A 57,671-nucleotide genomic window follows, 5' to 3' on the forward strand; every position below is an offset into this window, starting at 1 on the left:
TGAAGTAAGAGAATAGAAAAGCTATTATTGAAAGTGAAAATAGGAAAATATTTGTGAGATATTCGGCAATTTTTCGGCAAAAAAATAAATAAAAAAATCATAATTATTTGATTTTCAAACAATTATGATTTAGTAAAGTACTCAAAGTGGGAATCGAACCCACACTTCCGAAGAAACTGGATTTTGAATCCAGCGCGTCTACCAATTCCGCCATTTGAGCAATAAATTAAAACACAAAAATATATATTTTTTAATTAAATGCCTTAAAAATACTATTGATTATGCTTCATAGACGAAAAAAAGTTCTAAATTTGCACCTCATTAAAAATAACGTAGTGTATATCATTACTTTAAAACATTTTTACGATGCCTAATACTAAGCCAGACGCAAAAATTTTTACCATAACGCAAAGTAAAGCTTTAGCAGATAAAATCGCTCATGCTTACGGTGCCCAATTAGGTAAAGTAATTACGTCTACTTATAGTGATGGAGAGTTTCAACCATCTTACGAAGAGTCTATTCGTGGCACAAGAGTTTTTATAATTGGATCTACAAATCCTAGTTCAGAAAACTTAATGGAAATGTTATTAATGCTTGATGCAGCAAAGCGTGCTTCTGCTAGACATATTACAGCTGTATTGCCCTACTTTGGCTGGGCAAGACAAGATAGAAAAGACAAACCAAGAGTGCCAATCGCAGCTAAATTAGTTGCAAAAATGCTTGAAGCAGCTGGAGCAACCAGAATAATTACAATGGATTTGCACGCAGATCAGATTCAAGGATTCTTTGAGAAACCAGTAGACCACTTATTTGCATCTACTGTATTTTTACCGTACTTAAAGGAGTTAAATTTAGATAATCTAACTATTGCCTCTCCAGATATGGGCGGAAGTAAAAGAGCTTATGCTTATTCAAAGGCACTAGAAAGCGATGTGGTTATATGTTACAAGCAACGTGCAAAAGCTAATGTGATTTCACACATGGAATTAATTGGTGATGTAACTGGCAAAAACGTAGTATTAGTTGATGACATGGTTGACACTGCTGGAACATTAACAAAAGCAGCAGATGTAATGATGGAACGTGGAGCATTAAGTGTAAGAGCGATATGTACACATCCTATTTTATCTGGTAATGCTTATGAAAAAATTGAAAATTCAAAATTAGAAGAGTTGATAGTAACAGACTCAATTCCTCTAAAACAAGAAAGTAAGAAAATTAAAGTTATAAGTTGTGCCAATTTATTTGCCGAAGTAATGCATAATGTACATTACAACAAGTCTATTAGCTCAAAGTTTTTAATGTAGTTTTGCTACAACCAATTAAGTATATAAATAAATTAAATATAAATAACAAAAATGAAATCAATTACAATCAACGGATCTCAAAGAGAAAGCGTGGGCAGCAAAGCAACAAAAGCCTTACGTAATGCTGGTCAGGTTCCTTGCGTATTATACGGAGGAGACAAATCAGTACATTTCTCAGCAGCTGAATTAGCATTCTCTAAATTGGTGTATACACCTAATGCGCATACAGTTGTAATAGAATTAGAAGGTGGCGAAACTTATAACGCTATCCTACAAGATATTCAATTTCATCCGGTAACCGACAGAATTCTACATGTAGATTTCTACCAAGTATTCGAAAATAAAGAAATTACTATGGATATTCCTGTTAATTACATAGGAAACCCAAGAGGAGTAAGAAATGGTGGTGTTTTACGTAAAAATAAGCGTAGCTTAAGAGTTAAAGCTTTACCTGGAAATTTACCAGATTATATAGATGCAAATATTGAAGATCTTAAAATTGGAAATAAACTTTATATTACAAAGTTAGCTACAGATGATTATACATTTATGCACCCAGATAATACTGTTGTATGTTTAGTAAGACGTTCAAGAGCAGCAGTTGTAGTAGATGATGAAGATGATGAAGCTGAAGGTGAAGAAGGTGATACTCCTGAGGAAACTGCAGCAGAATAATCACTCCATTTTATAAATATCATTAAGGCATCCTGAAATATTCAGGATGCTTTTTTATTTTTACAAAAAATAATTCTAATCATGTTCAATTGTATTAAAAAATTCTTTGAGAGAAAAAATAGTACTACTAACATTGAAGAAAAATATCCTATGAAAAAATTCTTAATAGTTGGTTTAGGAAATATTGGAGAAAAATATGAATATACGCGCCATAACATTGGTTTTAAAGTTTTAGATTATTTTGCTAAAAAAGAAGCGATTACATTCGAAACCCAAAAGCTAGGAGATATAGCAACCTATAAATTAAAAGGTAGAACTTTTATATTACTAAAACCAAATACTTACATGAATTTAAGCGGTAAAGCTATTCTATATTGGCTTACAAAAGAAAAAATAACTGTTGAAAACCTTTTAGTTATAACAGACGACTTAAATTTACCTTTTGGCAGTATTAGAGTAAAATCCAAAGGAAGTGATGGTGGACATAACGGCCTAAAAGACACACAACAAAAATTAAACACTACAAAATATAACCGTTTTAGATTTGGCATAAGCGATGCCTTTAACAAAGGCAAACAAGTAGATTATGTTTTGGGAGAATGGACAGAAGAAGAGAGTTCTAAATTAGAGGAACGTTTAGACAAAGCAGTCGAATTAATTAAATCTTTTGGTTTAGCAGGTATAAACAACACCATGAATAATTTTAACGGTAAATAAGAAATAAATAAGAATTTCATTTTAGTATCTAAATTTACTACTTTTATCAAAATTTTAACATTATTACACTAATAATATTTAAACATGAAAAAAATTACTTTTAAATTATTAATGCTTACACTGTTTTGTTTGCCAACATTAGTACTGGCTCAAAACAAAGATGGAGTACAAGCAGAAAAATGTTTAACAGACATTTATAATGCAAATTTGTTAGAAACGAACCCAGACATGATGGGTAGTGAAACTTTTAGATTAAATCTAGAAGAGAAAATTAGAACTGCTCAAAACAATGGTTTTAGGAGAGTTGTTGTAGATATACCACTTGTTATACACGTATTACACAACGGTGAACCTATTGGAACTGGACCAAATATTACAGATGCTCAAGTTCTATCTCAAGTAACTGTATTAAATGAAGATTTTAGAAATATGGCTGGAACACCTGGTCAAAGCACAGCAGGTGGTGTTGATGTAGAAGTAAACTTTGTCTTGGCTCAACGAACTCCTGATGGCTGTCCAACAAATGGAATTAACCGTGTTAATATATGTCAAGATGGAACTGACTCAGCAGCTGTAGATAATTGGAAAGCTCAAACCATATGGAATAGAAATCTATATATGAATATGTGGTCTTCTAAATATGTTGGAGATTTAAATGGAATATTAGGTTTTGCTCAATTTCCTGGAGGTCCTGCAGCTACTGATGGTGTTAGTGCTGGGCATACTTATTTTGGAAGTTCAGATTATGATGATGGTACATTTAATACTGCTCCACCTTATGATAAAGGTCGTACAATGACTCATGAAGTTGGTCATTATTTAGGTTTATACCATACATTCCAAGGTGGATGTGCTGGTGCTGGTGACGGAATTGCAGATACACCTGCGGTAAGTGCTCCAAATTATGGTTGTATTGCGAATACTTCTTGTGGTTCGGTAGATATGATAGAAAATTATATGGACTACACAGACGACACTTGTATGAATACATTTACTGCTGGACAAAAAGCAGTAGTACAAGCTGTTTTAGCAGGTTCAAGAAGTAGTTTATCTAGTTCTAATGGTGCTACACCTCCAGCCTCTGTTGCTACAGATGCTGAAATAGCATTTGAAAGCGTATTAGTAGCTTGTGGTACAGATTTAATAGCATCAGTTGTTATAACAAATTGGGGAACAGCAACATTATCTTCTACTACAATAGCTTACGATATAGATGGAGGGACAGCGACAAATTATAATTGGAATGGATCTCTTGCTTACGGACAATCAGAAACGGTAACATTACCAGCTATTGCATCTACAGCTGGAAATCATGATATTAATGTAACTGTAACTACAACTGGTGATGCTCGCGCCTGTAATAATTCAACTTCCAATTGCTTTACTGCTACAGCAACTGCTGGACCATGCGCATCTATTGGAAATGACGGAGATAACTATTTTACTAGTACTACTGGAGTTATATTTAATACTATTAATAATTTAGATAACAATCCTGGACATCCTGCAGATACTGATGTTGGGTATTCTGATTTTACTGGGCTATCAACAGATGTAAACAAAGAATCTGCTTATAATTTATCTGCTTATGTTAACACAGATGGCAACTATTTTGTAAGAACTCTAGCATGGATTGATTGGAATCAAAACTGTAATTTTGATGCAGGTGAAGAATATGATCTTGGTGAATCTCAAAATGTAGATCATGGATTGAGTGCTGGTTCTCCACTATCAATTACTATTCCTGCAAATGCTGTCACAGGAAATACCATCATGCGTATAACAACAATGTGGTCTGGAAACTCTGGTGGAGGAATGCCTACTTCATGTGACAATGGACATGATGCTGAAGTAGAAGATTATACTATTAACGTACTAGCTTCATTAAGTGTTGATGAGTTCAGCTTATCTGGAGTTTCAATATTTCCAAATCCTGCTAACACAGTTATAAATATAAAAGGTTTAGAAACTACTTTAGAAAATGTTGAAATTTACACTGTTACTGGTAAAAAAGTAATAAGTACTACAACAGATTTAGAAACTATAAATGTTAGTGCTATTGCTAGTGGTGTTTACTTTTTAAAGTTAAATGCTAAAGATGCATCTAAAACTATCAAGTTTATAAAAGAGTAATTTATTATTATTATTACAATAAAAAGTGGATTGAAATTAATTTCAATCCACTTTTTGTGTTTTACAAATCTAACTATCAGATGATAAAAAAAGATGCAATTCTTTTTTTATTTATCAAAAGACGCGCAACACAAAAGTTTTGATTACGAATAACATATTCATAAAAACAGTTAGCTACATGTTTAAAGCTCTTATCCATGGTTAGATAATTATACTAAAACCTAACCAGATATTTAGTATATAATTTGCCAGTTATATAAAATAAATAAACAGTTAAAATTAAATTTTATTAATTCAAGACCTTTTGTTATTTAAAAATAAAAACAACTAATACCACAGACATTTTAAGCTTATGTATGCTTGTTCTTGTATTTATTGTACCAGCGATAATTATATAAATATAATAGATTAATATTCACGTCTTAAGTTTACAATAATAGGGTTAGAGGTATTATTTAGAAAAGTATAACGCTAATAAGAAACAAAAAGGAAGCTATTTTAGAGCTTCCTTTTTATAATTAATACTATTGACAAGTCATTATTAATTAATTTATAATTACTTTTTTTGTATGCTTGTTTAAACCATCACTAACTTGTAACATATAAATACCTGACTGAACCTTATCTAATCGAATAGTTTCATTAAACACTGTGCTTGCTTTATATATATTATTAAAAACTTCTCTACCTCTAATATCGAAAACTGAAATATTAATATCATTACTAGAAACACTATTTAATTCTACATTAAAAGATCCGTTGTTAGGGTTTGGATATACAGAAAAGCCTCCTAAACTTCCAAACTCATCAACAGATAATAAAGGAACTACAGTTATAGTGTAATCTTCAACTTCTGCATCGTGTCCGTTTTCACAAGAAGTTGCTCCAGAATTGTATTTTGTTGTTACTCTCATTATTGTATTTCCAACTACTGCATTTGTTGGAACAAGAACAGAAAGGCCAGAGTTTGAAGCTGGGCCATCTGGAGTCCCAAACGCTGTTCCTAAATCATAGGCTTCACTTGCTTCTAAAATACAGTTTTGATTCCAATCTATCCAAACTGTAGTAATACAAGTATAATTGCCATCTGTGTTTTGATTTACAAATAAATCATAAGAACTACCAACTGTAACCTCTGTAGTAAGGTCTGGATCAGTTGTAGGATCAGCATTTGTATAATCGCTGTAACCAGAAGGTTTACCTGAAGCATTATTAATCGTACCAAATTGTACTAAAGTTGTACTAGTTTGATAATCTGTATTAGCAACAGAAGCGCATAATCCATCAACAACTGTTAGCATTAAATCGATGGTTTTTGTTTGTGAATTAGATGTGCCAGTAACAGTAATTGTATAATCTCCTGGAGTAGCACCTGTTAAACCAGTAATATTTAGCATAACAATTCCATCTGAAGATAATGTAGATGGCATAAAATCATACGATGATCCTGGTGGATTTCCAGATGCTGTAAATGTTGTTGATTCGTTAAAACCGTTAACTGTAAAGAAATCTACCTCATACGAAACTGCATCTATATTACACGCAGATTGATTTGAAATTGCACTATTTAATGCAAAAGATGGAGCACTTGAAATTGGAAAATTATCTGAAAGCGCATAAAAAATATTATCTGCTGCTTCAACCATTACTCTTGCATTGTTAGTATCTGCAACAGATGGTACAGTTATAGTTTCTGAGCCATCATTTGCAACACCAGACGCTAATGTTGTTGGGAAAGTTAAGCCTCCATCTGTAGAAAATTTAATATTAACAGTTTGGCAGTTAATTGGAGCTGTATTTGTAGCGCCTACATTCCATACTAAAGTTTGAGAACTTCCTGATCCCCAAGCTGGAGGAGAAACTACGGTAAATGGAGCTCCACCTTCAACCGTTACTACCATAGTATCAAAATCTGATTGTGGTATTTGTCCAACACCTCCAGCTTCTGATCTATCTCTAACAGTTAAACCAAAACTTAAAGTCCTAGCAATAGTAGATACAGTTTCCCAAGAACTATTATTTACTGTTTCTGTAGGATTAGTTTCTGTAAGTTCTCCTGCAAGTACTCTACTGTAAATTGGCATATATCTATCACCACTAGTACTTGGTGGTCTAGATCTCCATAGTGGGCCTCCATGTGTTGGTCCAAATTGAGCATTTGTAGTTTGACCACTATCTATTTGTTCCCAAGTGTACGTTAAAATATCACCACTATCTGGATCTGTAGCAGTAGCCTTAAGAATAAAAGCTGTACCATTAGGAATTGCAAAATCAGCTCCAGCAGCTGCAACTGGTGGATTATTTGTTATACTTGTTGTAACAGCGCATTGGTTAGCTCCACTAGTTACATTATTTAGAATTTGATTTATTGATTGGTAATGAAAATAAGGATCACTATGATCTTGCACATCATTAGGACCTGTAATACCAGCATATCCCATAATTGTAGTCCCACTTCCTGGCTCAGAATTCACTCCAGTACCTTCCGTGTTGTTGGAAAATGTATGGTTAGCTCCCATTTGATGTCCAATTTCATGTGGCACGTAATCTATATCAAAAAAATCTGCCATATATGGTCCTCCATCGTTATCTACGAAAGAATGGGCAGAAAAACCACTTCCTTTACCGTTTTCACAGACACAACCAATACATCCTGCATTTCCATTATTCCCTGCAAAATGAAGTAGGTGACCTATATCATAATCTGCCTCACCTACAGTAGCTGTTAAATTTGTTTGTAAATCTCCGTTTAAATTTCCACCATAAGGATCTGTTCCTGAATAAATTAAATCTAAGGCCGGATCATCAGCAGTATCAACTAGTACAAAAGTAATTGCCATATCAACTTCAAACACTTCATTTGTTCTGTTTAAAGTAGAAACCATTGCAGCTAATGCATCTTGCTGTGCATTACCATTACCTGCATTTCCATCATCTTGAAAATTGGTGTATTCTGATGTAACAGACATCGCCATTCTAAAAGTTCTTAATAGTTTGTCGTTTGCGTCACGAGACACTTCGCTACTAATAATTCTTTTAGAGATATCGACATCTTCAGTTAAACACTCAAAAGTGTCGGAAGAATTTATTTGGGCTGTTCTATTATAAACAATGTATTGTCCGTTGGATACTTTAGTTACAGGTTGAATATACACTGTTTCTTTATCAGGCTCAGATATCATTGCTTTTAAACCTAAAGGTGTAACACTAAACCTCACTCTTGTACCAGAGCCATCTGTTCTAGAGCCAAGATATGTTTTTATACCTGGATGTTGAGCTTGGTTATCATTTGATGAAAAGATTTGCGTTTCAACTATTCTATACTGTTGTATTTTACCATCTACAGACGGAAAGTTTACAATAACATTAGATTTTCCATTAGATGCACCTCTTAAAGGTGCTCCAATTAATTGCTGTTTAAAATTTTGAATATCTAGTTGAAGAATTTCAGAGTTATCTGGATCTAAATTTTTGAGAGAAATTCCTGAAATTTCTTCTTTAACGGTAGTTTTAGACCATGCATTATTTTGAGCAATTACATTGCTAACAAACAGTAACATAGTAAAAGTTAATACATTAATTAGTTTTGTTTTCAAGTTGATTGGGATTTAAAATTTATTCCTCAAATTTAACAAATTACTTGCTTAAACTTTAAACTATTCGTAGAAAAATGAATTATTAATGAATAAATAAATGTTTTTTGTCTAAAAAAGTATCAAAAAACACAAATTAAGGAAGGAAATTAATCTAAATTAATTATTTCTAGCAAATACAAAATACACTTTAGTTTCCCTTTAATCTAAAAAATTTAAAAATGAATAAAATTACCTACTGCTTTTTTCTAGCATTTCTTTGTATTTCTTTTACTGGAATTTCTCAAGAAAAAAAGTCAACTAAGTCCTCAAAAGAATTATGGACAAAAACCAGCCTTAGTACTTTAAACAAAGAATCTAAAGTTCATAGAAGCTCGCAGCCTTCAGATTTTGGTTTGTATAAATTAAATATACAAGAGCTTAAGAATAAACTAGAAAAAGCTCCAATGCGAGACGAAATGCTAGCTAAAAACTCTCCTATTCAAATTTCATTTCCCAACAGTAATGGTGAATTTGAGAAGTTTGCCATAGTAGAAACACCAGTAATGGAAGAAGAATTGGCAAGAAAAATGTCTATGATTAAAGCGTATACTGGGCAAGGAATAGACGATCCTAGTGCTACAATGCGTTTTACAGTAACACAATTTGGATTACACACCATGACGCTATCTGGTACTAAAAGATCTTGGTTTATTGAACCTTTTACTGAAGACAGATTAAATTACATAGTATACTCTAAAGAAAGTTTAGGTATCGATATGCAAGAGTTTGAATGCTTAACAGACCAAGAAGTTGATTTACCTTCTGTTAGTGGTATGTCTGAAAATAGAGCTGCTGACGATAATAAGTTAAGAACTTTTAGATTAGCACAATCTTGTACTGGTGAATATGGTGCCATATTTGATGGATCAGGTACAGTTGCTCAAAGAAAAGCAAATGTTCAAGCCCAAATGGCTATAACGATGACTAGAGTTAATGGTATTTACGAAAGAGATTTAGCAGTAACAATGATATTTGTTAACAACAATGATGATATTATATATTTAAATGCTGGTACAGATCCTGATTCACCTAGTATATTATCCGAAGTTTTAAACGACTCTGGAAACTTCTTAAATTTTACCACATACGTTGTTAATGGCTATAACAATAATGATATAGACATGGATAGCAGAACACAATATACTGGTACTGCACCAGATACTCCTTATATCCTTCAAAATGTTTTAGCACATCCAGGAAATTTTCTAAATTTTAGTACTTATCAAATAATAGAACAATTACCAGAAAATTAAATTATTAAAACTTAAAATATTAATATTTAAAAGTGGATTGAAAGTAATTTCAATCCACTTTTTATATTTTTGTAATTAAATTGTTGATACTTGAAATCTAGTTTAGCCCAAGAAAGAAATACTGTAATAACCATTGGCACCTTTGATGGTGTTCATATTGGGCACCAAAAAATTATTCAACGCCTTATAGAAGTTGGTAAAGCCAAGTATTTAACGCCAACAATTCTTACTTTTTTTCCGCATCCAAGAATGATTTTACAAAAAGATTCAAACATTAAACTAATAAATACACTAGAAGAAAAAGAGAGTATTTTAAAACATTTTGGTTTAGAAAACCTAGTTGTAGAAAAATTTACCAAAGCATTCTCTCGCCTAACTGCTCAAGAGTTTGTAGAAACTATTTTAGTAAAGCAATTAAAAGCTAAACATGTAATTATTGGATACGACCATCATTTTGGTAGAAATAGAAGTGCTAATATTGAAGATTTAAAAGCTTTTGGATTGCAATATCGTTTTGAAGTAGAAGAAATTACAGCTCAAGATATTAATGACGTATCTGTAAGTTCAACAAAAATTAGAACAGCTTTACTTGATGGTGATATAAAAACAGCAAATAGTTACCTTGGTTATCCTTTTATTATCTCTGGAACTGTTGAAAAAGGTAAAGGTTTAGGAAGAACAATAGGATTCCCTACTGCAAATATTGCTGTTAGTCAAAACTATAAATTAATACCCAAACAAGGTGTTTATGTTGTAAAATCGGAAATCGATAATAAAACAATTTATGGCATGATGAATATTGGAACAAACCCAACATTTAATGGTATAGTTGAAACAACAGAAGTAAACTTTTTTAATTTTGATGCTGATTTATATAATAAGAAAATAACAATAGAACTTTTAGATAGACTTCGTGATGAAGAAAAATTTCAATCTGTTAGTGATCTAAAACAACAATTAATAAAAGATAAAAACAACGCATTACAATTTATTAATAACGATGCTAAATAAGTTTCTTTTTAAATATATAGATAATAGTTCTCTAATAGTGTTTAGAATTATTTTTGGTTTTCTATGTTTTGCAGAATCTGTTGGCGCAATTTTTACAGGCTGGATTACCAAAACACTTGTAGAACCTAAATTTACGTTTACCTTTATAGGTTTCGAATGGCTACAACCTTTGCCTGGAAACTGGATGTATGTGTATTACGCTGTAATGGGTATTTTTGGGTTACTAATTATGGTAGGTTATAAGTATAGGTTTAGTGCTTTTATGTTTTTTATAATGTGGTGTGGTGTCTATTTTATGCAAAAATCATCTTATAACAACCACTACTATTTACTTGTCTTACTCAGTGGAATAATGGTAATTCTTCCTGCACACAAGTATGCTTCTTTAGATGTAAAACAAAATCCAAAATTAAAAAGTATAGCTATGCCTGCTTGGTGTAAATGGATTTTTGTTATCCAACTCTTTATACTATATACCTACGCATCTAAAGCTAAACTTTATCCAGATTGGCTAGATCTTAGTGTTCCTACATCTCTAATGGAGGCAAAAATAAATTATCCTATTATAGGTGGATTATTACAAAATGGATTTATGCCATATCTTGTGGGTTATGGAGGTATTTTATTTGATGGTCTAATTATACCTATGCTATTATTCAAACCAACTAGAAAATATGCTTTTTTCGCTTCTATTTTCTTTCACTTATTTAACTCGTTTGTGTTTCAAGTTGGAGTATTTCCATACTTATCTTTAGCCTTTTGTTTATTCTTTTTTAATCCAGAAACGGTTAGAAACATTTTTTTAAAAGGAAAAGAATTATATACTAAAGCAGAAATTATTGTACCAAACTACAAACCTATTTTAATAGGCTTAGGAAGTGTTTATTTTGCAATTCAAATAGTTTTACCATTACGTCATCATTTTATACCAGACGATGTTTTATGGACCGAAGAAGGCCACAGGTTATCTTGGAGAATGATGTTACGTTCTAAATCTGGTTACACAAATTTTAAAGTGGTAAATACTGCTACAAATAAAACTACACCTATAAACCTAACTCAATATTTAACAAAAAAACAAATTCGATCGGTTAATTACAAACCAGATTTTATGTGGCAGTTTGCACAGTATTTAAAAAAGGAATACAAGAAAAAAGGCGAAGATGTTCAGGTTTTTGTTAGTGCCCAAGTTAGTGTAAATGGCAAGCCGCATCAACACCTTATAAACGAAAAAGTAGACCTTGCCAATATAAAGTGGAACGTGTTTAAACACAACGATTGGATATTACCATCAAAATAGCAAACTAAACTGTTTTTTGCCTAACAAAATCTTACTACTTTTACCACTTAAAAATTTGAGTTACAATTTTGCGTTAAGGATTAAAAGGTTTGTTTGAGCTCCTAGCAGAGAGCGAGCCTTGAAAGCCTGACCTTTAGGTAACGCCCAAAATAAAAATTATGTTACAAGTACCTTTTATTAGAGACAACAAAGAAGTAGTAATTGCTGGTTTAGCTAAACGTCATTTTGATGCTAAAGCATTGGTAGAACAAGTTATTATTTTAGATGAAGAACGTCGTGCCTTACAAACAAAATTAGATAATACTTTAGCAGAATCTAATGCCCTTTCTAAAGATATTGGAAACTTATATAAATCTGGAAAAGCTGCTGAAGCCAACCAGCTAAAAGAAAAAACAAGCGTTTTAAAAGAGGCTTCTAAAACCTTGTCTGAAGATTTAAGTACAACCGAAGAAAAGCTTAAAAACCTATTATACCAGTTGCCAAACGTACCTCATGAATCTGTTCCTGCTGGAAAAAGTGAAGCAGAAAATGAAGAGATTTTTAATGAAGGTAATGTACCAAAATTATACGATGGAGCGCAACCTCACTGGGAATTAGCAAAAAAATACGACATTATAGATTTTGAATTAGGAAATAAAATTTCTGGTGCAGGATTTCCTGTTTACAAAGGAAAAGGAGCCAGATTACAACGTGCTTTAATTGCCTATTTTTTAGACAAAAATACTACAGCTGGTTATACAGAATACCAATTACCACATTTAGTAAACGAAGCATCTTGTTATGGAACAGGACAGTTGCCAGATAAAGAAGGACAGATGTATCATGACTCTAGAGACGATTTATATTTAATTCCTACAGCAGAAGTTCCAGGTACTAACGTGTTTAGAGATGTACTTTTAAATGAAAGCGAATTACCAATAGGTATTACTGGCTATACACCATGTTTTAGACGAGAAGCAGGGAGTTATGGTGCAGATGTTCGTGGTTTAAATAGATTACACCAGTTTGATAAAGTTGAAATTATTAGAGTGGAACATCCTGACAACTCTTACAATGCATTTCATGGTATGATAGAGCACGTTAAAGATATTTTAAGAGAACTTAAACTACCTTTTAGAATCTTAAAACTATGTGGTGGTGACACTGGTTTTCCTTCGGCAATGACCTACGATTTCGAAGTGTTCTCGACAGCTCAAGACCGTTGGTTAGAGATTTCGAGTGTTTCTAATTTTGAAACCTACCAAGCAAACCGTTTAAAACTACGATTTAAAAATAGTGAAGGTAAAAACGAATTAGCACACACCTTAAATGGAAGTTCTTTAGCATTACCAAGAGTTTTAGCTGGAATTTTAGAAAACTACCAAACAGAAAAAGGTATAGAAATTCCTGAGGTATTAATACCATACACTGGTTTTTCTATTATAGATTAATAATCCATCACTAAAAATTAAAAAACGCCTGGTCTTAATCGGGCTTTTTTTATATCTTTTTTTTAAGGCATAACATTTGCTATATTTACACAAATACTTTTTATGCGATTACTCTTTGTTTTATGTTTTTTATTTAGCCTTAATCTGTTTTCACAAGATGATATTCTTGCGCGAGAATATTTTAAAAACGGTGAGTTTGAAAAAGCTTTAATCTCCTATAAAAAACTATACTCTAAAAATAAAGGAAACAGTAATTACTTGACTCAGTTGGTAAAAACACATCAGCAATTAGAGCAATATAAAGCAGTTGACACATTACTTTTAAACTATTTAAATATTTCTAACAATCCTGCAATATTTGTAAAATTAGGCTATAACTATACGTTGCAAAACGATACCTTAAAGGCTAATATAAATTATAAGAAAGCAATAGATGTAATAGATACAAACCCAAATTTCGCGGGAATAATTGGTAGAAGTTTTGAGGATTTCTCTTTGTTAGAATTAGCAATAGAAACCTATGAAAAAGCGATGTCTTTAAAACCAGACTTAAATTTTAACTATCAACTAGCTCGCATCTATGGCGAACAAGGTAATATAGAAAAAATGTTTAATAGCTATATAAATTATACAGAAATTAACCAAAATTACATTAACACTATAAAGAGAGAGTTTAGCACTTTTATAAGCGAAAATAAAGAGAACGAAAACAATAGCATTTTAAGAAAAATACTATTGAAAAAAATCCAGACCTCTCCAGATGTTATTTGGAACGAAATGTTGAGTTGGCTATTTATTCAGCAAAAAGAATACAATAAAGCATTTACACAAGAAAAAGCCATTTACAAAAGACAACTAGAATCTTTAGATCGAATAGAAGAATTAGCAAATATTGCTTATGCTCAAAAAGAATCTGAAATTGCAAAAGACATCTATCAATTTATTATAGATAACACTCAGGAAATCGATATAAAAATAAATGCACACTACAATATTATAAATATTGAAACCAAAAATGCTTCCAAAGAAGATTACAAAACCATTAATGAAAGCTATTTAGGCTTATTTGAAACCTATGGAAAAACGGCTAGAACTTTAGAGCTTCAAATTGCTTATGCTCATTTTTTAGCGTTTTATCTCAACCAAACTAAAGAAGCCATATCGTTTTTAAAAAACAGTTTAAACCTAGGCGTTAGCGATTATAGACTAGCAAAAATAAAATTAGAACTTGGAGATATTTTAGTTTTAGAAGAAAAGTTTAACGAGGCTTTAATTTATTATACTCAAATTCAGCGTAGCTTAAAAAACAGTACTGTTTCTCAAGAAGCACGCTTTAGAGTGGCGAAAACAAGCTACTATAAAGGCGATTTTAAATGGGCCGAATCTCAACTTAAAATTTTAAAAGCCTCGACGTCGCAATTAACAGCTAATGACGCTTTAGATTTAAAGTTATTTATTGGCGATAATAAAAATGAAGACTCCTTGCAAATAGCTTTAAAACACTATGCAAAAGCAGATTTGTTAGCCTTTCAAAACAAAAAAGACGATGCGATTAAGCTTTTAAATACTATTTTAGAAGACCATAAAACCGAGCCTATAGTGGCACAAGCACTTTTAAAACAAGCACAATTGTTTGAAGAAAAAAAACAGTTTGAAAAAGCTAAAACAAATTACGAGCGTTTAATTAAAGACTTTAAAGAAGGCATTTTAGAAGATGATGCCATTTTTGCTTTAGCCGAAATGTATGCCAACACATTAGCGCAACCAGAAAAAGCAAAAGCACTCTACGAGAGTATTATTTTCGAGCATGCAGATAGTATTTATTTTGTAGATTCTCGTAAAAAATATCGTGCTTTAAGAGGTGACGCCATTAATTAAGGTGCTTCTATTATGATTGTAGCAGAAACCGAAAGACTTATCATTTCAAAATTTACAACTAGAGATGCTGCTTTTTTTAAAGCATTAGTAAATTCGCCTTCATGGTTAAAATACATAGGAGACAGAAACATTAATACCATAGAACAAGCAGAAAACAAAATAAAAGAGAGTCATTTAAAAAGCTACAAAACCAGTGGTTATGGGTTTTATAAATTACTATTAAAAACCGAAAACTTAAAACCTATAGGTACTACAGGTTTAATAAAAAGACCAGAACTAGAACATACAGACATTGGTTTCTCGCTATTACCAGAATATGAAGGTAAAGGCTTTGGTTTTGAGTCTGCAAAAGCAGTAATGGTATTAGCTAAAGAGGAATTTAAACTAAATAAAATCTGTGCTATTACACTAGAAAACAACAAAAAATCTATTGCATTAATAGAAAAGTTAGGCTTAACTTTCGATAAAAAAGTAAAACCTTTTGAAAACGATAAAGAACTCATGTTATTCTCAAAAAATTTATAATATAAAATGATAATTTACAACGTTACAGTAAACATAGACGATAGCGCTCACGAGCAATGGCTAAAATGGATTAAAGAACATATTCCACAAGTATTAGCTACTGGTAAATTTAAAGAAGCAAAGCTTACCAAAGTTTTAGTAGAAGAAGACATGGGAGGACAAACCTACTCTATTCAATACAGAGCACATTCACGCGAAGCATTAAACGCATATTATAATGAAGATGCAGACCGTTTAAGAACTCATGGCGCAAAACTTTTTGCAGATAAAATGCTAGCGTTTAGAACAGAACTAGAAATTGTAGATGAATTCACTATAGATATTAAATAGTAACATTTTAATTAGTGTAATTTCTAAACCAACTTAAGCAAACACATTCACACATAAAATTAGTGAATTCGTGACAAAACAAAACACTATGGCCAAAAAACAATATAACCTACACCAAGTAAAGGCAAAGAAATTTTTAGGTCAGCATTTTCTAGAAGATGAAACTATTGCAGAACAAATTGCTGATGCTTTGTCGTTAAAAGGTTATAATAAAGTGTTAGAAATAGGTCCAGGAATGGGTGTTTTAACCAAATACTTACTTAAAAAACCAGTAACAACCTACGTTATAGAAATAGATACCGAAAGTGTAGAATACCTAAAAAACAACTACCTTAATCTGGCATCAAGAATTATAGAAAAAGACTTTTTAAAATATGATGTTTCAGAGGTTTTTGGAGACAATCAATTTGCAATTAGCGGTAATTTTCCATATAATATTTCTACACAAATTGTTTTTAAAACGTTAGAACTCAAACACCAAATTCCAGAATTTTCTGGTATGTTTCAAAAGGAAGTAGCGCAACGTATTTGCTCTAAAGAAGGTAGTAAAGTTTACGGCATATTATCTGTACTAACACAAGCTTTTTACGATGCAGAATATTTATTTACGGTACCACCAACGGTATTTAATCCTCCACCAAAAGTAGAATCTGGTGTTTTAAAATTAACACGTAAAGACAATTTTACATTGTCTTGCGACGAAAAATTGTTTTTTAGAGTAGTCAAGCAAGCCTTTATGCATCGCAGAAAAACATTACGTAACAGTTTAAAAACATTTGAATTAAGCGATAGTTTAAAAGCAAATGTTATCTTTGATAAACGTCCAGAACAGCTAAATGTTCAAGCCTTTATTGATTTAACAACTTTAATAGAAAACGACGAAAAAGAAATTGATTAACACTAAATATTATCTAAAATACCTTTTTAATGTAGTAATAAGGACAAACATTGGATAATATAAAACATAATTTTAGTGGAAGAACAAGACGAAAATATCAAATTTACTATCAGCGACGAGCTTATAGAAACGGTAGAACAATTAGTAGATTCTAAAAACAACAAAGGTGTTTTAGAACTACTAAACGAATATCATCATGCAGATATAGCAGAGATTCTTGGAGATTTAAGTACAGAGCAATCTACTTTTATTATTAAGCTTTTAGATAGTGACATTACATCTGAGATTCTTATGGAGATGGATGAAGACGATCGAGAGAAAGTTTTAGCATCCTTATCTACTAAAGAAATTGCCGAAGAGATAGAAGAGCTTGATACAGATGATGCTGCAGACATGATTGCAGAGCTTCCTGAAGAACGTCAGGAACAAGTAATAGCCCAAATAGAAGATCAAGAACATAAAGCAGAAATACAAGAACTACTTACTTACGATGAAGACACTGCTGGTGGATTAATGGCAAAAGAGTTAGTAAGAGTAAACGAAAACTGGACGGTTACAGAGTGTGTAAAAGAAATGCGCGCACAAGCAGAAAACGTTACCAGAGTGCACTCTATATATGTAGTAGATGATGAAGAAAAATTAATTGGTCGTTTATCTTTAAAAGACCTATTAATGGCGTCTCCTCGTGCACACATTTCTACAGTTTATATTCCAAAAGTAGATTACGTAGATATCAATGAAGATGCAGAAGAAGTTGCAAAAATTATGCAAAAATACGACTTAGAAGCCATTCCTGTAGTCGATAAAAATAAAATATTAGTAGGTAGAATTACAATTGATGATATTGTAGATGTAATAAAAGAAGAAGCCGAAAAAGATTACCAACTGGCAGCAGGTATTACACAAGATGTAGAAGCAGATGATAGTATTCTAGAATTAACAAAAGCACGTTTGCCTTGGTTGTTTTTGGGATTAATTGGCGGAATTGGAGCATTTTTAATTATGGAAGGTTTTATAGATATCTTTAAAGAATACGCTGTACTTTTCTTTTTTACGCCATTAATAGCTGCCATGGCTGGAAACGTTGGTGTACAATCAAGCGCTATTATTGTTCAAGGTTTAGCTAATGATGATGTAAAAGGAAGTATAAATAGCCGATTAATAAAAGAGATGCTTTTAGCAGCTTTAAATGGTTTTATTCTTGCCATATTTTTATTTTTATTCGTTTGGTTAACTAAAGGCGAGCTAATAACTGCTTTAGCTATTTCTGTGTCTTTAGTAGCTGTAATAATTATTGCAGGTCTAATAGGCACATTTGTTCCTTTATTTTTAGACAAAAAAGGCATAGATCCAGCAATAGCAACTGGTCCTTTTATTACAACTAGTAACGATATTTTTGGAATATTAATCTATTTCTGGATAGCAAAACTTATTATAGGTATATAGAAAATACTTATTTAATTTAAATATGAAAATCCTTCATCTAGATACAAATCATCCTTTACTAATCAATCAATTGAATGCTTTAGGTTTCACTAATGACGAAAATTATTCAGCTTCAAAGAAAGAGATTCAAAACATAATTCATAATTACGATGGTTTAATAATAAGAAGCCGTTTTAGTATAGATAGAGACTTTATAGATTCTGCTAAAAACCTAAAATTTATAGGTCGTGTAGGTGCTGGTTTAGAAAATATAGATTGCGAGTATGCCAAGCACAAAGACATTGCTTTAGTTGCAGCACCAGAAGGTAATAGAAATGCTGTTGGCGAACATAGTTTGGCTATGCTCCTATCCTTATTTAACAAACTTAATAAAGCAGACCAAGAAGTAAGGGCTGGAAAATGGCTTCGCGAGGAAAATAGAGGTTTGGAGTTAGATGGAAAAACTGTTGGCTTAATTGGCTACGGCAACATGGGAAAAGCTTTTGCTAAAAAATTGCGTGGTTTTGATGTACAAGTACTTTGTTACGATTTAAAACCTAATGTTGAAGATGAAAATGCAACACAGGTTTCGTTAAAAGAATTGCAGCAAAAAGCCGAGGTGCTAAGTTTGCATACTCCAGAAACTTCTAGAACTATTGGTATGGTTAATCAGGAGTTTATTAATTCATTCAAAAAACCATTTTGGCTTATAAATACTGCTCGTGGAAAAAGTGTGGTCACTTCAGATTTAGTTTCAGCTTTAAAAAACGGTAAAGTTTTAGGTGCTGGTTTAGATGTTTTAGAATACGAAAAAGCATCCTTCGAAAACTTGTTCAAAAAAGATGACACATCGAGCGCAGTCGAAATGCCAGAAGCTTTTCAATATTTAATACACTCTAAAAACGTATTATTAACACCTCATGTCGCTGGTTGGACAAAAGAAAGTATAGAGAAATTAGCACAAACTATAGTCGATAAAATTAAAACAAAATTTTGTTACCTTTAGATTTAACTAACCTAAAGAAAAATGACCTCTAAAGCCGAAACTTCAGAAGCGTATATTGCACAACTTCCAGAGAATAGAAAAGCTGCAATAAGCAAACTAAACAAACTTATCATTAAACATATGCCAAAAGGCTTAGAAGCTGGAATGGGTTATGGAATGTTAGCTTATTATGTGCCTAAATCTATTTATCCATATGGTTACCATTGCAAGCCATTTCCGCCTTTACCATTTATAAATTTAGCCTCTCAGAAAAATTTTATTGCTTTGTATCATTCAGGACTTTATGCAAAAAAAGAACTTTACAATTGGTTTGTTACAGAATATCCAAAACACTGTAAATATAAATTAGATATGGGAAAAAGCTGTATAAGGTTTAAAAAAACAGACGACATTCCTTACGATTTAATAACACAATTACTTAGCAAAATGAATGTTGAAGAATGGATTGACATTTACGAAAAAACAATTAAAAAATAATAAATAGATTTCTAATATTCAGGAGGTAACTTTTTAAAACCCATAAAAACTGTAGTAAGTGGAATACAAGTAAATTTAAGATAAAATGAAAAAAAGAGTAACAGGAATTGGAGGTTTATTTTTTAAAAGTAAAGATCCAAAAGCGGCAAAAGATTGGTACAATAAACATCTGGGTTTTAATACAGACGATTATGGTTGTACCTTCTGGACAAAAGACAAAGAAGGTAACGATTGCTCAACACAATGGTCACCATTTAAAAACGATACAAAATATTTTGAGCCTTCCAAAAAAGAATTTATGTTTAATTATCGTGTAGAAAATTTACACGAATTATTGGCTACCTTAAAAGAAGAAGGTGTTACTATAGTTGGTAAAATGGAAGAATACGAGTATGGGAAATTTGGATGGATTTTAGATAACGATGGTAATAAAATTGAACTCTGGGAGCCAATAGACAAGGCCTTTTTGTAAACAAGTCTTTTTTTTTAGTATTTTTAAAGAATTAACCAAACCATTTAAAACAGAAATAATGTCAGACGAAAAAAACTTACAAGAGAATCTTGACGATATGTTAGGAGATGCTAAAGAAGGTGCTAAAAAAGCAGCAGATAAAGCAAGTGAATTAGCTGGAGAAGCTAAAGAAAAAGCTAGTGAATTTGCTGATGAAGCTAAAGAAACTATTAATGAATTTTCAAATAATGCCAAAGAAACATTTGGGAGAGATACAGAGAATAAAAAAATGATTGCTGGAATATTAGCTATCCTAATAGGATCTTTAGGAATCCATAAATTTATTTTAGGTTACAATAAAGAAGGAATAATTCAAATTATATTAACATTTGTAACCTGTGGTTTTGCAGGAATAATTGGACTTATAGAAGGTATTATTTATTTAACAAAATCTGACGAAGAATTTTACAACACCTACCAAGTAGGTAAAAAAGGCTGGTTTTAATTCTTCTAATTAAATGTTATTAAAGTAAAAACCAAATACACTCTGTATTTGGTTTTTTTATATAATTTAATATTGTAATATTGCAATATTACTTTATACAATATATATGGGCTTTACAAAAAAACACATCTTCAACGACCAGCAAAACCAAATTGCAAATTTCACAAAAATGATTGGACATCCTGCTAGAGTCTCTATAATACAGCACATAAGCCAAAATAAAAATTGTAATTGCAACAACCTTGTTAAGGCCATTGGTTTAGCGCAACCTACAATCTCTCAGCATCTTGCAGAAATACGAAAAACAGGATTATTAAAGCAAACCATAAAAGGTAAGAACTTGTTTTACAGCATAAATGAAGAAAAATTAAATGAGTGTAGACGCCTTATAAATGACTTTTTTGTAAAAACGCAGGTTAATTGTTGCAAATAATTAAAACTTAAAACAATGAGTACTTAAGAATTTTTAAAATGGAAATAGAACTAAAATTTGTTTTTCTATTTTAAATATGTAAACTCTTGGAATTAAGACTATTTTATAAACCATAATCTAATGGCAGTACATCTCCTATACGTTGGTTTGCCATAAAACCACCAAAAAGCACTTTATCAATTGGTGAATGGTTTCCGTAAGCATCTATTATAAAGCGATCGACTTCACTTTCTATGGCAGACTGCTTACCTTTACATAAAATATTAAGTTTTTGTGATAAATGAACCTCAGTCATTTTTAAACTATCGTTTTTAAACGTTTTTATATGATTTGATGGCTCAACTTGATAACTCCCTTTAAAAATTTTAAATTTTTCTTGTCTTAGCTTATTATTTGCAACTGCTCGCATAAAATGAAGCGTAGATCCTATGTAAGCTTTCTTTCTATTTTTTATAGCACGCTTATGTTTTTTAGTCTCAATATTCTCGAAAAAAGTAGTCCCTGAATAAGATACTGAAGCTACTGTTCTAAAGACTTTTTCTAAATCTAAACTAGCATTAACATCCATATTATAAGTAATATAAAAATCGTTTATATCGTATTTTACAATATAATCTAAAGCTTCGTTTTTTACTATTATTGGCGCTTTTGCTGAAGCAATTAATTGTTTAGTATCGCGCTCAAAATTTAAAACTAAAGCATCTTCGTTTAAAATTGTACATTGGTTTGCAAATGCTGATCTACCTAAAAACTCTTTTCTAAATTGTTTTAGTTTAAACGCTCGAGACCACTCGTCCTTACTATCTAAAACAACTTCTTCTAAGGTATTAACGTCCTCTCTTAATTTAAAAGTTTTTTTGGTATCGAAATGTGTAATGTTATGAATTTTAGTTTCAAAACCTACAAAAGAGATTACTAAAGGAGCAATGATAGGTTGCTGTAAATTAATATAAAATTCGCCATCAAAATTTGTAGTAGTACCTACAGAAGTATTATCGAAATAGACAGAAGCACCAATGATTGGCTCGTTTGTTTTTTCGTTTAAAACAACACCTTTTAATTCTTGAGCTTTAACTATTAAAAGACTAAAAAAGAAAAGGAATAGTAAAGGTATCTTTTTTAAATCAAAATAACAGCTAGTCTTCATTTTTAGAATTATGAAATTTACTTTCTAACTCTGCTTGAAACTCTTCCATTACTGGTCGAACTGTGCTTTCTGGTAAGTCAGATATTTTAATATACATTAAGCCATCGACTGCATTATTAAATAATGGATCTACATTAAAGCCTATAAGTCTACAGTTTTGTTTAATATACTTTTTAAGAAGAACTGGCAAGCGTAAAGCTCCTGGTTCTATCTCGTCGATAATTTTATCGAACTTATTTAAATCGGCTTCTGTCGCATCAAAAACAAAGTCTTTATCTGCATCTTTAAGCTTTACTTTAAATTCCTTTTTAGGATGAACATATTGTGCCAAATAAGGATCATAATAGTGCGATTTCATAAACTCTATCATTAACGATTTAGAGAAATTAGAAAACTGATTACTAATACTTACACCGCCTATTAAATACTTATGTTCTGGAAAACGTAATGTGGTGTGTACTATACCTTTCCAAAGCAAAAATAATGGCATTGGTTTTTGTTGATATTCTTTAATAATAAATGCACGTCCTAGTTCTAAAGACTCACTCATCATTTTATAAAGTTCCGGTTCGAAGCGAAATAAATCTTGAAGATAGAAACCATCTATACCATATTTTTCAAAAATTTTGGCGCCTAAGCCCATTCTATAGGCTCCAGCTAATTTATTTGCATCACAATCCCATAAAAACATATGATGGTAATAGCCATCAAAAACATCTAAATCGATAGCCTCGTTTGTACCTTCTCCTATTTCTCTAAATGTTATTTCTCTTAATCGACCAATCTCTCTTAAAATATTAGGAATGTTTTTTGCTGGTGACAAAAACACTTCATAATTTTTACTTTTTAAGAGCCTACTATCATCCTCACGAAGAAATTCTACCTCCTTTAGCATAACTTTAGTGCTTACTGGAGTAACAATCTTCTTTGGTTTTTTATTAGGTCTTGGTGCTTTTAAAGTTGAAGAAATAGTATCTCTTAGGTTTTCTTTAGGTTCGAAAGCATTAGATAACATGTACGTTTTTTTACGAACAAATTCTGAGAAGCTCTCCAATGTTTTATGCTCGTTTTGGTCTTTTACAGAAATTGGACGCCCAATTCTTACCTTAATAATTCGTCGCTTTTGTGTTAATAACTCTGATGGTAATTTTGCCGTTCTAAAAATGTCACTAATTCTAGATAATTTGTAAAATAACTTACTGTTTTTTGCATGAAAGTAAATAGGTACAATGGGTACATTTGCTTTTTGCGCTAATTTCATAGCAGATTCTTCCCAAGCCTTATCTACTACTAATTTTCCATCTTTGTATGTAGACACTTCGCCAGCAGGAAAAATACCAAGTGGATGTCCAGCTCTTATATGTTTAATAGCCTTAATAAAACCAGCGACACTGGATTTAACATCTTTACGATCCTCAAAAGGATTTACAGGCATAATAAAAGGCTTCATTGGCTCAATACGATGTAATAGAAAATTAGCAATTATTTTAAAATCGTCTCTCTGTTCGAGCATTAATTTTAATAATAGTGCGCCATCAATACCTCCTAATGGGTGGTTAGAAACCGTAATATAAGCTCCATCCTTTGGAAGCCTTTTTAAATCTTCTTCTGGAATTTCGAATTTAATTTGAAACTCGTTTAAAATGGCATCTAAAAATTCTAGACCTTTTAAATGTTTGTTACGATTATAAATTTTGTTAAGTGTAGAAATTTTTAAAACCTTCATTAGTAACCAGCCTACAAACGTTCCAAATACTCCGTATTTATCTAAGTTTATTGCTTTTGAAACTTCTTTTGCAGTGACTAAAGACATAGTTAATTTTTGTGTTTTAAGCTTACAAATGTAAGCAATAGATTATTGGGTTACAATTTGTACTGTTTCTTGAAATAACTGTTTCAACAACACGGTTTTATCTTGTTCTAAATTTTTAATAGCTTCATCGTTAAAATGTCTAATGGTATATAATGAAACATTTTTATGACATTCTACTTTAAATTTAGCTTTTAAATGTAACAATAGTTTTTCTAAATTATTATAAGTATTCTCAAAACAAACCGAAAAACTAATAGCCGAGTTTTGAATAACGACTACTTTCATTTTATATAATGCTAGCAAGTTAAAAATCTGGCTAATGTTTTCTTCTACTACATAAGAAAAATCTAAAGTTGATAAAGATAATAATACTTGGTTCTTTTTTAATATGTAACATGGTACATTTGGTTCTATACCTTGAGATTTGTTAACGGTTGTTCCTGGGTTTTCTGGATTTAAAAACGATTTTACATGTAACGGAATTTCCTTACGTTGTAATGGCTGCAATGTTTTTGGATGAATAACTGAGGCTCCATAAAAAGCAAGTTCAATTGCCTCTGTGTAAGATATTGTATTAAGTAGTTGTGTGTTTTTAAAATAACGAGGATCTCCATTTAATACTCCAGGTACATCTTTCCAGATAGTAACGCTCTCTGCATTTAAACAATAGGCAAAAATAGCAGCAGTATAATCGCTTCCTTCTCGACCTAATGTAGTCGTAAAATTATTAGAATCACTACCTATAAAACCTTGAGTAATATATAGTGTTGAAGCTTCTACTTGCTTAGAAATAATATGTTGGGTTGTTTCCCAATTAACATTTGCACTTCTATAATAGTCATCGGTTTTGATGCATTGTCTAACATCTAACCATTTATTATCTAAATTATTGTTGTTTAAATAATAACTAATAATTGTAGTAGAGACCAATTCTCCATAACCAATGACTTGGTCGTATAGGAAATTATAATTTGGTGATTTATTGCTTTTAAAAAACTGTAATAATTCTTGAAATAATGCATCAACTTTATTAAAAACCTCGTGTTGTTGATTTTTAAACAAATCTATCATTATTTCATGATGATAGTTTTTTACTGTGTTTAATTCTGTTTTAAAACTATTGGTTTCGTTAATATATTTATCTAAAACAACTTCTAAAGCATTGGTTGTTTTTCCCATAGCAGAAACAACAATAAGTGTGTTTTTATGACCAACCGTTGTAAGAAGTTTTACTACATTTCTAACACCAGTTGCGTCTTTAACAGAGGCTCCACCAAATTTAAATACTCGCACTATATATTTTTTAAGTAATTTTTTATTCCTATTTCGTTTAAATGCACAACATCCCAATCGCGTTTAACATCTGCTCCTTTTTTTTCGTAAAAAGCAATTGCAGAGGCGTTCCAATCTAAAACTTCCCAACAAATACGTTTAACACCAATGTTGTTTCCATATTTTACAACTTCGTCTAAAAGTGCGGTACCTAAACCACTTCCTCTCATGCGCTCTTTTACAATTAAATCTTCAAGATGTAACACTTTGCCTTTCCATGTAGAATAGCGAGTATAGATAAGTGCTGCACCAACTATTTCAGTTTCATTTTCTGCAACAAAGCAAATAAATTTTGGTGCTTTACCAAAACCATCTTGCTCTAGGTCTTTAACCGTAACCTCTACTGCATCTGGCTCTTTTTCAAAAATAGCCAGTTCAATAATAAGATCGTGAACACTTTTCATATCGTTTATTGTAGATAGACGTATGTTGTATTTCATATCTTTAGTTTTATTGTGTTTACTAATTACTTACAGTTTTATATTTATTCTTTATTTAAGCTAGGACTTTTTCAATCTTTTAGATTTAAAATTAAAATCAACCGAAAATCAAATATAGCTTAAAGTTAAATAATGTAACTTATTTACTTTTACGAAATCGATATAGTTTGTTAAAAAAAACGATATTTGCAAAATCGAAAGTCAAAAAATATGTCTAGAAAAAACCAAACCTTAGGAGAATTTATAATTGAGAACCAATCGTCTTTTAAATATACTTCTGGAGAATTATCAAGATTAATTAACTCCATTAGGTTAGCAGCAAAAGTTGTAAACCACGAAGTAAATAAAGCTGGTTTGGTAGATATTATTGGTGCTGCAGGAGATACAAATATACAAGGTGAGGACCAACAAAAACTAGACGTTTATGCAAACGAAAAGTTTATACAAACCTTAACCAATAGAAATATTGTTTGTGGTATTGCTAGTGAAGAAGAAGACGATTTTATTTCAATAAACAGTCAAGACGAAAATAACCAAAACAAATATGTAGTATTAATAGACCCTTTAGATGGTTCTAGCAATATAGATGTAAACGTTTCTGTAGGCACTATTTTTTCAATTTATAGACGTGTAACTCCTGTTGGCACACCTGTAACACTAGAAGATTTTCTTCAAAAAGGTAACCAACAAGTAGCAGCTGGTTACGTAGTTTATGGAACATCCACAATGTTAGTCTATACTACAGGAGATGGCGTTAATGGTTTTACTTTAAATCCTGCTTTAGGCACACTATATTTATCGCATCCATACATGAAATTCCCTGAAAATGGTAACATTTATTCTGTAAACGAAGGCAACTACAACCACTTCCCTCAAGGTGTAAAAGATTACATAAAATATTGTCAAAAAGAAGAAGGCGATAGACCATATACATCTAGATATATTGGATCATTAGTTTCAGATTTTCATAGAAACATGATAAAAGGAGGCATTTACATGTACCCAAAAAGCTCTAAAAATTCTGATGGCAAACTACGCTTGCTCTACGAATGTAATCCAATGGCTTTTATTGCAGAACAAGCTAATGGTAAGGCAAGTAATGGTTTTACAAGGATTCTAGATATAGAACCAACAGAATTACACCAACGCGTTCCTTTTTTCTGTGGTAGTATAAATATGGTTGAAAAAGCAGAAGAGTTTATGCAAAACGCACAATAAAAGTATATTTCTAAAATTAAAAAAGTGCTTTTTTTGGTTAAAATTCAAAGGCTAGATATTCTAAATTACTAATTGTATCTCTTATATTTGCCTTTCAATATTTTAATTCGTGAGCAAATCTATAATCTCGCAAACGTATGCACAGTCTTTGCAACTGCAAAAACTGCAAACTGCTATTGCCCAAACTAAAGAAAAAGCAACTAAACTACATTTAAAAGGCCTAGTTGGCTCTTCGCTTTCTTATGTTATTGCAGAAAGTTTTAAAACCACCGAAAAACCTTTTCTTTTAATTTTTAATGATAAAGAAGAAGCAGCCTTTTATCTTAACGATTTAGAGCAACTTATAAACGGTAAAGATGTTTTATTTTATCCAGGAAGCTATAGAAGACCATACCAGATAGAAGAAACAGATAATGCCAATATACTATTACGTGCCGAAGTTTTAAACCGAATAAACTCGCGTAAAAAACCTGCAATAATTGTTACCTATCCAGATGCACTTTTCGAAAAAGTGGTCACTAGAAAAGAACTAGAACGCAATACCTTAAAAATAAATGTTGGAGACGATTTAAACATCGATTTTGTAAACGAAGTGCTCTTCGAATATAAATTTAAACGTGTCGATTTTGTTACCGAACCAGGTGAGTTTTCTGTTAGAGGTGGTATTGTAGATGTGTTTTCTTTTTCGCACGATGAACCTTATAGAATTGAGTTTTTTGGAAATGAAGTAGACAGTATTAGAACCTTCGATGTAGAAACGCAACTCTCTAACGAGCAGATTAAAAAAATTGGTATTATTCCAAATGTTGAAAACAAATTTTTAGACGAGTCTCGAGAAAGTTTTTTAAAATATATCGCTTCAAAAACTGTGGTTTTTACAAAAAATGTTGAAGTGTTATTTTCTAGAATAGATGAATTTTTTACAAAAGCCGAAGAGGCCTTCAAGAGCCTTTCAACAGAAATAAAACATGCAGAACCAATAGAGTTGTTTTGTAATTCTAATTTATTAAAAAAACAGTTATTAGACTACTCTGTTATAGAATTTGGTACAGATTCTTGGTTAAAAACGGAAGAAGAAATCCTCTTTAATACCACACCACAACCAGCTTTTAATAAACAATTTAACTTATTAATAGACAACCTAAATAGCAACCATAATAACGGTTTTACAAATTATATTGCTTGTATTAGCGAACAACAAGCCAAACGTTTTCATGATATTTTTGATGATGTAGAACAAGATGTAAAATACCAAACCATAACACTGTCTTTATTTCAAGGTTTTGTAGACCATGGTAATAAAATAGTAGTATACACAGACCATCAAATATTTGAGCGTTACCATAAATTTCATCTTAAAAATGGCTACGCTAAAAAGCAAGCCATAACTTTAAAAGAGCTTACAAATCTTGATATTGGAGATTATGTAACACATATAGACCATGGTATTGGTAAGTTTGGTGGTTTAAAAAAAATAGATGTAGAAGGTAAAAAACAAGAAGCAATTAAACTGGTATATGGTGAGCGCGATATCTTGTATTTAAGTATTCATTCTTTACATAAAATCACAAAGTTTAATGGCAAAGATGGCAAGCCGCCTAAAGTATACAAACTAGGTAGTAAGGCATGGAAAGTACTTAAAGAGAAAACCAAATCTAGAGTTAAACACGTTGCTTTTAATTTAATAAAATTATACGCAAAGCGTAAACTAGAAAGAGGCTACCAATACAAACAAGACAGTTATTTACAGCATGAATTAGAAGCGTCTTTTATATACGAAGACACTCCAGATCAAATTACTGCAACAGCAGATATTAAGGCAGATATGGAAAGCGAGCGACCAATGGATAGATTGGTTTGTGGCGATGTTGGTTTTGGAAAAACCGAAGTTGCCATTCGTGCTGCCTTTAAAGCAGTAGATAATGGTAAACAAGTAGCCATTTTAGTGCCAACGACCATTTTAGCATTTCAACATAACAAAACCTTTACAGAACGTTTAAAAGAATTTCCTGTCACTGTAGACTATGTAAACCGTTTTCGTACAGCTAAACAAAAACGTGAAACTTTAGAAAAGCTAGAAAAAGGTCATGTAGATATTATTATTGGCACACACCAACTGGTTAATAAAAATGTAAAATTTAAAGACTTAGGCTTGCTTATTGTAGACGAAGAACAAAAATTTGGTGTTGCAGTAAAAGAGAAATTAAAAACCATAAAAGACAATGTTGATGTATTGACATTAACAGCCACTCCTATTCCAAGAACGCTTCAGTTTAGTTTAATGGCTGCACGAGATTTATCGGTAATTACAACACCTCCTCCTAATCGTTATCCTATTGAAAGTCATGTTATTCGTTTTAACGAAGAAGCTATTAGAGACGCTGTGAGTTATGAGATTGAACGTGGTGGACAAATATTTTTTATTCATAATCGTATTGAAAACATCAAGGAGGTCGCTGGTATGATACAACGTTTAGTTCCTGATGCCAAAATTGGTATTGGTCACGGACAAATGGAAGGAAAAAAACTAGAAACTTTAATGCTCTCGTTTATGGAAGGCGCTTTTGATGTTTTAGTGAGCACAACCATTATAGAAAGTGGTCTCGATGTACCAAACGCCAATACCATTTTTATTAATAATGCTAATAATTTTGGCTTGAGCGATTTACACCAAATGCGAGGTCGTGTAGGACGAAGCAACAAAAAAGCATTTTGCTATTTTATAACACCAGAGTATTCTGCTATGACTGCAGATGCCAGAAAACGTATTCAAGCATTAGAACAATTTACAGCCTTAGGGAGTGGATTTAATATTGCAATGAAGGATTTAGAAATTCGTGGTGCAGGAGATTTGTTAGGAGGTGAGCAAAGTGGTTTTATTAATGAAATTGGCTTTGATACCTATCAGAAAATATTAAATGAAGCTATAGAGGAACTTAAAGAAAATGAATTTAAAGAGTTGTATAACGAAGATCATGAAACTAAAGAATACGTAAAAGACATGACCATAGATAGTGATTTTGAATTACTATTTCCAGACGATTATGTTAATAATATTGCCGAAAGACTAAACCTATACACGCAGCTTAACAACTTTAAAACCGAAGACGAATTAACTAAATTCGAAACCGAATTAATAGACCGTTTTGGAGAATTACCTGTTCCTGTTGTAGACTTGCTTAACAGTGTAAGATTAAAATGGGTGGCCACAAAATTAGGTATAGAAAAAGTAATCATGAAAAAAGGAAAACTAGTAGGTTATTTTATTAACGATCAGCAAAGTAATTTCTACCAAAGCGCCAATTTTACCAAAATACTTAAGTACATACAACATAATCCTTCACCAGGTAAAATGAAAGAAAAACAAACCAGAAATGGTTTACGATTATTACTTACCTTTGAGAATATTAAAACGGTAGAACAAGCATTAGCAGCACTTAAACCTATTTTAAACTAAGAATTTATTTTGGCAAAGTTTTTGCCTTAACTAAAATAACCCTATTAAAAATGACTAAAAAAATACTTTTTTTACTCGCTCTATTACCTTCAGTATTATTTGCACAACATACCATTAAAGGCACCTTTTCTCCTGCCGAAGAATTTAAATTTGCCTTCTTGTATCATGTCACTGTAGAAACCTCAATATTTGTAACAAATGCAGACGTTGCAGAAGATGGCACCTTTGAGATGAAACTTAGTGAAGATGCTGTTCCTGGAACCTATCGTATAGTATATGCGCAACCTCAAGACCAATATAATTTCGATTTTATTGTAAATAATAAAGAAGATATTGAATTAAAATTCGATTTAGAAACTGGCTTAACCTTCGATAAATCTGGAGAAAATAAATTGTACAGTTCTTACAACAGAAGTCTAGATTTAATTAACAAAAGCATTCGTAATTTTTACAATTCAGGAAAAGAAGATACATCTGGTTATTCTAAGATTTTCAATATTCTAGAGAACACACAACAGGAGTTCGAAAAAGCTTCAAAAGGCATGATAGTTAATACTTTTATAAAAGCTAAAAGACCTTATGTACCTGAAACTTTTGAAGACGTACCAACGTTTTCAAGCCACATTAAATCTAACTATTTTAAGAATATAGATTTTGGAAACGAAACACTACAGAATTCTAATTTTTTAATTAAAACCGTTTTAGACTACGTTATTGGTTTTATAGACCCAAATAATGCAAACGCTTCATATACAGAAAATGTTGATACTGTAGTTAAGGCCATTGGTGAGAACCCAAAAATTAAAAGTATTCTTCTTGAAATTTTATGGAACCAGTTTGCAGTAGAAGAAAACGAGGTGGTTGCAAATTATATTGGCTCAAACTATTTACTAGATATTGCCAGAGCTAATAACGACAACGAACTTATAAACAGAATCACCTATTTTAAAAACGCCTCTATAGGTAATACAGCTCCAGATTTTGAATTTGAAATAAAAGACGAAGACGAAAAAACAAAAACTTCTAGATTAAGTGCATTAGATGGTTCAAATAATTACTTAATTTTCTTTTGGAGTACTACGTGTTCACATTGTTTAAAAGAAATACCATTATTAAAAGACTTTATTAAAACTAAAACAAAAGAAGAAATACAAGTTGTTGCTATAGCATTAGATGACGATAAATACCGTTGGAAAAACATGACCTACGATTATCCAGATTTTATACATGTTTTTGGAGAAGGGAAATGGGATAACCCAATTGGATACCAATACAATGTAAGTGGTACACCTAGCTATTTTATTTTAGATGCAAACAAGAAAATTATAAGTAAACCATACGATATTGGTGCTTTTAAAAAAGAACTAAATAGTTTAATTAAAGCCAATAAACCAGGTTTATACCCAGAGCGTAAACAGTAATATTTACAATTATAACAGAGTAAGCAGTCTTAAAAGACAAATTTCAATACTTTTTGTGATTCTAAATAAAGTGAAGAATCTTTGATATTCAATAATATAGATATTTCGATAACGCTTATTATTACAAAACAGAACACTTTTTAGACTTCTCTATAGTTTTAAAGAGGTTTTTGTACTGTGTTTAAAAAATATAACAAACAGAAAAAACACTAAAAATAATAAAAAGCATCTTCCAAATGCTCAATCTCAAACTGTTTACCAGTTTTAACAATAGCTATAATATCAAAACGAACTTCTACATCTAACCCATTAACTAATACAAATTCGTCTACTGCTTTTACTAAACGTTGAATTTGTTTGGGTTTTACAAAATCTTGAGGGTTTCCAAAATCTGTTGTAGAACGTGTTTTAACCTCAACAATAGCTAGTGTATCTTTTATTTGTGCAATAATATCGACTTCAGCTTTTTGAAATCTATAGTTACGTTCTAGAATTTGATAGTCTTTTTTTATTAGATAATCTACCGCAAGTTGCTCTCCTTTTTTTCCTAAATCGTTGTGTTGTGCCATATAATTCCTGCGAAAGCAGGAATCTCATCCTACTATTTGTTTCTTAAACTATTTCTATTACTTGAATTTAGTACTTATAATTAAACTTTGTTTTTAAGATTCTTCATTATGTTAAGAATGACACTGATTTTTTTAAGTTGTAAAAACGCATGGTTTAATTCTCAAAAAAAATCAAACTCTTATCGCCTTCAACTTTCAATTTAACAGTCATACCTAATGTCATTGCTAGGTTTTTATCCTCATGTCCTGCAGGCATATTAAAAGCAATAGGAAAATTATATTCAGAAAGTGCATCAATAATTAATTGCTCTATACTAGTTCCCCAAAGTGTAGTGTTTTTTCGCATTCTACTCATATCTCCTACAATGAGTCCATTCAAATTATCAAAATAACCAGCGCGTTTCATACTCTGTAACATTCTATCGATATGGTATTTATACTCTCCTATTTCTTCAATAAATAATATTTTTCCAGAAGTATCTATACTTTCTTTAGAACCTAACATAGTATGTAAAATGGTTAAGTTGCCACCAACTAATGGTCCTGAAGCATTTCCTAATCTATTATATTTAGAATACTCCAAATCGTAATTTTTAGGGTTCCCAAACAAAGCACTTTTAAAAGTTTCTATAGAGTATTCTATTTCACTTAAGTCTTTTGGTAAGCTAACACACATTATAGCATGCAAACTTTGCACTCCTAGATTATGAACTTGGTTGTGTAACGCAGTAATATCACTATAACCAATAATCCATTTTGGTTGCTTTAAAAACTTAGTATAATCCAGTTTGTCTAATATTCTAACGGTTCCATAACCTCCTCTTGCACTCCAAATGGCTTTAATATTTGGGTTATCTAATGCATCTTGAAAATCTTTGCAACGTTCTTGGTCTGTACCTGCAAAATGATTGTCTTTACTAAACACGTGCTCACCTACAACAACTTTTAATTGCCAACTCTCTAAAAGTTTTTTTGCACGTGCAACTTCATCATTTCTATTATTTAATACTCCTGAAGGCGCAACAATGGCAACAGTATCTCCTGCTTTTAAATAAGGTGGTTGTATCAATTTGTTTTCGGTTTTATTTTGCGCATTTATGTTATAATTTCCAATGAAAAAAATAACACAACAAATAATCTGAATGATTCTCTTTTTCGTCATATTGTAAATTTACATTTTTTTTCTAAATCCCTATCAAAATGCGTATTTTTACAGCTTCAAAAGAAAATAAAAATGTCAAAAAGATATACAATTACTGCTGCATTACCTTATACTAATGGACCTATACATATTGGCCATTTAGCTGGAGTTTATGTGCCTGGAGATATTTATGCAAGATACAAACGTTTAACAGGAAACGATGTAGCTTTTATTTGCGGAAGTGATGAGCATGGTGTACCAATTACTATTAAAGCAAAAAAAGAAGGTGTTTCACCACAAGAAATTGTAGATAGATATCATAAAATTATAAAAGACTCTTTTGTTGACTTCGGAATTACTTTCGATAACTACTCGCGTACTTCAGCTAAAATTCATCACGATACTGCATCCCAATTTTTTAAAACTTTATACGATAAAAATGAATTTGTAGAAGAAGTTTCAGAGCAGTTATATGATGCTGAAGCAAACCAATTTTTAGCTGATAGATTTGTAGTAGGCACATGCCCAAAATGCGGTAATGAAGAAAGTTACGGAGACCAATGCGAAAAGTGTGGTACTAGCCATAATGCAACCGATTTAATAAACCCTAAATCTGCAATTACTGGAAACATACCAACTTTAAAAGAAACCAAACATTGGTTTTTACCTTTAAATAAGCACGAGCAATTTTTAAAAGAATGGATTCTTAAAGGTCATAAAAAAGATTGGAAATCTAATGTTTACGGACAATGTAAATCTTGGTTAGACGATGGTTTAAGACCAAGAGCAGTAACACGAGACCTTGATTGGGGAATTCCAGTGCCTGTACCTGGAGGAGAAGGTAAAGTATTATACGTTTGGTTCGATGCTCCAATAGGCTACATTTCTGCAACTAAAGAATGGGCTGCAAGAGAAGGAAAGGATTGGGAACCCTATTGGAAAGACCAAGACACCAAGTTAGTGCACTTTATTGGTAAAGATAATATCGTATTCCACTGTATTATTTTTCCTGCCATGCTAAAGGCTGAAGGCTCTTATATTTTACCAGATAATGTACCTGCTAACGAGTTTTTAAACTTAGAAGGTAACAAATTATCTACTTCAAAAAACTGGGCTGTTTGGTTACCAGACTATTTAAAAGATTTTCCAAACAAACAAGACGTACTGCGCTATGCTTTAACAGCTAATGCTCCTGAAACTAAAGACAACGATTTTACTTGGAACGATTTTCAAGCAAGAAATAATAATGAATTAGTTGCCATTTTTGGTAATTTTATTAATCGTGTAGTGGTTTTAACTAATAAATATTACAATGGTTTAGTTCCAACTCCAAGTGATTTCTCTACAATAGACCAAGAAACCTTGGCTGCAATTAAAGCCTATCCAAGTGTGATGGAAAGCGCTTTAGAACGTTACCGTTTTAGAGAAGCGTCTCAAGAATTAATGAATTTAGCACGACTTGGAAACAAATATTTAGCAGACGAAGAACCATGGAAATTAGTAAAAATAGACGAGGTTAGAACAAAAACCATTATGTTTATTGCACTACAAATAGCTTCGGCATTAGCCACTTTATCTGAACCTTTTTTACCATTTACTTCTACCAAATTAAAAGGTATTTTAAATAGTGATGCTAACAAATGGGAAGACATTTCAACTAAAGACATATTAATTTCTGCTAATCACCAAATAGGAAAAGGCGAATTGTTATTCTCTAAAATTGAGGACACCGAAATTCAAGCCCAACTTGATAAATTAGAAGCTAGTAAAAAAACTAATGAAGCTGCAAAAAAAGTTGTAGAACCACAAAAAGAAACCATTAATTTCGACGATTTTACCAAACTCGATATTAGAGTTGGCACCATTCTAGAAGCCGAAAAAATGCCAAAAGCTAAAAAGCTCTTAGTCTTAAAAGTAGATACAGGAATAGATGTAAGAACCATTGTTTCTGGTATTGCAGAAAGCTTTACAGCAGAAGAAGTTGTTGGTAAAAAGGTTACTGTTTTGGTTAATTTAGCACCAAGAGCTTTGCGTGGTGTAGAAAGCCAAGGCATGATTTTAATGACGGAAACACCTGAAGGCAAATTGGTATTTGTAAATCCAGACGATGCTAATGTTACTAATGGATTGCATATAAGTTAGAAAAAATAATTTTATATCTTCAAACCTCATAGATTTAAAAAATCTGTGAGGTTTTTTGGTTATTATTTACCTACCTACTCTTGTAGAATGCATTAACTCTAGTTTCCAAACAGAGTCTTGTTTAACAGCGACTATACTTTCTAACCATTCGTACTTTCCAACTATAGTATCTTTTTTAAAAGTTGCGTGGTTATGGTAAGCCATCCAAATGCGATTACCTTCCTTTTTAGCCTTAAAAAAATTGAAGTTGTTTATTCTTTTTGTACCATCGTCTCTTAATTTAGCTTTCTTGCACCAACTCGCAATAGTATCGTTAGTCCAAATCTCTCCATGCTCTAATAAAACAAAATCTTTAGTTTGGTAATTTAAAATCATTTCTTCTTTTTTAGCAGCCCAAACATCGTCAAAAACACCTTGTACAACTTGTTCTACACGTTTAAAATCTTCAGCCTCTGTATTTTGTGGTTTGCTGTCTTTTTGGCAACTCGATAGCACAAATGTTAAAATAAAAAGGAATTTAAATAATTGTTTCATAAGGTTCAATTTATTAATGCTTGTAAATCTTATTTTAGCATAGTAATTTAATTAAGACATGTTAACACAACTAAAATACATAATTTCTAGAACCAATTTACCAGAATCTTCTGTTAAAAACACCATTAAACTTTTAAACGAAGACTTTACAGTCCCTTTTATTTCACGTTATAGAAAAGAAGCAACTGGTAATTTAGACGAAGTTAAAATTGGTGACATTATAAAGTACAAAGAACAATTTGAAGCTTTAGAAAAAAGAAAAATCAGCATTTTAAAAGCACTTGAAGAACAAGGTGTTTTAACCCAAATACTAAAAGAAAAAATTGAAGCTTGTATAGATATTACAACACTTGAAGACTTGTACTTACCATTCAAGAAAAAACGCAAAACAAAAGCAGAAACTGCTAGAAAAAATGGTTTAGAGCCGTTAGCCAAAATAATAATGAGCCAAAACTCTAACGACATCCAATCTATTGCCTATAAGTATGTAAAAGGAGAAATAACAACGGTTGAAGAAGCTTTAGAAGGCTCCAGACATATTATTGCAGAATGGATAAACGAGCGATTAGACATTAGAAATAATCTTAGAAACCAACTAGAAAGACATGCGCAAATTTCTACTAAAGTGGTAAAAACTAAAGTTGAAGACGAAAAAGCTCAAAAATTTAGAGATTATTTTGACTGGTCTGAAAGTTTACAACGTATTCCTTCTCATAGACTTCTAGCTATTTTAAGAGCAGAAAATGAAGGTTTTATTCGTGTGAAAATTGAAATTGATGATATAAAAGCCTTGGAAAACATAGTTAGAAGGATTATAAAAGCTCAAAACACATGTGCAGATCAAATAGAGCTTGCCATAAGTGATGCCTATAAGCGTTTATTATTTCCTTCACTAAGTAATGAAGCCTTGAGCAATGCAAAAGAAAAAGCAGATGAAGCTGCAATTACTGTTTTTGCAAAAAACTTAAAACAATTATTACTAGGTTCTCCTCTAGGTGAAAAACGTGTTTTGGCTATCGATCCTGGATTTAGAACTGGATGTAAAGTGGTTTGCTTAAATGCACAAGGTGCTTTACTACATAATGAAACCATTTATCCTCATCCACCAAAAAGCGATAGTATTGGTGCCATTAAAAAGCTTTCATCTTTAACCGAAGCTTATAAAATAGAAGCCATAGCCATAGGAAATGGTACTGCTTCTCGTGAGACAGAAGCTTTGGTTAAAAAAGTACATTTTAAAAACGACATACAAGTATTTGTTGTTAGCGAAGCTGGAGCAAGTATTTATTCGGCATCAAAAATTGCAAGAGACGAGTTTCCTAATTATGATGTTACAGTGAGAGGTTCGGTATCTATTGGCAGACGGTTACAAGATCCATTAGCAGAGTTGGTAAAAATTGATGCAAAATCTATTGGTGTTGGACAATACCAACACGATGTAGACCAAAACAAACTTCAAAAAGAATTGGATATTGTAGTAGAAAATTGTGTAAATAATGTGGGTGTAAATATTAATACTGCAAGTGTTCCATTATTAAGTTCGGTTTCTGGAATTGGTCCAAAATTAGCCGAAAATATATTTAATTATAGAAATAAGAATGGCACATTTAAATCTAGAAACGATATAAAAAAAGTACCTCGTTTAGGCGAAAAAGCCTTCGAACAAGGTGCTGCTTTTCTAAGAATTAAGGATGGTAAAAATCCTTTAGACGATTCTTCAGTGCATCCAGAAAGTTACAAAACTGTTGAAAAAATGGCAAAAGACGCTAGTGTTTCGGTAAAAGAATTAATTGGGAATGAGTCCATTCTTGGAAATATAAATTTAAAAAACTATTGTACAGAAACTATTGGGCTTTTAACTCTTGAAGACATTGTTAAAGAATTAAAAAAACCAGGACTAGATATTAGAGAAACTACAAAAGTGTTTAGTTTTAGTCAAAATATAAAATCTATTACAGATTTGCATTCTGGACAATTATTACCTGGAATAGTTAATAATATTACTGCTTTTGGGTGTTTTGTAGATATTGGTATAAAAGAAAGCGGTTTAATACATGTTTCTAATTTAGGCGACAGTTTTGTGAAAGATGTAAACGAGCACGTACATTTACACCAACAAATTATTGTAAAGGTTTTAGAGGTTGATGTTGCTAGAAAACGTATTCAACTAAAATTACATAAATAAGATGTTGAAGATAGCCTACCATCCTATATATTGCCATCCATTACCAAAAGGTCACAGGTTTCCTATGTTAAAATACGAGCTGCTTCCACAACAATTAATTTACGAAGGGACTTTTACTCAAGATAACTTTTTTGAACCTGTTAGAATGATTAACGAAGCACCAATTCTATCTGTTCATGATCCAGAATATTTTTACGAATTACTAAATATTACTTTAAACCAACGTGCAGCAAGGAAAATTGGTTTTCCTTTAAGCGAAGTTTTAGTTAAGCGCGAAATAACAATAGCAGATGGCCTTTATAATCTATTGCTGGTGTATTATTGTTATACGACGGAAAATCGTATCCAATTCTTGGTGATAGCTGAAAATAATTTGTGCCGTTTTCTGTTTGTTATGCTTGAGTAGTAAACGACAAAGCGCATACTATTACAACAATAAAAAGTTTAATTGTGTGTTTTAATTTGTTCATCATTTTAGTTTTAATTTGTTTATACAGTCTTATATCATTAGGGTTACTATTTTGTTACCCTATTTTTAAAAGTTTTTTAAAAAACTCTCAAATCACTTATGACAAGACAAATATTGATGAAACTAAAGTTTAAGCATATGGTCAATTTATTTATAGTGCTTTTGAGTCTATTATCTATAAACCTGGTTCTATAAACAAAAAAAGCCCACTCAATAAGTGGGCTTTGTAAATTTTATAAAATATATACTTAAGTTGCTTGAAGCAATAGTAGTCCCATTGCTACACAAATTATTGGAAGTGCTAAAAGTAATCCGAAGTTGTATTTTGGCGCTTTCTTTTTATTGAATTTAGCATTCATCACCTTTCTTGTTTTACCATTATAGCTTATCCAATTTTTAAAATGAATGGCTAATGAAACAACAACAAATAATATCCATGCTTTATCCTTAGACATAGCATCTACATGCAATTGACTGAAAAATGCAGCAAAAAAGCAGCCTAAAAGAAACACTAGTGCTATTTGTAAAACCGAAGTATATAATAAGGCTATAGTATTAGCTTTTTGCTTATATCGTGTTTTAAAACGAGAAAACATATAATAGAAAAACCAATCGAAAACTGTCATGACTTAAAAGTAAAAAACCTGATAGCTAATACTATCAGGTTTTATATATTATTTTTTTATTTCTGAGTAATTATTCAGCTGAAATTTTTACATTATCTACTTCCCAAGTTGCTGCTGAAGCAGCAGTTGAAGTATATTTAAATGCAATAAATAAGTTGCTACCTGCAGCTGCAGAAACGTCTAACAAACCAGAATCTGTCCATGAAGACCAGCTACCTGTGTTTGTATCTAAAGTTGGAGATAAAGCAACCCAAGTTCCATCTGTAGTTGGATCACCACCAGCATAATCTGTAGCGTAGAAGACCTCAATATCATTACCATCGTAACGTTTAACCGTTTGAAATGTTAAGAAAGCTGATGGCACAGAAGATAAATCGATAGGCAGTGAAATTAACCAATCTTCATTTAATTGTGCTCCACCAGAAAAACCTGACATTGTTGCACTATCTGATGGGTTTCCAAAACTATTATAATACCATTCTTGAGTACCTGTAACATTATATGGTGTCCATTTATTTAAGTTACCTGCAGAGAAATCATCTTCAAATAATGGATCACAACGTAATGCATTATCAAAATTCAATGCTTCTGGAGAGTTAATGTAGATTGTATAAAAATCATCAAAGTAATCTCTTGTTAACACACCTTCAATAGAACCTCTATTAGCTGGTAAATTAAGTCCTTTAAAATCTGAGAATGTACTTGTACTCAATACAACAGATCCTCCAGTATCACAACTTTCTAATGTACGTTCACCATCGAAACTATCGTTAGGTTCAGATGCAAATGTTGTTGTATTACCAATAACTAAGTTACTATTAAACTGCATGTTATTTAGTCTAATATATTGGCTTTCTAGAGCATCGCTAAAATCTGATATAGATACTTCTTTAGCAACAATAGTTGCCACTTCTGCAGATCTTAATACATGTTGAACAACTACTGTACTTGGTATTCTTTCAAGTTCGTCTCCTTCTAAACGACCTAACTGAATTACGCCATTACTTTCTCCAACAGAAAGACCGTTTAACTTAATGTAAACTTTACGTCCAAACTCATATTGAGTAAACATTGGATTTTTATCTACTTGAACTACAATGGCTGCTGTTGGGTTTTCTGGAGCATCTTGGATTACTAGTTGCTTATAAAAGTTTCCACCTTCATCACTAGAAACTACATAACCTTCAGTATATTTCTCTGTTACTGTTGTGCTTGCTTCTTCATAAGTTACAGGATCTCCATTTCCTGTTCCAAAGTTTCCTAATACTGCACTTAAAGAATTAAATTGTGCATCTGCATTTGGGTATTCTGTAATTCCAGCAATTCCTGTAGGAACATCGAAATTATCGTCTTCAACACAGCCAGTTAGTAAAACTAAACTCACTAAAAATACTGCGATTGGGTTTAAATTAAATTTTTTCATTTTTTCTTGAATTTATTTTTTTCTATAAATATAATTAAAATCTTACGTAAACGTTTAAATAATACGTAGTTCCGTTACCAAAAAAGTAACGATTACCAAAAACAGGTCCGTTTTCGTTTGTTTGTTCGTCTAATTGACTTCTATAATCTACACGTCTAGACTGCTCAAAACCACCTGTACGGTATTCTTGATTAAAAACGTTGTTAATTGTTGCAAAGAAACCAACAAAGTAATCATTTACTTTCCATGATTTTCCACCAATAATGTTTACTAACATATAGTCATCAAACTGTTCTTGCTGTAATAATCTTTTTGCAATTGCTGGATCTACGCTATTAATTTCGCCACCAGTAAGCACATAATCATTTCCTCCTGCAGTTGCATCTTGGAATTGTGTATCTGCATATAGTTCTGGATCTGTAATAAAAGCTGCACTTCTTTTTAATGCACTGGCATCTACATATGCATTAGAAAAGTGGTTTGCTGTTACACCAATATTCCAATAATCTGGATCACGATATTCAAATCCTAATTGAAATGCGCGTTCTGGTCCACCAGCAACATGTAAGTTTTTAAGATTTGTTGTTCCGTCTCCAAAAACTGCAGTTCCTGTACCAAATTCTTGGCTATATAATGTAAGGTTTGGATTATTATTATATGTGTATTGTCCAAAAGAAGCAGCTCCTTTTAATTTAATTGTAGGTGTAACTTGAGCTTCTATACCTAACTCTGCTCCTATTCTTTGTGTTTCTATTCCTGTAATAGCTTCTTGTACTAAATTACTTCCTGCTCCTTCACTAAAAAAGAACCCTGTTTCTGTACCATCTTGAAAATTAGAGTAAAAACCTGTTAATCTAGCTTTCACTATAGAAGAACGAAAGATATAACTTGCATCTACACTTGTAATGGTTTCGCTATCTACATCTCTAAGTAACATGTTAGATTGTCTAACATTTGCAAAGGTGTTTCTAATATTTGGCGCTTTAGTCATATAAGCTCCATTGAAATCTAATAAGTGACGACCTGTAATTTTATATGTTGCTCCAGCTTTAGCACCAAAGTTTTCAAATTCAACTTTGTCTCCTTTACCAAAAGAATTACCTTCAAAATAACCATTTTCATATAGACCGTTACGTTGATAATCTGTTTTAGATACGTTTCCAGCAAGGTAAAAATCAACTTTACTGTATTTAAATACTGCCTGAGCAAATGCTCCAATAACGTTAGCATCTATCTCGTAATTGTATTTATAACGATCACCTTCTCTTACTAGTCTATTAGGATTATTTAAATCTGATTGGGCTGTGGTTAACACACCATCTGTAGATTGAATATTTTCATCAGAGAAAAAATCGACGTCTAAATAGGTAGTACCTCCTAATAAGTCTGAAACTTCAGCAAAATTCTCACTATTTAATCTTCTATAATTTACAGAAGCATTAAAACGAATTTTATCTGTTAATTCTGTATCAAAAATAATGTTAGCCATTAACTGCTTATCGTCTATTCTATCTTCTTGAATAGCATAGATTGCATTTTCTGAAGTTGCATTTGCAGTATATAGTGCTCTCCAATCAAACTGTCCATCGTTTTGAAACGCTTGACCAGCTAAATAAGCTTGCTCATAATTATAAGCTGTTGGTCCTCCATCTACATTTAAAAAATAACTAGGTAAGTTTTGATAATATGTAGGATCTGTATTTCTAGCACCTCCAATATAACTATCTTGACCTTGGAAGGTTACTAAACGTGTTCCACCATTATCCACTCTTGTGTTTCCGGTTTCTCCAAATTGGTATCCTATATTAGTATTAATTGATGTTTTTTCTGAAAGGTTCCAATAATGATTTAACATTAAAATTGGTTCTTCTATTCTACGAATTCTAGAGTTTCTAATTTCGCCATTTAATTCTCCCCAAAACGGATTGTATTGTCTTCCTTTTAGGTCGAATACTTCTTGAGTTAAGGCTGTACCTCTACCTCTTCTATTTTGAGCATATATAGAAGTAAAGTTAATACTATGGTTCTCATTAATTTTCTTTTCTACAGAAGCGACAAAAGAATTAGCATCATATAATGTACCATCAACATAACCTCCATCTCCAAAACGTCTAGAAGCTAACAAACTATATGCCCATCCATTTTCTGTTAGACCAGAATTGTAACTTGCCATTAAACGACCTTCATAGCTTCTATTAGCCGATGCAAAAGATAAACGTCCTCCTTTACGATATTTAGAGGCTCTCATAATAATGTTATTTGTACCTGCTAAATCACCAAAATTATAATCGTTAGGAGATAAACCCATAGAAAATTCTTGATTACGTTGTAAATCATTAATTCCTCCCCAGTTTCCCCATTGAGGTCTTCCTGTAGATTGTTTATTTAGCTCAAGACCATTAATTAAAACCTTACCATTTGCATTGTCCAAACCTCTTGGCCTAAAAAATGTAGCACTAAAGTCGAAAGCTGCGGCACTTAAAAACACATCTCTAGAGGATTGTAATAATCCTGATACGTTACTGGTTAATCCATCATCTTCACTATTTAACTGATCGTCTGAAATAGAAATAATGTACAAATCTTTTTTATCGCTAGCGTTATAAGCTAAGGTCATATCCTGTATATCTACAGTTTGTCCTTCGTTAACAATAATAGGATAACGTTTTGTTGTGTAATCCAATTTCTCGATTTTTAAAACTTGCTCTCCCAAAGGAATGCCTTTTTTAAAGCTAAATTGTCCAAGACCGTCTGTTTTTGTAGATAGGTCTGAGCCTTCAATAGTTACTGTTACTTCAGGAATAGGCTCATAAGATACCGCATCTATAACACTTCCTTTTACAAGAGTTTCTTGCGCAAAAAGTGAAAATGTGGAAAAAATTCCTAAAAAGAAAATTAAAAAACTTTTTTTCATACTATAAATTATAGTTAATAAATTGTTGGTGCAGTAAATAATCATTATTTAAGGCGTGCAAAGTTACATTTTTTATTAGAAATATTTACCTTTGGCAAACATTTTGTATAAATGTATAATATAAACATAACATTACTATTAATGAAGAACTTTAAATCGTGGCTTTCAGTCGTACTAATTACTGCTGTTTTAACCGTTAATGCTCAAGAAGAAAAGAAATATAAAATCCATACTGTGGCGTTTTATAACCTAGAAAACTTGTTTGATACAGAAAACGATACAGAAAAAAATGATGAGGCTAGTCCAATGATGGAGATTAAAGCAGATCGAGAAGAAATTTACAAAAAGAAAGTACACAATATGGCTCGTGTAATTTCGGACATTGGAAGTAGTAAAACAGGAAATGCACCTGCAATATTAGGTGTATGCGAAGTTGAAAACATAAAAGTAATGCAAGATGTGGCAAACGATCCTTTGTTATTAGCGAAAGATTATGGAATTGTACATTTTGATTCTCCAGATAGACGTGGTATAGATGTTGGTTTAATGTACCAAAAAGGTTTATTTCAGCCTATATCTAAAAGTTCGCACACTTTAAAAATATACGATGACACTACTAGAGAACGTATTTACACAAGAGATCAATTATTAGTATCTGGACAACTTGAAGGAGAACTTATACATATTATTGTTAACCATTGGCCTTCAAGACGTGGTGGTGAAGCTAGAAGTCGTCCAAAACGTGTTGCAGCAGCAAAGCTAAATAAACATATTATGGATTCTTTACAATCTATAAACCCTTATGCTAAGATTATTACAATGGGAGATTTAAACGATGATCCAACAAATGCAAGTGTAAAAGATGTTTTAAAAGCTAAAAGCAAACAAAAAAACGTGAAAATTAAAGGTATTTATAATCCTTTTATTAATATGTTTAAAAAACAAGGTTTAGGAACTGGTGCATACAGAGATTCTTGGAGTTTATTTGACCAAATTATGATTACTAAACCATTTTTAGAAAAAGAATACACTAATTGGACTTATTATAAGGCTGGTATATTTAATGAAAATTATTTAGTAAACAAAAAAGGACGATGGAAAGGTTATCCACTAAGAAGTTTTGCAGATGGAGGCTTTACTAACGGCTTTAGTGATCACTTTCCTGTTTATATTTATCTAATTAAAGAAACAGAATAAGAATTACTTTAAAAAGTTAAAACGCCAGCTATTTTAGTTGGCGTTTTTTATTACCTTGTTTTAAATGAAAAACTTACTCTTTGCTCTATTTACTTTCACTAGTTTTTTGATGTACAGTCAAAAGACAGAGATAAAAACCATAGATAATAAAACCATAAAGTCTATTATTATTAAAGGAGATGCCATTTTTAAAATTAAGACTAAAACCACAAAAACGAATATAATTACTATAATTAGTAAAATTGAAGGAGAAGAAGCACAAAACACTACAATAATTAATGAAATTAAAAATGACACTTTATTAATTTCTAGTGCCTATAAAACATTTTTAGAAAAAAACAACGATAAATTAAGTGCTCACAAGCAGCTTTCTATAGAGGTTTCCATTGAAATTCCAGAACATTTATATTTAAGTTTTAAAAGTAAAATTGCATCAGCAGAAGTTACTGGAAAATACAAACAACTCATACTTGAATTAAACCAAGGCAATGTTAACATTAACAATTTTTATGGTAATGCCATAATTAACACTATAAATGGTAATATTAACATCTTCAAAACTAAAAAATAATCTTACTTTAGCTTTAAAATACTGTAATGTCTATAAAGAAAGTGACACTTTTAATTATTATTATTTTACTTATCGACCAAATAAGTAAACTGTATATAAAAACACATTTTCAATTACATGAATCTCTAGAAATCTTTAATTGGTTTAAAATTTACTTTGTTGAAAATGATGGTATGGCTTGGGGAACCACCTTAAGTGATATTATTCCTTTTATTAGTGAGAGCACTGCAAAATTATGTTTAACCTCTTTTAGAATTTTAGCTATTCTTGGTATTGGTTATTGGTTAATACATTCCATAAACATGCAAGTTTCTAAAACCCTTATTTTAGCTTTAGTTTTTATATTTTCTGGAGCTTTAGGTAATATAATAGATTCTGTTTTTTACGGTGTTTTATTTAACGATAGTTTTGGTCAAGTTGCTTCTTTTATGCCACGAGATGGTGGTTACGGTAAGCTGCTTTTTGGAAACGTTGTAGATATGCTTTATTTCCCTTTGTGGCAAGGAAATTTACCCGAATGGATGCCATTAATTGGTGGTACTAATTTTATTTTTTTTGAACCAGTATTTAATGTTGCAGATGTAGCCATTGCAATAGGGTTTGGTATTTTACTATTCTTTAATAAAAAAGCATTTCCTAAAAAGGAAGAAAATATATAAATTTTAATACCGTTAAAAAGAGTATATTTTTTGAGGAGTAACACAGTAATCTAAAGCAACATCGTCTTTAAAAACATCTGATATTTTAGTTTCAGCTTCAAAAAAAGACAATCCAATTTTTATAGTTTCCGGCTTACAATCTGCTAAAAATTTATCATAAAAACCTTTTCCATAGCCAACTCTATTTCCATTTTGGTCAAAAGCTAATAATGGAAGAAAAACTACTTCAATTTTATCGTTTTTAATTTCTATACCATCAACAGGTTCTGGAATGTTATAGTTATTTAATTTAATTGTAGTGCTGTCTGTTAGTAAAAAATTGTTTAACGTTTTCGTTTTAAAATCACTTTTAGAAATTACAATGTTTTTGTCTTTTCCAGATAATATATTAAGAATAAAATCTGTATTAACTTCGTTGTAGCTTTCTATTGTTAAAAATATATGATAGAACGATTGCTGCCAGATATCTAATTCTAGCAATTTGTTTGCAATCGTCAAGCTATGATTTTCAATTTTATTTTCGCTTAACTGAGCTCTAAGTGCTTTATATTTTTTGCGTAATTCTACTTTATTCAATCTCTTTAGATATATGAAAAATAGCATCACCTTGATAAATTATTGGTGACTCATTAATATTAAAAACATAACCATTGTGAGGCGCTTTTACAAAATGGTTAAAACTTCCATAAGGATCGGTAATATGACCAATTACTTCATCTTTTTCAATGTAAGAGTTTATTTTTACTACCGTTTTAAACATTCCAGAATACCTAGCTCTAATCCACTTACTTTTTTTAATAATTATAGCTTTAGTTTTTGGATTAGACACTTTAAACTTAGTGTTTAACATTCCTAAATGGTGTAAAACTCGTTTAGCACCATTAACACCACTATTAGTTATAGTATTGTCTATATTAAAAGATTTACCACCTTCAAACAAAAGCATAGGTACTCCTTTATTGTGGCATGCATTTCTAAAAGATTTATTTAAGTTTTCAGAATAATAAATAAAAGGAGCTCCAAAAACATGAGCCAACTCTGTAAGTCTTGCATCATTGTTAATAATTCGTATTTGTGAAGCATTAAAACGGTCAGCTCCTCCTGTATGAAAATCCATTACAAAATCTGCATGTGGTACAATTTCAGACATAACAAAATGTGCCACTCTACTAGCTAAAGAACCATCCTCAGAGCCTGGAAAAGAGCGATTTAAATCTCGTCCATCGGGAAAAAGTCGATCCATATTTAAAAACCCAAAAACGTTTATAACTGGAACACAAATTATAGTACCACACTTTGGCTTATTAATTCCTTTTGCAATAATTTGTCTAACTATTTCTACTCCATTAATTTCGTCTCCATGAATACCAGCAGTTATTAAAACTGTTGGCCCAGCTTTTTTAGAGCGCTCAATTATAATAGGTACATCTAGAGTATTACGAGTATGTAATTTTGCAACCTCAAAAGTCACTGTTGCACTTTGACCAGGCTTGATGTTTTCTCCTAAAATATGTAACTGATCTATTTTCTTTTCACTCATTATCTATAATTGTACTTAAACATGACGTTCAATAAAACGAATAATAGTTGATGCAATATCTTTTTTTGTTGCCGCTTCTATTCCTTCTAATCCTGGAGATGAATTTACTTCTAATATTAATGGCCCACGAGAAGATTGTAACATATCTACACCACAAATACCTAACTCTAATGATTTAGCGGCTTTTAAAGCAGCATTTTCTTCCTCATCAGTAAGCTCAATTATATTAGCACTTCCTCCTCTATGTAAATTAGATCTAAATTCTCCTTCTTTACCTTGACGTTTCATTGCTCCAACAACTTGTCCATCTACTATAAAAGCTCTAAGATCTGCACCTTTAGATTCTTTAATAAACTCTTGAACTATAACTCGAGCTTGCAATCCATTAAAAGCTTCAATAACAGATTCTGCTGCATTATTTGTCTCTGCTAACACTACACCTAAACCTTGTGTTCCTTCCAATAGTTTAATTATTAATGGTGCTCCACCAACATAATCAATCATGCTCTGAACGTCTTTTGCATAATTTGAAAAGACGGTCTTTGGCATTCCTAAGCCTGCTCGTGACAATACTTGTAGACTACGTAATTTATCTCTTGACCTAACCAAAGCCTGAGACTCTACAGCAGAAAACACTTTCATCATTTCAAATTGACGAACTACTGCTGTTCCATAAAAAGTTACTGAGGCTCCAATTCTAGGTATAACAGCATCTGCCTCTAAAATTCTTCCTTTAAAAATAACTTTCGGATTCTTTTTTTCTATAATAATATCACACATTAAAGGATCGATGACTTCTACTTCGTGTCCTCTTTTTTTTGCGGCTTCAATAAGGCGTTTAGTAGAATATAAATGAGCGTTTCTAGATAAAATTATTATTTTCATTGTGGTAAATTGATATATTAGTAGTTAGTCTACGATTTAGTTTTGTGTTTTTTGATTTATTTCTTTTTGCTTATAAGATAAGTTTTTTAGATTGATGTCTACTATAAACTTTTTCGATAAAAACTTTCGGCCTATTAGTATTGGATATTTCATCTCACTTCTTGTGCTTAAAGTAAGGTCTATTTTGTACTTTTTATTAAAAAGCAGCACACTAGTTTTTACCATATATCTGTTTTGAACCATTCCATTGCTACTTTTTACTTTAGTAGTTGTATAGTTTTTAAAAACAATAATTTTTTTATTATAATTTTGATGTTCTTTATCAAAAAAAAGACATTTCAACAAATTATCCTCTTCAATAACTTTATGGCAATGCATAGATGAGGTAAATGCACCAGTATCTATTTTTACGTCAATATCAAATAAATCCAAAGTAGGAAAATCAACTTTATCTATTCTACCTATAGTTTTTTTTGGCATTTTTTAAAGCTTTAACAATTGACGCAAGGTAACAAATATGCTTAAAAGGGAAATTTTATTTTTTGAAATTAAATTAAATGGATAAACGCGCAATTATTTATAAATAATTACCTTTGAGTATATGTCAAATCCATCTCTAGAAATACAATTAAAAACGATACCAAGCGCTCCTGGCGTATACCAGTATTTTGATACAGAGGGTAATATTATTTATGTTGGTAAAGCAAAAAATTTAAAAAAAAGAGTCTCTTCTTATTTTACAAAAACTCACGAGAATGGCAAAACTAGAGTTTTAGTAAAAAAAATTGCAAGTGTAAAACATATTGTTGTAGAGACAGAAAACGATGCGCTATTATTAGAAAACAATCTAATAAAAAAACACAAACCAAGATATAATGTGTTATTGAAAGATGATAAAACGTATCCATGGATTTGTATTAAAAATGAACGTTTTCCACGTGTTTTCCCTACTAGACGTGTTATTAAAGATGGAAGCGAATATTTTGGTCCTTATACCAGTATGAAAACCGTAAAAACGTTACTAGGCTTAATTAAAGGATTGTACCAATTACGAAATTGTAACTATAATTTGTCTCAAGAAAAAATTAATGAAGGAAAATATAAAGTTTGTTTAGAATACCATTTAGGAAATTGTAAAGGTGCTTGTGAAAGTCTGGAAACAGAACAAAATTACTATAAAAACATTATTGCAATTAGAGAAATTTTAAAAGGAAATTTTAAAGAATCTTTAGGCCAATTTAAAACACAAATGCAAACACTTGCGCAAGACATGCATTTTGAGGAAGCCCAAAGAATTAAAGAAAAAATTGAAGTTTTAGAAAACTACCAAGCAAAATCAACCATAATTAATCCTAAAATTAGTAATGTAGATGTGTTTTCTATAGTAAGCGATGAAAGTTATGGCTACATAAATTTTCTTCAAATTTCTTATGGCTCCATAATTAGATCGCATACGCTTGAAATAAAAAAGAAATTAGACGAAACAGATAAAGAACTTTTAGAACTCTCTATTATAGAACTTAGAGCACGTTTTAATTCAAACTCAAATGAGATTTATGTGCCTTTTAAAGTAAATGTAGGAGAAGATATTAAAGTTTCTTTACCTCAACTTGGAGACAAACGTAAAATTTTAGACCTTTCTATTCGTAATGCAAAGTATTACAGAATGGAGCGTTTTAAACAAGTTAAAATTACAGATCCAGATCGCCATGTCAATAGAATTATGGCACAAATGCAAAAGGACCTTAGGCTAAGCGAAGAACCAAGACATATAGAATGTTTCGATAATTCTAACATACAAGGTACTAATCCTGTTGCAGCTTGTGTTGTTTTTAAAAATGGTAAACCAAGTAAAAAAGATTATCGGCATTTTAATATTAAAACCGTAGTTGGTCCAGACGATTTTGCTTCTATGGAAGAAGTTGTTTACAGACGTTACAAACGTTTGCTAGAAGAAGAGCAACCTTTACCACAATTAATAATTATAGATGGTGGAAAAGGACAATTGTCTTCAGCGTTAAAAAGTTTAGATGCTTTAAATTTACGCGGTAAAATTGCAATTATAGGAATTGCAAAACGCTTAGAAGAATTGTTTTATCCTAACGATCCAATTCCATTATATTTAGATAAAAAAAGCGAAACTTTAAAAATAATACAACAATTAAGAAACGAAGCTCACCGTTTTGGAATTGAGCACCACAGAAATAAACGTAGCAAACAAGCGTTAAATACAGAAATGGAAACCATTCCTGGAATTGGAGAGAAATCTATTATCGATTTGCTTAAAGTTTTTAAATCTGCAAAACGTATTGCAAATGCCAAATTAGATGAACTTGAACACGTTGTAGGAGTATCTCGAGCAGAAAAAATATATAGCTATTACCATAAAACCGAAAGCGAATAAATGAAGAATATTATCATCGTAATTTTACTATTAACAATAGCAAAAACAAATGTTTTTGGACAAAATAAACTTGAGAAAGAACCAAAAGTAGGTTTAGTTTTAAGTGGTGGTGGTGCTAAAGGGTTAGCACATATTGGTGCATTAAAAGTTATAGATAGCCTTGGTATTCGTGTAGACTATATTGCAGGAACAAGCATGGGAGCTATAGTAGGATCTCTATATGCTTCTGGCTATTCTGGTAAGCAATTAGACTCAATTTTTAAAGATGTAGATTTCAATAAAATACTAAGCGACGAAATTCCAAGAGCAGCAAAAACGTTTTACGAACGTGAAAACAACGAAAAATATGCTCTAATTTTACCATTTAATAATTTTAAAGTAAAATTACCATCTGCTTTATCAAGAGGCCAAAACACCTTTAATTTATTATCTAAACTTACATTACATGTTAATAATATAAATGATTTTAGCAAACTTCCAATTCCGTTTTTCTGTATCGCGACCAACATAGAAACTGGACAACCTGTAATATTAGATCAAGGCAATCTAGCACAATCTGTAAAGGCTAGTGGTGCATTTCCATCCTTGTTTGAGCCCGTAATAATAGACAAACAACTATTAATAGATGGAGGCGTTACAAACAATTACCCAATAGACGAATTACGCGCTAAAGGCATGGATGTTATTATTGGTGTCGATGTACAAGATGGTCTTGCCAATAGAAGTGATTTGTCTTCGGCTCCTGCGATACTGTTTCAAATTAATAATTTTCGTACCATAAATGATATGAAAATTAAAAAGCCAAAAACTGATATCTACATTAAGCCAGATATCACAAAGTTTAATGTAGTGTCTTTTGGAGATGGTGCTAAGATTATTAAAAACGGAGAAATAGCAGCTAAATTAAAAGGTTCAGAATTAAGTGAGCTGGCAAAAAAGCAAAGAAAAAAAAGAGTAAAATTTATAGAACCTAAAACTCAGGACAGCATTCAAATAAATCAAGTCTTTTTTAAAGGCTTAGATAATTATACTATTTCTTATGTATTAGGAAAATTAAAACTAAAACCATTTGAAAAAGTAAGCTACAAGAAATTTATTAGTGGTGCAAATAACCTAGTTGGAACCAATAATTTCGACAGTTTTACCTATAAACTAATACCCTCTACAAATAATGGTGTTGAAGGCTACGATCTACACACAGAAATAAAAGAAACAGATAAAACCACCTTTTTAAAATTTGGTTTACATTATGATGGTTTATACAAGAGTGCACTTTTAGGAAATTTTACAAAAAAACAATTACTCTTTAAAAGTGATGCGCTTTCATTAGATCTAATAGCTGGTGATAATGTGAGGTATAATTTTGAGTATTATATAGACAAAGGTTTCTACTGGAGTGTTGGTGTAAGCTCACGATATAACGAGTTTGATAAAGACATAGCTGCTTCCTCTTTTTTATCACCCGGATTATTTTCTGCATCTGGCCTAAATAAATTAGATATTAAAGTTACAGATATTACAAATAGAGTTTTTGTACAAACACAATATAAAAACGATTTAACTTTAACGCTTGGTGCAGAACAAAAACATTTAAAAATTTCAACCGAAACAGTATTACCAAATACTAGCGAAAACGCTACAATTTTTGACAATAGCGATTATTTAAGTGCCTTTGGAAATCTACGTTTCGATTCTTTCGATAATAAATATTACCCAAACGAAGGCTTTTATTTCAATACCGATTTTAATTTATATCTATTCTCATCAGACTATAACACAAATTTTAGTCAGTTTTCAATAATTAGTGGAACTTTAGGCTATGCTTATTCTTTTACTCCAAAATTTAGCGCTAGTATTATTAACGAAGCAGGTGCAAAAATTAATGGTAAGGATATTTTGTATTTAGATTTTGCTTTAGGTGGTTATGCAAACAACTTTATTAATAATTATAAGCCCTTTTTTGGCTACGACTTCTTATCGATTGCAGGAGACAGTTACATAAAAGGTACCATAAATTTAGATTACGAAATAATAAAAAAACACCACATTTCACTAGCAGCAAATTTTGCAAACGTAGAAGACGATTTATTTAGTTCAGAAGATATTGAGTGGTTTTCACTCCCAGATTATTCAGGTTATGCCTTAGGCTATGGTGTAGAAACTTTTCTTGGTCCTATTGAAGCTAAATACACGTTTTCACCAGAAACAAAAGAAAGCTATTGGTTTTTTAATTTAGGTTTTTGGTTTTAGAATTTCAAATTTCTTAAACTCCAAAAAAATCACGATATTTGTTTTAAATGAATTACCTCTGGCAAGACATATTAACCTTTTTAAAATTTCTTATTAAAAGAAATCCAGAGTGATTTTTCCTTTCCTTATGTCGCATTAAGCAAAGCAAAAGTCTAACTTTAAGCTTTAAATTTTTAACTCAAAACTTAAAAAATGCCATTTTATCATAAATTAGGAAACATTCCACCCAAAAGACACACACAATTTAGAAAAGAAGATGGGTCTTTATATTACGAACAACTTTTTGGCACCATAGGCTTCGATGGTATGAGCACAAACTCATACCACGAACAACGGCCAACACAAGTAAAAGAAATAAAAAAACAATACAGTGTTGCACCAAAGATTGCTAAAAAAAACCACATACAATCTTACAGGTTAAAAGGGTTTCAAGTAAAACCAGAAAACGATTATTTAGAAAGTAGAAAAGCCGTTTTAACCAATAGCGATTGTACTATTATTTTAGCTGCACCAAAACAATCTACTACAGATTATTTTTACAAAAATGCAGACGCAGACGAAATGATTTTTATTCACAAAGGCTCAGGAAAACTAAGAACACATCTTGGTAACTTAGACTTTAAATATGGAGATTATCTTATAATTCCACGAGGCATAATCTACAAAATAGACTTCGATACAAAAGACAATAGACTATTTATTGTAGAATCTCGTAGCCCAATTTACACACCAAAACGCTATAGAAACTGGTTTGGACAATTATTAGAACACTCACCATATTGCGAACGCGATTTGCGTAGACCATATGAGTTAGAAACCAATAACGAATCTGGCGACTTTTTAATGAAAGTTAAAAAACAAGATGATATTTTCGATATGGTTTATGCCTCTCATCCTTTTGATGTTGTAGGATACGATGGTTTTAACTATCCATACGCCTTTTCAATTCACGATTTCGAACCTATTACTGGTCGTATTCATTTACCACCACCAATTCATCAAACCTTCGAGACAGACACCTTTGTAATTTGTAGTTTTGTGCCACGCTTGTACGATTATCATCCGCAGAGTATTCCAGCACCATACAACCACAGTAATATTGATAGTGACGAGGTTTTATATTATGTAGATGGCGACTTTATGAGCCGAAACGATATCGAGCAAGGCCATATTTCGTTGCATCCAGCAGGAATACCTCATGGTCCACATCCAGGAGCAGCAGAACGCAGTATTGGTAAAATCGAAACTCAAGAACTAGCTGTTATGGTGGATACATTTAAACCACTAATGGTAACAGAAGAAGCCATGAAAATTGCAGACGAAGACTATTATAAATCATGGTTAGAACATTAAAATAATTATAAGAAGCTATTTCCTGCTTTCCGTTATATCTTTTTTGAAAAAAACAAAAAAGGATGTCTCTACAATCAGGGCTAAAATATTTGTAAAGTAGTAGCTAAATCAAAATAACTTTATCAACTTACTGAGTTGGTTTTCTTTCTACAAGAAAGATTAAGAAATAAAAATTATGAGTAAAAAAGAAGTAAAATCAGTAAACTACGGTTTAGAAAAAATATTTGAAGGCGCGCAAGACTTCTTGCCTCTATTAGGAACAGATTACGTAGAGTTCTATGTTGGTAATGCAAAACAATCGGCACACTTCTACAAAACAGCATTCGGTTTTCAATCTTATGCATATAAAGGTTTAGAAACAGGATCAAGAGACTCTGTAAGTTATGTATTAAAACAAGACAAAATTCGTTTAGTACTTACAACACCTCTAAATAGCTCATCTCCAATTAACAACCATATTGTAAAACATGGAGATGGTGTAAAAGTTGTAGCACTTTGGGTAGAAGATGCCAGAAAATCTTACGAAGAAACAACAAAACGTGGTGCAAAATCTTATATGGAACCTACTGTTGAAAAAGACGAATTTGGCGAAGTCGTTAGAGCAGGAATTTACACCTATGGAGAAACCGTTCACATGTTTGTAGAACGTAAAAACTATACAGGAACATTTATGCCAGGTTTTGTAGCGTGGCAAAGCGACTATAATCCTGAGCCAGTAGGTTTAAAATATATAGACCATATGGTCGGTAATGTTGGTTGGGGACAAATGAACAAATGGGTAAAATGGTACGAAGATGTTATGGGCTTTGTAAACTTTTTATCTTTCGACGATAAACAAATCCATACAGAATACTCAGCACTTATGAGTAAAGTTATGAGTAATGGAAATGGACGCATAAAATTTCCTATTAACGAACCAGCAAAAGCAGCAAAAAAATCACAAATTGAAGAATATTTAGATTTTTATGAAGACTCTGGTGTGCAACACATAGCAGTTGCCACAGATGATATTATCAAAACTGTTGCCCAACTAAAAGCTAGAGGTGTCGAGTTCTTACCACCACCACCACAAGCTTACTACGACGATATTCCAAGACGTTTAGGAGTGCACATGGACATGATGAAAGAAGACATTAAAGAACTACAAAAACTATCCATTCTTGTAGATGCAGACGAAGAAGGTTACTTACTACAAATTTTTACAAAACCTGTAGAAGATAGACCAACATTATTTTTCGAAATCATACAACGTATGGGAGCACAAGGTTTTGGAGCAGGAAACTTTAAAGCTTTGTTTGAGTCTATTGAACGTGAACAAGCAAAACGTGGAACTTTATAAATATATTTTTTAATTTTTATTCAAAAGAGGAAACTAAGTTTCCTCTTTTTTTATTTTCAAACCCTTAAAAAACTCTTCCAAATTAATTTCAAAATAGTCACATATTCTTTTAAGAGTACTGACTGTAATATTCGTTTTGCCTTGCTCTATTCTTGCAAGATGAATCCCTGTATCAAAATAAAAAATTTCTAAAGTCACACCTCTATTAACTCTTAACTCTTTTATTTTTAGAGCGATAGCATTATTAAGACTATGGTTTTTAAATTGTGACATTATAATCACAATATCTACATTGTATTTGAAAAAAATAATAACTTATTTGTCATTATTCTAAAAAATACTTATATAAAACACATAGTTAACTTAATCAAAAGGACCTTTTAATCATTAATGGTTTCGAAAAGTTAAACACGTTTTAAATTTGAAAAGAATACTAAACTAAAGAGCAAACTTACAAAACTATCCGAAAATTTAGAGAAGAGTAACTCTAATATCCAAAATAAAACTGTAGTTTCAAATGAATATGGATTTACTATTGATACAGATCAAGCAAATTATATAGAAAGCGCAGATGCATCTTATCATTCCTATACTTTTTACATTCAAAGAGATATAGAAACAGATGCATTAGAAAATTTATTATTCTCTTTAAAACCAGATGGTACTTATAAGATAAGTCTAATAGCATATAATACAACAGCACAAGAAAAAGAAGATGTTTTTAATGGTATTAATATTGATTTGACAGATAAAGTTAGTTCAACTACAATTACTGACGAAGGTTTAATTAGCGATGTTTTTAGTAAAGTTACAGATTGTATAGGCTATATAGTAACTGAGAATTGCAGTTACCAAAACTCTCTACATACGAATGGTTATCTACCTAATGGTAATCAATGTCCAGGATATGAATATGACAGGTTTTATTATGGATGTGGTGGTTCTGGAGGATCAAGTTCTGGGCCTAGTGGTCCATCTGGGCCTTCTGGACCAACTTCTGGAGCAGGTGGTCCGAATTCAAGTGATGTAGACGATGTCACAACTACGACTCTTCCGCCACTTCCTGATCCTTGTTCTGATTTAAAAGATTTAATACAAGATGACACTAATAATGATAATTCTGTACCAAATATAAAACCTGATTTAGAACTTTTAAAAACTACTTTACAAGAATCTGGTGAAAATGGTACTCAATTTAAAAAAAATACTGGTACATATAGTAGTAACAATTTACCTGCTACAACTAGTAATT

47 protein-coding genes, 1 tRNA gene and 1 pseudogene (1 of these 49 running past the window's edge) are annotated in these 57,671 nt (G+C 31.4%); 32 read left to right on the forward strand and 17 right to left on the reverse strand.

Annotation, left to right across the window (positions count from 1 at the left end):
- Window positions 1–138 precede the first annotated feature (138 nt).
- Window positions 139–220: transfer RNA gene (locus P8H50_RS02105), tRNA-Leu, on the reverse strand.
- Window positions 221–366: 146 nt separating this feature from the next.
- On the opposite strand from P8H50_RS02105, the gene P8H50_RS02110 reads away from it, so the two are divergent.
- From P8H50_RS02110 to P8H50_RS02125, 4 genes are all read left to right on the forward strand, one after another.
- Window positions 367–1,308, forward strand: a complete 942-nt coding sequence (locus P8H50_RS02110; RefSeq protein ID WP_300205120.1) for a ribose-phosphate pyrophosphokinase — start codon at window positions 367–369, stop codon at window positions 1,306–1,308.
- A gap of 51 nt (window positions 1,309–1,359) precedes the next feature.
- Window positions 1,360–1,983: a 50S ribosomal protein L25/general stress protein Ctc gene (locus P8H50_RS02115; protein ID WP_300205122.1), complete on the forward strand. Its 624-nt coding sequence runs from the start codon at window positions 1,360–1,362 to the stop codon at window positions 1,981–1,983.
- 81 nt (window positions 1,984–2,064) lie between these two features.
- Window positions 2,065–2,700 (forward strand): aminoacyl-tRNA hydrolase, encoded by a 636-nt coding sequence (gene pth, locus P8H50_RS02120; RefSeq protein ID WP_300205124.1) that lies wholly within the window; start codon window positions 2,065–2,067, stop codon window positions 2,698–2,700.
- A gap of 84 nt (window positions 2,701–2,784) precedes the next feature.
- Window positions 2,785–4,833: a M43 family zinc metalloprotease gene (locus P8H50_RS02125; protein ID WP_300205126.1), complete on the forward strand. Its 2,049-nt coding sequence runs from the start codon at window positions 2,785–2,787 to the stop codon at window positions 4,831–4,833.
- A 545-nt stretch (window positions 4,834–5,378) separates the two neighbouring features.
- On the opposite strand, the gene P8H50_RS02130 is transcribed toward P8H50_RS02125, so the two are convergent.
- Window positions 5,379–8,429, reverse strand: a complete 3,051-nt coding sequence (locus P8H50_RS02130; RefSeq protein ID WP_300205128.1) for a reprolysin-like metallopeptidase — start codon at window positions 8,427–8,429, stop codon at window positions 5,379–5,381.
- A gap of 218 nt (window positions 8,430–8,647) precedes the next feature.
- Between P8H50_RS02130 and P8H50_RS02135 the strand changes: the two genes are divergently transcribed.
- The 14 genes from P8H50_RS02135 (at window position 8,648) to P8H50_RS02200 (ending at window position 21,390) form a co-directional block, all read left to right on the forward strand.
- Window positions 8,648–9,721, forward strand: a complete 1,074-nt coding sequence (locus P8H50_RS02135; protein WP_300205130.1) for a hypothetical protein — start codon at window positions 8,648–8,650, stop codon at window positions 9,719–9,721.
- Between the two features lie 90 nt (window positions 9,722–9,811).
- Complete coding sequence (locus tag P8H50_RS02140) at window positions 9,812–10,732, forward strand: bifunctional riboflavin kinase/FAD synthetase (protein ID WP_300205133.1); 921 nt, start codon at window positions 9,812–9,814, stop codon at window positions 10,730–10,732.
- Entirely contained in the window at window positions 10,722–12,032 is a 1,311-nt protein-coding gene (locus P8H50_RS02145) for an HTTM domain-containing protein (protein ID WP_300205135.1), read from the forward strand. The genes P8H50_RS02140 and P8H50_RS02145 overlap by 11 nt, the downstream gene beginning before the upstream one ends.
- A 158-nt stretch (window positions 12,033–12,190) precedes the next feature.
- Window positions 12,191–13,462: a serine--tRNA ligase gene (gene serS, locus P8H50_RS02150; protein ID WP_300205137.1), complete on the forward strand. Its 1,272-nt coding sequence runs from the start codon at window positions 12,191–12,193 to the stop codon at window positions 13,460–13,462.
- 102 nt (window positions 13,463–13,564) lie between these two features.
- On the forward strand, window positions 13,565–15,340 hold the full coding sequence (locus P8H50_RS02155) for a tetratricopeptide repeat protein (RefSeq protein ID WP_300205139.1): 1,776 nt from the start codon (window positions 13,565–13,567) through the stop codon (window positions 15,338–15,340).
- A gap of 12 nt (window positions 15,341–15,352) precedes the next feature.
- A complete protein-coding gene (locus tag P8H50_RS02160) occupies window positions 15,353–15,865 on the forward strand; it encodes a GNAT family N-acetyltransferase (RefSeq protein ID WP_300205141.1) in 513 nt (170 codons plus the stop codon).
- 6 nt (window positions 15,866–15,871) lie between these two features.
- Window positions 15,872–16,195, forward strand: a complete 324-nt coding sequence (locus tag P8H50_RS02165) for a DUF4286 family protein (RefSeq protein ID WP_300205143.1) — start codon at window positions 15,872–15,874, stop codon at window positions 16,193–16,195.
- Between the two features lie 88 nt (window positions 16,196–16,283).
- Window positions 16,284–17,093, forward strand: coding sequence for a 16S rRNA (adenine(1518)-N(6)/adenine(1519)-N(6))-dimethyltransferase RsmA (gene rsmA, locus P8H50_RS02170; RefSeq protein WP_300205145.1), 810 nt, complete (start codon window positions 16,284–16,286; stop codon window positions 17,091–17,093).
- A 75-nt stretch (window positions 17,094–17,168) separates the two neighbouring features.
- The gene (gene mgtE / locus P8H50_RS02175; RefSeq protein WP_300205148.1) at window positions 17,169–18,539 is read left to right on the forward strand and encodes a magnesium transporter; all 1,371 of its coding nucleotides are present in this window, start codon (window positions 17,169–17,171) and stop codon (window positions 18,537–18,539) included.
- A gap of 22 nt (window positions 18,540–18,561) precedes the next feature.
- A complete protein-coding gene (locus P8H50_RS02180) occupies window positions 18,562–19,524 on the forward strand; it encodes a 2-hydroxyacid dehydrogenase (protein WP_300205150.1) in 963 nt (320 codons plus the stop codon).
- Window positions 19,525–19,545: 21 nt separating this feature from the next.
- A complete protein-coding gene (locus tag P8H50_RS02185; protein ID WP_300205152.1) occupies window positions 19,546–20,001 on the forward strand; it encodes a DUF1801 domain-containing protein in 456 nt (151 codons plus the stop codon).
- Window positions 20,002–20,086: 85 nt separating this feature from the next.
- Window positions 20,087–20,473 carry a VOC family protein gene (locus P8H50_RS02190; protein ID WP_300205154.1) on the forward strand — a complete coding sequence of 129 codons (387 nt, stop codon included), beginning with the start codon at window positions 20,087–20,089 and terminating at the stop codon, window positions 20,471–20,473.
- A gap of 58 nt (window positions 20,474–20,531) precedes the next feature.
- The gene (locus P8H50_RS02195; RefSeq protein ID WP_300205156.1) at window positions 20,532–20,957 is read left to right on the forward strand and encodes a TM2 domain-containing protein; all 426 of its coding nucleotides are present in this window, start codon (window positions 20,532–20,534) and stop codon (window positions 20,955–20,957) included.
- A 106-nt stretch (window positions 20,958–21,063) separates the two neighbouring features.
- Entirely contained in the window at window positions 21,064–21,390 is a 327-nt protein-coding gene (locus P8H50_RS02200; protein ID WP_300205158.1) for a metalloregulator ArsR/SmtB family transcription factor, read from the forward strand.
- Window positions 21,391–21,493: 103 nt separating this feature from the next.
- Here P8H50_RS02200 and P8H50_RS02205 read toward each other — a convergent pair whose 3' ends face one another.
- The 4 genes from P8H50_RS02205 to P8H50_RS02220 are packed head-to-tail and all read right to left on the reverse strand — an operon-like array spanning window position 21,494 to window position 26,122.
- On the reverse strand, window positions 21,494–22,537 hold the full coding sequence (locus P8H50_RS02205) for a carboxypeptidase-like regulatory domain-containing protein (protein ID WP_300205160.1): 1,044 nt from the start codon (window positions 22,535–22,537) through the stop codon (window positions 21,494–21,496).
- The gene (locus tag P8H50_RS02210; RefSeq protein ID WP_300205162.1) at window positions 22,527–24,350 is read right to left on the reverse strand and encodes a lysophospholipid acyltransferase family protein; all 1,824 of its coding nucleotides are present in this window, start codon (window positions 24,348–24,350) and stop codon (window positions 22,527–22,529) included. Before P8H50_RS02210 ends, P8H50_RS02205 begins: the two co-directional genes overlap by 11 nt.
- Window positions 24,351–24,392: 42 nt before the next feature.
- Entirely contained in the window at window positions 24,393–25,643 is a 1,251-nt protein-coding gene (locus P8H50_RS02215; protein WP_300205164.1) for an aspartate kinase, read from the reverse strand.
- On the reverse strand, window positions 25,643–26,122 hold the full coding sequence (locus tag P8H50_RS02220; RefSeq protein ID WP_300205166.1) for a GNAT family N-acetyltransferase: 480 nt from the start codon (window positions 26,120–26,122) through the stop codon (window positions 25,643–25,645). The genes P8H50_RS02215 and P8H50_RS02220 overlap by 1 nt, the downstream gene beginning before the upstream one ends.
- 210 nt (window positions 26,123–26,332) lie before the next feature.
- Here P8H50_RS02220 and fbp point away from each other — a divergent pair, with 210 nt between their 5' ends.
- The 3 genes from fbp to P8H50_RS02235 all read left to right on the forward strand — a co-directional run bounded on the left by fbp (window position 26,333) and on the right by P8H50_RS02235 (window position 32,218).
- A complete protein-coding gene (fbp, locus tag P8H50_RS02225) occupies window positions 26,333–27,340 on the forward strand; it encodes a class 1 fructose-bisphosphatase (protein WP_300205168.1) in 1,008 nt (335 codons plus the stop codon).
- Window positions 27,341–27,449: 109 nt separating this feature from the next.
- Window positions 27,450–30,797: a transcription-repair coupling factor gene (mfd, locus tag P8H50_RS02230; RefSeq protein WP_300205170.1), complete on the forward strand. Its 3,348-nt coding sequence runs from the start codon at window positions 27,450–27,452 to the stop codon at window positions 30,795–30,797.
- A 50-nt stretch (window positions 30,798–30,847) separates the two neighbouring features.
- Window positions 30,848–32,218, forward strand: a complete 1,371-nt coding sequence (locus P8H50_RS02235) for a TlpA disulfide reductase family protein (protein WP_300205172.1) — start codon at window positions 30,848–30,850, stop codon at window positions 32,216–32,218.
- Between the two features lie 209 nt (window positions 32,219–32,427).
- Here P8H50_RS02235 and P8H50_RS02240 read toward each other — a convergent pair whose 3' ends face one another.
- Window positions 32,428–32,787 (reverse strand): YraN family protein, encoded by a 360-nt coding sequence (locus tag P8H50_RS02240; RefSeq protein ID WP_300205174.1) that lies wholly within the window; start codon window positions 32,785–32,787, stop codon window positions 32,428–32,430.
- A 154-nt stretch (window positions 32,788–32,941) separates the two neighbouring features.
- Window positions 32,942–33,949, reverse strand: coding sequence for an LD-carboxypeptidase (locus tag P8H50_RS02245; protein ID WP_300205176.1), 1,008 nt, complete (start codon window positions 33,947–33,949; stop codon window positions 32,942–32,944).
- Between P8H50_RS02245 and metG the strand changes: the two genes are divergently transcribed.
- On the forward strand, window positions 33,950–36,070 hold the full coding sequence (metG, locus tag P8H50_RS02250; protein WP_300205405.1) for a methionine--tRNA ligase: 2,121 nt from the start codon (window positions 33,950–33,952) through the stop codon (window positions 36,068–36,070).
- Between the two features lie 66 nt (window positions 36,071–36,136).
- On the opposite strand, the gene P8H50_RS02255 is transcribed toward metG, so the two are convergent.
- A complete protein-coding gene (locus P8H50_RS02255) occupies window positions 36,137–36,604 on the reverse strand; it encodes a nuclear transport factor 2 family protein (protein ID WP_300205178.1) in 468 nt (155 codons plus the stop codon).
- Between the two features lie 58 nt (window positions 36,605–36,662).
- Between P8H50_RS02255 and P8H50_RS02260 the strand changes: the two genes are divergently transcribed.
- Window positions 36,663–38,789: a Tex family protein gene (locus tag P8H50_RS02260; RefSeq protein ID WP_300205180.1), complete on the forward strand. Its 2,127-nt coding sequence runs from the start codon at window positions 36,663–36,665 to the stop codon at window positions 38,787–38,789.
- Window position 38,790: 1 nt separating this feature from the next.
- Window positions 38,791–39,084: pseudogene (locus tag P8H50_RS02265) on the forward strand (histone deacetylase); the annotation flags it as partial.
- Window positions 39,085–39,506: 422 nt separating this feature from the next.
- On the opposite strand, the gene P8H50_RS02270 reads toward P8H50_RS02265, so the two are convergent.
- The 3 genes from P8H50_RS02270 to P8H50_RS02280 form a co-directional block, all read right to left on the reverse strand.
- On the reverse strand, window positions 39,507–39,884 hold the full coding sequence (locus tag P8H50_RS02270) for a hypothetical protein (protein ID WP_300205182.1): 378 nt from the start codon (window positions 39,882–39,884) through the stop codon (window positions 39,507–39,509).
- Window positions 39,885–39,954: 70 nt separating this feature from the next.
- Complete coding sequence (locus P8H50_RS02275; protein ID WP_300205184.1) at window positions 39,955–41,307, reverse strand: DUF5689 domain-containing protein; 1,353 nt, start codon at window positions 41,305–41,307, stop codon at window positions 39,955–39,957.
- Between the two features lie 34 nt (window positions 41,308–41,341).
- Window positions 41,342–44,221 carry a carboxypeptidase-like regulatory domain-containing protein gene (locus tag P8H50_RS02280; protein WP_300205186.1) on the reverse strand — a complete coding sequence of 960 codons (2,880 nt, stop codon included), beginning with the start codon at window positions 44,219–44,221 and terminating at the stop codon, window positions 41,342–41,344.
- 141 nt (window positions 44,222–44,362) lie between these two features.
- Between P8H50_RS02280 and P8H50_RS02285 the strand changes: the two genes are divergently transcribed.
- The 3 genes from P8H50_RS02285 (at window position 44,363) to P8H50_RS02295 (ending at window position 46,648) form a co-directional block, all read left to right on the forward strand.
- Complete coding sequence (locus P8H50_RS02285; protein ID WP_300205188.1) at window positions 44,363–45,418, forward strand: endonuclease/exonuclease/phosphatase family protein; 1,056 nt, start codon at window positions 44,363–44,365, stop codon at window positions 45,416–45,418.
- A gap of 109 nt (window positions 45,419–45,527) precedes the next feature.
- On the forward strand, window positions 45,528–45,989 hold the full coding sequence (locus tag P8H50_RS02290; protein ID WP_300205190.1) for a hypothetical protein: 462 nt from the start codon (window positions 45,528–45,530) through the stop codon (window positions 45,987–45,989).
- 26 nt (window positions 45,990–46,015) lie between these two features.
- Window positions 46,016–46,648 carry a lipoprotein signal peptidase gene (locus P8H50_RS02295; protein WP_300205192.1) on the forward strand — a complete coding sequence of 211 codons (633 nt, stop codon included), beginning with the start codon at window positions 46,016–46,018 and terminating at the stop codon, window positions 46,646–46,648.
- Window positions 46,649–46,660: 12 nt separating this feature from the next.
- On the opposite strand, the gene P8H50_RS02300 is transcribed toward P8H50_RS02295, so the two are convergent.
- From P8H50_RS02300 to P8H50_RS02315, 4 genes are read right to left on the reverse strand one after another with little or no spacing between them, the layout of a single operon-like run.
- Entirely contained in the window at window positions 46,661–47,224 is a 564-nt protein-coding gene (locus P8H50_RS02300; RefSeq protein ID WP_300205194.1) for a 5-formyltetrahydrofolate cyclo-ligase, read from the reverse strand.
- On the reverse strand, window positions 47,217–48,188 hold the full coding sequence (locus tag P8H50_RS02305; RefSeq protein ID WP_300205196.1) for a succinylglutamate desuccinylase/aspartoacylase family protein: 972 nt from the start codon (window positions 48,186–48,188) through the stop codon (window positions 47,217–47,219). Before P8H50_RS02305 ends, P8H50_RS02300 begins: the two co-directional genes overlap by 8 nt.
- Before the next feature lie 15 nt (window positions 48,189–48,203).
- Window positions 48,204–49,073 (reverse strand): 30S ribosomal protein S6--L-glutamate ligase, encoded by an 870-nt coding sequence (gene rimK / locus P8H50_RS02310; RefSeq protein ID WP_300205198.1) that lies wholly within the window; start codon window positions 49,071–49,073, stop codon window positions 48,204–48,206.
- A 36-nt stretch (window positions 49,074–49,109) separates the two neighbouring features.
- Window positions 49,110–49,553, reverse strand: a complete 444-nt coding sequence (locus P8H50_RS02315; RefSeq protein ID WP_300205200.1) for a RimK/LysX family protein — start codon at window positions 49,551–49,553, stop codon at window positions 49,110–49,112.
- A gap of 121 nt (window positions 49,554–49,674) precedes the next feature.
- On the opposite strand from P8H50_RS02315, the gene uvrC reads away from it, so the two are divergent.
- From uvrC to hppD, 4 genes are all read left to right on the forward strand, one after another.
- On the forward strand, window positions 49,675–51,477 hold the full coding sequence (uvrC, locus tag P8H50_RS02320) for an excinuclease ABC subunit UvrC (protein WP_300205202.1): 1,803 nt from the start codon (window positions 49,675–49,677) through the stop codon (window positions 51,475–51,477).
- The gene (locus tag P8H50_RS02325; protein WP_300205204.1) at window positions 51,478–53,727 is read left to right on the forward strand and encodes a patatin-like phospholipase family protein; all 2,250 of its coding nucleotides are present in this window, start codon (window positions 51,478–51,480) and stop codon (window positions 53,725–53,727) included. It begins immediately after the preceding gene.
- A gap of 192 nt (window positions 53,728–53,919) precedes the next feature.
- Window positions 53,920–55,080 (forward strand): homogentisate 1,2-dioxygenase, encoded by a 1,161-nt coding sequence (locus tag P8H50_RS02330; protein ID WP_300205206.1) that lies wholly within the window; start codon window positions 53,920–53,922, stop codon window positions 55,078–55,080.
- Between the two features lie 175 nt (window positions 55,081–55,255).
- Window positions 55,256–56,419 (forward strand): 4-hydroxyphenylpyruvate dioxygenase, encoded by a 1,164-nt coding sequence (gene hppD / locus P8H50_RS02335; RefSeq protein WP_300205208.1) that lies wholly within the window; start codon window positions 55,256–55,258, stop codon window positions 56,417–56,419.
- 33 nt (window positions 56,420–56,452) lie between these two features.
- Here the strand turns inward: hppD and P8H50_RS02340 are convergent, their stop codons facing one another.
- On the reverse strand, window positions 56,453–56,692 hold the full coding sequence (locus tag P8H50_RS02340) for a helix-turn-helix transcriptional regulator (RefSeq protein WP_300205210.1): 240 nt from the start codon (window positions 56,690–56,692) through the stop codon (window positions 56,453–56,455).
- A 468-nt stretch (window positions 56,693–57,160) separates the two neighbouring features.
- Between P8H50_RS02340 and P8H50_RS02345 the strand changes: the two genes are divergently transcribed.
- Window positions 57,161–57,671 carry the 5' portion of a hypothetical protein gene (locus P8H50_RS02345; RefSeq protein WP_300205212.1) on the forward strand. It continues 239 nt past the right edge of the window, so the window shows 511 of its 750 coding nt (coding positions 1–511); its start codon is at window positions 57,161–57,163; its stop codon lies off the right edge, out of view.

The organism is Lacinutrix sp. (assembly GCF_029238095.1).
Taxonomy (GTDB): Bacteria; Bacteroidota; Bacteroidia; order Flavobacteriales; family Flavobacteriaceae; genus Lacinutrix.

What these genes read in the sequence shown, in the direction of transcription:
- P8H50_RS02110 (WP_300205120.1), top strand. Translation starts at nt 367, where the DNA reads ATGCCTAATACTAAGCCAGACGCAAAAATTTTTACCATAACGCAAAGT.
- P8H50_RS02115 (WP_300205122.1), top strand. Translation starts at nt 1,360, where the DNA reads ATGAAATCAATTACAATCAACGGATCTCAAAGAGAAAGCGTGGGCAGC.
- pth (WP_300205124.1), top strand. Translation starts at nt 2,065, where the DNA reads ATGTTCAATTGTATTAAAAAATTCTTTGAGAGAAAAAATAGTACTACT.
- P8H50_RS02125 (WP_300205126.1), top strand. Translation starts at nt 2,785, where the DNA reads ATGAAAAAAATTACTTTTAAATTATTAATGCTTACACTGTTTTGTTTG.
- P8H50_RS02135 (WP_300205130.1), top strand. Translation starts at nt 8,648, where the DNA reads ATGAATAAAATTACCTACTGCTTTTTTCTAGCATTTCTTTGTATTTCT.
- P8H50_RS02145 (WP_300205135.1), top strand. Translation starts at nt 10,722, where the DNA reads ATGCTAAATAAGTTTCTTTTTAAATATATAGATAATAGTTCTCTAATA.
- serS (WP_300205137.1), top strand. Translation starts at nt 12,191, where the DNA reads ATGTTACAAGTACCTTTTATTAGAGACAACAAAGAAGTAGTAATTGCT.
- P8H50_RS02155 (WP_300205139.1), top strand. Translation starts at nt 13,565, where the DNA reads ATGCGATTACTCTTTGTTTTATGTTTTTTATTTAGCCTTAATCTGTTT.
- P8H50_RS02160 (WP_300205141.1), top strand. Translation starts at nt 15,353, where the DNA reads ATGATTGTAGCAGAAACCGAAAGACTTATCATTTCAAAATTTACAACT.
- P8H50_RS02165 (WP_300205143.1), top strand. Translation starts at nt 15,872, where the DNA reads ATGATAATTTACAACGTTACAGTAAACATAGACGATAGCGCTCACGAG.
- rsmA (WP_300205145.1), top strand. Translation starts at nt 16,284, where the DNA reads ATGGCCAAAAAACAATATAACCTACACCAAGTAAAGGCAAAGAAATTT.
- P8H50_RS02180 (WP_300205150.1), top strand. Translation starts at nt 18,562, where the DNA reads ATGAAAATCCTTCATCTAGATACAAATCATCCTTTACTAATCAATCAA.
- P8H50_RS02185 (WP_300205152.1), top strand. Translation starts at nt 19,546, where the DNA reads ATGACCTCTAAAGCCGAAACTTCAGAAGCGTATATTGCACAACTTCCA.
- P8H50_RS02190 (WP_300205154.1), top strand. Translation starts at nt 20,087, where the DNA reads ATGAAAAAAAGAGTAACAGGAATTGGAGGTTTATTTTTTAAAAGTAAA.
- P8H50_RS02195 (WP_300205156.1), top strand. Translation starts at nt 20,532, where the DNA reads ATGTCAGACGAAAAAAACTTACAAGAGAATCTTGACGATATGTTAGGA.
- P8H50_RS02200 (WP_300205158.1), top strand. Translation starts at nt 21,064, where the DNA reads ATGGGCTTTACAAAAAAACACATCTTCAACGACCAGCAAAACCAAATT.
- P8H50_RS02205 (WP_300205160.1), bottom strand. Translation starts at nt 22,537, where the DNA reads ATGAAGACTAGCTGTTATTTTGATTTAAAAAAGATACCTTTACTATTC.
- P8H50_RS02210 (WP_300205162.1), bottom strand. Translation starts at nt 24,350, where the DNA reads ATGTCTTTAGTCACTGCAAAAGAAGTTTCAAAAGCAATAAACTTAGAT.
- P8H50_RS02220 (WP_300205166.1), bottom strand. Translation starts at nt 26,122, where the DNA reads ATGAAATACAACATACGTCTATCTACAATAAACGATATGAAAAGTGTT.
- fbp (WP_300205168.1), top strand. Translation starts at nt 26,333, where the DNA reads ATGTCTAGAAAAAACCAAACCTTAGGAGAATTTATAATTGAGAACCAA.
- P8H50_RS02235 (WP_300205172.1), top strand. Translation starts at nt 30,848, where the DNA reads ATGACTAAAAAAATACTTTTTTTACTCGCTCTATTACCTTCAGTATTA.
- P8H50_RS02240 (WP_300205174.1), bottom strand. Translation starts at nt 32,787, where the DNA reads ATGGCACAACACAACGATTTAGGAAAAAAAGGAGAGCAACTTGCGGTA.
- P8H50_RS02245 (WP_300205176.1), bottom strand. Translation starts at nt 33,949, where the DNA reads ATGACGAAAAAGAGAATCATTCAGATTATTTGTTGTGTTATTTTTTTC.
- P8H50_RS02255 (WP_300205178.1), bottom strand. Translation starts at nt 36,604, where the DNA reads ATGAAACAATTATTTAAATTCCTTTTTATTTTAACATTTGTGCTATCG.
- P8H50_RS02260 (WP_300205180.1), top strand. Translation starts at nt 36,663, where the DNA reads ATGTTAACACAACTAAAATACATAATTTCTAGAACCAATTTACCAGAA.
- P8H50_RS02270 (WP_300205182.1), bottom strand. Translation starts at nt 39,884, where the DNA reads ATGACAGTTTTCGATTGGTTTTTCTATTATATGTTTTCTCGTTTTAAA.
- P8H50_RS02275 (WP_300205184.1), bottom strand. Translation starts at nt 41,307, where the DNA reads ATGAAAAAATTTAATTTAAACCCAATCGCAGTATTTTTAGTGAGTTTA.
- P8H50_RS02280 (WP_300205186.1), bottom strand. Translation starts at nt 44,221, where the DNA reads ATGAAAAAAAGTTTTTTAATTTTCTTTTTAGGAATTTTTTCCACATTT.
- P8H50_RS02285 (WP_300205188.1), top strand. Translation starts at nt 44,363, where the DNA reads ATGAAGAACTTTAAATCGTGGCTTTCAGTCGTACTAATTACTGCTGTT.
- P8H50_RS02290 (WP_300205190.1), top strand. Translation starts at nt 45,528, where the DNA reads ATGTACAGTCAAAAGACAGAGATAAAAACCATAGATAATAAAACCATA.
- P8H50_RS02295 (WP_300205192.1), top strand. Translation starts at nt 46,016, where the DNA reads ATGTCTATAAAGAAAGTGACACTTTTAATTATTATTATTTTACTTATC.
- P8H50_RS02305 (WP_300205196.1), bottom strand. Translation starts at nt 48,188, where the DNA reads ATGAGTGAAAAGAAAATAGATCAGTTACATATTTTAGGAGAAAACATC.
- rimK (WP_300205198.1), bottom strand. Translation starts at nt 49,073, where the DNA reads ATGAAAATAATAATTTTATCTAGAAACGCTCATTTATATTCTACTAAA.
- P8H50_RS02315 (WP_300205200.1), bottom strand. Translation starts at nt 49,553, where the DNA reads ATGCCAAAAAAAACTATAGGTAGAATAGATAAAGTTGATTTTCCTACT.
- uvrC (WP_300205202.1), top strand. Translation starts at nt 49,675, where the DNA reads ATGTCAAATCCATCTCTAGAAATACAATTAAAAACGATACCAAGCGCT.
- P8H50_RS02325 (WP_300205204.1), top strand. Translation starts at nt 51,478, where the DNA reads ATGAAGAATATTATCATCGTAATTTTACTATTAACAATAGCAAAAACA.
- P8H50_RS02330 (WP_300205206.1), top strand. Translation starts at nt 53,920, where the DNA reads ATGCCATTTTATCATAAATTAGGAAACATTCCACCCAAAAGACACACA.
- hppD (WP_300205208.1), top strand. Translation starts at nt 55,256, where the DNA reads ATGAGTAAAAAAGAAGTAAAATCAGTAAACTACGGTTTAGAAAAAATA.
- P8H50_RS02340 (WP_300205210.1), bottom strand. Translation starts at nt 56,692, where the DNA reads ATGTCACAATTTAAAAACCATAGTCTTAATAATGCTATCGCTCTAAAA.